The sequence below is a fragment of the Leucobacter sp. 7(1) genome (genome assembly GCF_900163635.1).
GTDB lineage: Bacteria > Actinomycetota > Actinomycetes > Actinomycetales > Microbacteriaceae > Leucobacter.
Genome location: NZ_FUID01000033.1, coordinates 55,822 through 113,492 on the forward strand (window position 1 = coordinate 55,822; position 57,671 = coordinate 113,492).

Here is a 57,671-nt window from a genome sequence, read left to right on the forward strand (position 1 = left end):
ATTCGCCTGGTAAACGAGCTGCTTACTCGTCAGGCGGGAAATGAATGAACACTTGGAAGGCCCCGGTTCGCCGGGGTCTTTCTTTTTGTTCAGGTCGCAGAGGGCCGAGTCAGCAGCCAGCGAAGCTCGATCTGTTCGCTTGCGTCGAGCTGAGGGAACATGTGCACGAGCTCCTTGGCGTAGTCGCCAAGCGTCCCCTCCGTCGGCTGAAAACAAGACAGCAATCGATTCAGCTCGATCTTCTGGCTTGCGTCGAGCTTCGGAAAAGCATTGGCCAGCGCCTTGAGGTAGTCGCCAAGCGACCATTCGCCCAGCAAATGCAGGTCGCACCCGAGAATCTTGTAGCCGTTGCGGACCTTTCGGCCAGGCACGCGGCCCTCACGGACGAACTGGGTGATGGTGTTCCGGTGGCCGTAGCTCATTTCGTTCAGCTCACGAAAGCTGAACTCACGCTCCAGCATCGAAAGATTAGAAGTGCCCATGACGGAGTCCTTCAGAATGCAAGGTGTCGGCTCGTCATCGCATGTTGCATGCGGCGAGCTCTATTCGGTTCCGTCCACCCGTCCCGCACTCACCGCTGTCATTGCGATGCGTGGGCCCACAGTCTCGGGGCCGTCGGTTTCGGCGTTGTCGTCCGGATCCCTCCGGGCCGCCGTGGTTCTGCATCGCCATCTTCGCGATGTATTACGTTCGATAGTACAGCAGCTGCAAGACTTGTGCAACTTGGGTAGCGATAGTCGCTGAAGTTGCCCAACTGGGCGCATGTCGCCGTTGGGTAGAGGCTTGGACCGGTGGCCATGTCGCCAGCGCAGGGGATCCGCGTCGTGTAGGTAACTGAAAAGACCTGCAAGTTCTACACTGCCATTTCCCCTTGTCGGCACGCGGGTTCACCGTTGAAGACATGCCACCAAGCGGTTGGTGTCCAGGCTGATGTCCCGACCTCTTGGGACAATGTCCCGAGCTTTTTTCGTAGCTCGGGACACCGTTTCACCATGTCAGAGCGAGAATTGAGATCGATGTCCCCGCTGTCCCCGCCTTTTCCAACCTTTACAGGGTTGCAGGGATGGCTGGAAAACCATCTCTATATAACTTTCTTAAAAAGAGAGGGACATCGGGGACATCTATAAGAATCTTCTTAAATTCGCAGGTCAGAGCCACTTTGCCGTGTCCCCGTCTTTGTCCCGACCTTTTCAGATGTCCCGAGCGCTCGGGACATTTTCACTGCATCATGCGCTCCAGCCCGTACACACTTCCTTCCACTGACGACATGGGCCACCTCGGCCACACCGCGACATGCGCCCCAGCACGACGCTGAAGCTGGGCTGCCAGCCAGCTGCAACTTCGCCCAGGGCATCGCCGATCCTCATTGCTTCACGACATGGGTCCCCAGCACTCCTGCTATCCACCCTTCGCGACACGGATCCCTTCCGTTACCCGCCTGGGGCTCCGCATAGTTGCGCGTGGCCGGTCGATGCATTTCTCCAAGTCAGCCCGTAGTCTGTAGTAAGCAACCCATCTGCTGACTTACTACACCGAGGAGCGCCTGGCGCATGACTGCTGACGACGCCGAGCTGGTTGTACCACCCGAGAGCAAGCTGCTTCGTGCTGCCTACGAGGCGTCCGGCCTCTCCGTCCCGGCCATGTCGAAGGCCACCGAGATCTCCAAGCCGTCCATCCACATCGCCATGAATGGCTTCCGCTACAAGCAGGGCCAGCCTGTGGCCGTGTCGCCGCCTGACAAGACCTTGGTGAAGCTCGCCTCCCTGCTCCGCGTCCAGCCTGCTGCGCTACGCGAGGCTGGCCGGGAACGGGCTGCCCAGCTGCTTGAAGAGATCCCTGCGGACCAACGCCCCACCCGGGTGCCTGAAGACATCAGCACCAGATCGCGGGCCGAGGGGCGGCGGGTCGTGACGCAGCAGGTACTCGGCGTCTTCTCCACTGAAGAGCTACGCGCTGAGATCCAGCGCCGCGAAGCCAAGCTGGCTGAAGACGAGCTCTACGCCGACGAGGACGAGGACAACGAGGCGTTCCACCGGGAGCTGGCTGAGGATCTGCGCACCGAGCAGTGGCCGGGCTGACCAACGCCTCCTGGCCCCGCTAGGGCGCTAATCGCCGCATCAGGGCACCAGTCGCGGAACCGGTGCTACAACTCCGACATGCGGTAGCGCATGTCGATGACCCCGGTGCCAACCTCAATTCGCTTGGTGCGGGCTGCCATTGCGGTGAGCAGTGGCATGGGCGACGCCGCCTGGCGTGCGAAGTGATGCACGCGCACGTAGGCCCCGTTCACGCCAATCTCATCGGCGCCCTCGGCAAGCTCGATTGTCTGGCGCAGCATGTCGCCCGCGGTGCGCACGCGCGATCCGGGAACCGGACCGTAGTGGCCGAATGACAGGAATCCAAAAGCTCTCATGGTGGGTATAACCGCCAACGCAAAAGTATATTCCCGCGCATGTAGATTTGGCGGCCGTAGCGGCCCTGCGGGGGTTTTCGCCTGTGCTGGATCCGGCGACCGCTCTGTGCTGGGCCCAGGGTGCCGTCCGCACATGGCACCGGGGGATGACCGCGATGGTACTCCTGGGTGATCCCTGGGAACTTCCGCGCTCGTAGCGTCGAAGCATGGACATTCAACCGAGCGACATGGGACTGGTTGCGCGCGTCGCACACCTCAGGAAGCACTACGGCAGTGGCGATCACCGTGTCACCGCCCTCAATGACGTATCCATCGGGATCCGGCGCAGCCAGTTCACCGCGATCATGGGGCCGTCCGGATCCGGCAAATCCACGCTCATGCACGTCATGGCTGGCCTCGACACCGCCACAGAGGGGCGCGTCTGGCTCGGTGACGACGAGATCACGCACCTCGGCGACACCGAACTCACGCGGCTACGCCGGCGCCGGATCGGCTTCGTGTTCCAGGCCTTCAACCTCGTTCCCACGCTCGACGTCATGGGGAACCTCCGCCTCCCATTCGAACTTGATGGGCGCGGGGTGCCGCAGGCGGACCGCGAGCGCATCGACGCCCTCGTCCACGCGCTCGGCCTCGCGGGTCGCACGAGTCACCGACCCCACGAACTCTCGGGCGGCCAGCAGCAGCGGGTCGCGATCGCGCGCGCCCTCGCGACCCAACCCGATGTGATCTTCGCTGACGAGCCCACGGGAGCCCTCGACTCCCGCACCGGACGTGAAGTGCTCGCGCTGCTGCGCGCCGCCGTTGTCGAACAGGGGCAGAGCATCGCGATGGTCACCCACGATCCCATCGCGGCCAGCCACGCTGACCGGATCCTGTTCCTCGCCGACGGCCGCATCGTTGCGGACCGGGCCGCGATGACGCCCGAGCAGATCTCTGAGGCCATGCTGAGTCTTGAAGCGGAGGCCGCGGCATGAACACCGGGGCCGGAATCCGCGAGCACGGCGCGACCGTCGTGGTCGCCGCGCTGAGCTCGCTCTTCGCCAGCACGCTGATCCTGTTTACTGGGGTGATGTCTGCGGCACTCGATCCGGATCTCTTAGAAAGCTCCGGCACGTTCCGCATGGTGCTGCTCATGGTGTCATTCGTGTTCATCGTGATCGCGCTCTACGTCGGTTCGATCGTGACCGCGAACACCTTCGCCACGATTATTGCCGGACGCACCCGCACTATCGCGCTGCTCCGGCTCGTCGGGGCCACCTCGCGCAAGGTGCGCTCTCGCGTCGCCGCGGAGGGTCTCACGATGGGGCTCCTGGGAGGGGCGATCGGGTGGGTACTTTCGGAGGCCCTGGTCTTCGCCGCGGTGACGTGGGGGCCTGGGCTGGGCTGGCTGCCCGCCGGACGCGACTACCCGCTGTTCGATCCCCTCACTCTGGGGGCCGTCGCGGTTGTCGCACTCTCAACCTGGGCGGCAGCCTGGGCCGGATCGCGCCGGGTCGGATCTGTCTCGCCCATCGCCGCGACGGGTGCCGCCGTGGAGCTCCGCCCCGAGGCCGCCCGCGGCCGCACCGCGCGCACGGTGTGGGCAATCATCCTCGTCATTGTCGGGGCGGTACTGCTCGCTCTGGGCCTCCTGCTCGGCATGCTTACGCCGCTCGCGCTCCTCGTCTCCTTCTTCGGTGGGCTGTTCTCCTTCACGGGGATCGCGCTCGGCGCGCACCTCATCATGCCGCCGATCCTGCGCATCACCGGGAAACTCCTCGGACAGGGGCCGACCGGCCGGCTCGCCGCAGCCAACGCGGTGCGGTTCCCGGAGCGCAGCTCGCGTGCCACGATCGGCCTGGTCATCGGGGTGACGCTCGTGATCATGTTCGCCGTTGCGCTCGAAACTTACGGGTCTATGACGCTGATTGCATTCGACAACGATCCGGCGCTCGCCGCCGCGCTCGCCGAGACGCTCGCGATCACCACCGCAGTGTTCACCGGGCTTGTCGGCTTCTCCGCGATCATCGCTGCAGTGGGCATGGTGAACACCCTGTCACTCAGCGTCTTGCAGCGCACCCGCGAACTCGGCCTGCTGCGCGCCCTCGGCTTCACCGGCGGGCAGGTGCGTCGCATGGTTATCGCCGAAAGCTGCCAGATGACGCTCGCTGCGCTCGGCTTCGGGCTGGTGCTCGGTGTGTTCTACGGCTGGGTCGCGGCGCAGTCGCTGCTCGGATCACAGGCGGGGATGGCCCCGCCGACAGTGCCGTGGATCGTCGTTGCCGGGGTGGTGCTGTTCGGCTTTGTACTCGCCGTGGGTGCCGCGGTTGCGCCCGCACGCCGTGCTATCCGGGTCTCCCCGGTGGCTGCCCTCGCCGTCGACTAAGCGCATGGCGGGCCCGGGGAGTGCCGGGTCTGCCGTGTGTGCCGTGTGCCGGGTGTGCCGGGTGCCGGCCCTGCCGGGAGCCGGGCTCGCCGGGTGTGCCGGGTCTGCCGGGTGCCGGGCTCGCCGGGTGCGTCAGGTGCGTCAGGTCTGCCTGCCCTGCCGCGCCCGCCCGCCAGTCGCCTTTCCACACTCGACTGTCACCGCCGCGCAGGAGATTCTTCGGTTTGAGGCATTGCTGATGCGAATCGCTCCTTCGAACTCGTGAATCTCCTACTGGTTGGTCAACCGGTCCTGGCCCGCTCCGCCTGACCCTGCCAGGCGAGCTCAGGTCCGACCGAGCAGCCCAAGTCCAACCCGGAGCTCAGTTCCAACCCGGAGCTCAGTTCCAACCCGGAGTTCAGGTCCGACCCAGCAGCCTAAGTCCGCCCCGCACCATAGGCCCTGCCCTGCCGCGCCCGCCCGCCAGTCGCCTTGCCACACTCGGCTATCACCGCCGCGCAGGAGATTCTTCGACGTGAGCTAGCTCTGATGCGAATCGCTCCTGCTGGTTCGTGAATCTCCTGCTGCTTGGTGAACGGGCCCGGGATTCCCCGGGCGGGGCCCGGCGTGCAGGGATAGGCTGGAGCAATGAGCGTTGTGATTGACCCCAGTTTCGATCCCGTCCCTTCTCTGAGCCAGGTTGTCGATGTGCGCGTCGCCGATGCGGCCGCCGTTGCCGCGGCCCCGGCGCGCGCGTGCTTCGTGCCCGCCGAGGGTGAGCTGCCGGCCTGCGACTGCCTCGCGGGTATGACCCGTGACGCGCTCGCCGCAGCGGGCTTCACGGGCGGCAAGAACCAGACCCTCGTCCTGCCCGGTGCGCAGCTGTGCGTGCTCGTCGGTACCGGTGCCGGCCTGACCTCGGGCGCCGCCCTGCGCGACGCAGTGGCCGCGTTCACCCGTGCCGCACACGAATCGCCGCGCCTCGCGGTCGACCTGAGCGACGCGATCGCCGCAGGGATCGCCGCGGACGAGGCGGCGCTCGCTGCAACGGAGGGGGCTCTGCTGGCCCGCTACCGCTTTGATGCGCTGAAGAGCGAAGCGAAAACCGTTGAGCTGACCGAGCTCGTGCTCGGCGTGCCCGAGACCGCGGCCACGGCCGCGATCGCCGGTGTGGCCCGCGGCCGCGTGCAGGCCCGCACGGCGGCACTGGCTCGCGACCTCGCGAACACGCCGCCGCGGCACCTGAGCGCCGAAAAGTTCGGCAACGTCATCGAGCGGCTCGCCCCTGACTTTGGCCTCACCGTTGAGGTGTTCGATCGTGCGCAGCTCATGGAGCTCGGCACAGGCGGCCTGCTCGGGGTCAACGCAGGCTCCATCGAGGAGCCCCGCATGATCAAGATCAGCTACCGCCCGGCGGACGCCGACGGCCACCTCGCCCTCATCGGCAAGGGCATCATGTACGACTCGGGCGGGATCAGCCTGAAGCCGTCGAACGCGATGCACGCGGCGATGAAGTTCGACATGATGGGCGCCGGATCGGTGTTCGCCTCGATGACCGCGCTGCGGGATTTGGGCGTCACCACGGCGGTGACCGGTTGGCTCATGTGCACCGACAACATGCCCTCGGGCAGCGCGACCAAGCTCGGCGACGTGCTCACCATGCGCGGCGGCAAGACAGTTGAGGTGAAGAACACCGACGCCGAGGGGCGCCTGGTGATGGCAGACGGTCTCGTGCTGGCGACCGAAGACGCGAGCGTGGCGGATCGCCGCCCCGACGCGATCGTCGACATCGCGACGCTCACCGGTGCCGTACAGATGGCGCTCGGCACCCGCACCGCGGGCATGCTCGCCAACAACGACGAGATCGCGGCGCAGCTGCAGGCCGCAGCGGACACGACGGACGAGAATATCTGGCGCTTCCCGCTGGATCGTCGCTATCGCGACCAGCTGAAGTCGAACGTGGCGGATCTGTCGAACATCGGCGGCCAGTACGGCGGCGTGATCCTCGCAGCACTGTTCCTCGACGAGTTCGTCGACGGTACCCCGTGGGGCCACCTCGACATCGCAGGAACGATGCAGGCGGAGAGCGATGATCTGTGGCGCTCGGTCGGTTCGACGGGCTTCGGCGCTCGTCTGCTGGCTCAGTTCGCTGACGACTTCGTCGCGCCCACCGCAGGGGAGTAATCGTGGCCGGTCTGCTGCGCGATCTCGACGCGTACATTCGGGAGTTCGCGGACTTCGTGTCCGCGTCCCCAACTTCGTTCCACGCCGCTCGTGAAGTTGCCGCCCGGCTTGCCGCGGCGGGCTTCACGGATCACGCGGAGGACGCGGCTTGGCCCTCGGACGCCGCGCACGGCAGCGGCTTTGTGGTGCGGGATGGTGCCGTGATCGCGTGGCGGGCCGGAACCGGTGTGAGTGCGACGAGCCCCGTGCGGGTGCTCGGCGTGCACACTGATTCGCCGGGCTTCGTGCTCAAGCCGCAGGCTGATTTCCGTGCCGACGGCTGGGCTCAGGCCGGCGTCGAGGTGTACGGCGGCCCGCTGCTGAATTCCTGGCTAGACCGGGATCTCGGGATCGCCGGCCGCGTGGTGACGCGCGACGGGGTCGAGTGCCTGGTGCAGACGGGTGCAGTGGCGCGGATCCCGCAGCTCGCGATCCACCTGGACCGCGAGGCGAACACCGGCCTGGCGCTCAACAAGCAGCGGCACACGCAGCCTGTGCTCGCGGTGGGTGCGGGGGCCGAGGGCGTCACCGTTGCCGGGCTGCTCAGCGAGGCCGCACGTGCTGCAGGGGACGCAGGCTTCGCGCCCGAGGACATTGCGGGTGCCGATGTGCGGCTCTTTGACACGCAACAACCCCAGCGGATCGGCGCGGTTGCGGAGTTCTTCGCGTCACCGCGCCTCGATAACCTGAGCTCCACCTTCGCGGGGCTTGTTGCACTGCTCGAGTCGGAGCCCGCAGAGGGGACAACCTCGGTGCTCGCCGCGTTCGATCACGAGGAGCTCGGTTCGGAGACGCGATCCGGCGCGGCCGGTCCATTCCTCGCCGACGTGCTGGAGCGGTTGCGTGCCGGTCTGGGCGCGAGCCGGGACGAGGCCGCGCAGGCGATGGCGGGCTCGTGGTGCATCTCCGCGGACGCTGGGCACTCCGTGCACCCGAATTACCCGGAAAAGCACGACCCGAACGTACGCCCCCTCGCCGGGCGGGGGCCGATGCTGAAGGTCAACGCGAACCAGCGCTACGCAAGCGATGCTCACGGGGCGGCCTTGTGGGCGCGGGCGTGCGCGGCAGCCGAGGTGCCGACCCAGGAGTTCGTGTCGAATAACACGGTGCCCTGCGGATCTACGATCGGTCCGATCACCGCCACACGGCTTGGGATTCGCACGGTGGACGTGGGGGTGCCGCTCCTGTCGATGCACTCGGCGCGCGAGCTCGCGCACGTCGCCGATCTGCACGGTCTGGCACGCGCTACGGGAGCGTTCTTCGCTGGGGCATAGCTCCAAGCGCTGAGGGGTGCGGGGCGCGGGGTGTGACACTGTCACACTTCGCGCCCTCTGCGTTCGTGGGAAATCCCCACACGGGCCTCACCGAGCTGCGCGCGAAGCTGCCGCGCACCCTGAAGAACGAGACAGGAATGTGGGGAGAGGCACACACCACAGCCGAATCTCTGCACGGTTTTCGGATTCGTTCGGTAGGATCGGGGCATGAGCGAGATGCAGCATGCGGGAACCGGCGGTGTCGCCCTCTCCAAGGACGTGCTCGCACCCAGTGTGCAGCGCATTGGACGCCGCGATATCGAGATCACTTTCCTCGGAACCAACTCGGCAGGGCAGCCGACATGGATCATGTGGAACGCAGAAGAACCGTACCTGATCGGCATGCTCTCGCAGGGCAAGATGGGCTACCGCTTCGAGCAGCGCACCAGCTCCGGAGCGATGGTCCACGAAAACATTTCGTTGAGTCGCGTGCAACGCGCGCTCGGCGGCTAACGCTTCCGCTCCCGGCATGCCATTGCGCGCCGCGACCCTTCCGGTCGTGGCGCGCTTTTGCATGCTCAAATCTGCGTATTTTTCCCGGATGTGCCCGGGCCCGCATCGCCATACCGTGAGCCACATCACGCGGTCTCGGGGGTAGGGACGCAGTCTCGCCCGTTCGCGGCCTCTGATCGAGGGTGGGACAACGGTGTGCCGCCCCCGGATAGGTCCGGAAGAAAGCGGCAGAGCAATGAAGCGCATACGTGGTCCCGAGCACCCCCAATACCCACGGTTTATTGGCCGATGGCGGATCAGGCCGGAACGCCCCGGACGGTTTCGGGAACCACACGCCGGGAGCGTGCGCGGGGCGAGCGTGCGTGGGGGCGCGATTCTTGCGGTCGCCGCAGCGCTCGTGTTTCAGCCGCTGACGGCACCGGCCTTTGCACTCGACGCCCCGGTTGACGCTGTCCCGGTGGCCGCGGCAGACGCTCCGGTGGCTCCAGGTCCGGAACCCGTTGTTGCTCCTGTTGCGGAGCCAGCGCCGGATCCCGCGCCTGTTCTGGAACCAGTTCCGGTCCCGGTTCCGGAGCCTGCCCCTGTGGTAGAACCCGAGCCTGCTCCGGTCCCCGAGCCAGTTCCGGTCCCCGAGCCGGCACCCGTGCCTGAGCCAGTGCCTGTCGAACAGACGCCCGCTGCTCCGGAGGCGACCGAGCCCCCGGCGCCTGATCCTGCGGTGGTCGCACCACCCGCGGAGCCCGCCCCCGCAGTAGAGGCGGCGGACCCGGCAGCGGATCCCACGGCTGATGCCGCGGCGGAAGCCGCGCGTCTGGCAGCCGAAGAGCTTTCTCGTGGTGGCGGCAAGAAGGAGAAAGTGACACTCTGTCATGCCACGTCCTCGGTGAAGAATCCCTGGGTCCAGGTGACCGTGGCCGCCGATGGGGCGGCGAGCGGGCACGCGGGAGCGCATCATCAGGACGGACGCGACATCATCCCGCCGTTCAGCTACACCGAGAACCGACAGGTCAAGCAGTTCCCGGGCCAGAATTGGGACGCGACCGGACAGGCAATCTTTGAACGAGGCTGCGCGAACCCGCCGGAGCCGCCGAAGGATCCGGCACCGACGGTCAGCCTAAGTGTGGGGGAGTGCGTCGAGGGCGATGCCATGCCGACAGTGACCGCGGTCTTCGGGAACCTTGTCGTGGGACAGCCGTACACCTATGAGGGCAACGGTCAGGCACCCGTGAGCTTCGTGGCCGCCGCGAGCAGTGAGACGCGGAGCCTCGGAACAGCCCAGAGTGCGTCCGTGACCGTCGATATTCGAGGCACCGGGCCACGAGCCGCGCAGGGCACAGTGACGCGCTCCGTGGAGGCAGAAAAGTGCGCTGAGCCGCCCGAGGAGGATGTGACGTTGTGTCACGCGACCTCGTCCGATTCGAATCCGTGGGTGGAGCTGTCGCTCCCGCCCGCTGGCGTGCTGAATGGGCACGTGGGTGCAAGTCATCAGGATGGTCGCGACATCATCCCGCCGTTCGAGTATGGAGACGGGGAGAGTTTCCCTGGCCAGAACTGGGACGAGGACGGTCAGGCGATCTTCGAGAACGGGTGTGAAGAACCGGAGGTGCCGGTTGATCCAGATCCGACGGTCTCGATCTCGGCCGGTGATTGTCCGGTGATGGGCGGGTTTGCTCCGCTAACGGTCACGCTGAGCGATCTGGTGGTTGGTGAGCCGTACACGGTGGAGTTTGACGGAGTTGCGACGGATGCGACCTCGCCGATGTCCTTCACCGCGGACGCTGCGACTCGGGTGATCGAGGTGCTGCCCTCTGAGGAGGGTGCGCTGCATGTGACGGTGACGGGAACTGGCGAGCACGCCGGTGAGTCGGCTGATGCGATGGTGCAGGTCACCGAATGCCCCGAACCGGAGCTTCCCGAGGTCACCCTCAGCGTGGACCAGTGCCTCGCATACGGGCAACCGCTTCCTGACGCGGTGACCGCTGAGCTCAGCGGACTCGTCGACGGGGTTACCTACTCAGTCACCATCGGGACTGCTGGCGGGGGAACCCCCTACGTCACCCGCTCCGTGGACGGCAGCGACGGGGCAACCGCGAGCCTGCAGCTCGATCTCGCGGGAACTGGCAGCTACGTCGTCACCGTCAGCGTGGGCGACGAAGAACTCACCCGAACCATTGAGGTGACACCCTGCCCGCCCGGATCCTACGATCTGTCGCTTGTGAAGACCGCGAGCGCCGGAGAAGAAGGAGTAGCCGAGGTCGGTGACACGATCCAGTACTCGATCACGGTGAGCAATGCCGGCCCGGACGCTGCACTCGATCCAGTAGTGACGGACACGCTCCCGGCTGGGCTGAGCGCCGTGGCAGGTACGGGATCCGGCCCCGCTGGGTGGACCGTGGCGGCCGAGGGCGCTAGCGTCACGGCGAGCTACGGTGGTGCATTTACTGGCGAAGCCACGATCACCTTCGACGCGGTCGTCATCGCCGCACCGCCGAGCGGCGAAATCACCAACCAGGCGTGCGTTGCCGCCTCGGGTGTGGCCGAGCCTGAGCCGCAACCTGAAAGGGCCGCACAGAGCCCCCTGGGGCTTTCTGGGCTGGTGCTGCTGGACTCTGAAGGTGAAGGAGAGGGTAGTAGTGACAGCAACCCCGGCAACGACTGCGGCTCGGTAACCACTGAGGTCCGCGGAGTGGCGATCGCAGGCAGCGCGGTGTGTGTCAACGACACACCCTGGTTCACCTACAGCGTCACCCCGAGCGGCACAGCCGACCCGAGTGAGCTGCCGATCGTCATGATCTGGTGGACCGCTGACGCCTACGCGGCACGCGACGCTTCGATCCCCGCCGGTGACACGGCGGCGATTCTGGCAGACGGTGCCTCCCAGGTTGACCCGATCGCCTACCCAGATGGATGGGTGAGTGGTCAGACACTGACCGGCCAGATGCTGTGGCCGGGGGCATCGGTTGACGCGGACGGAAACCCGACCGGCTGGCCCGGGTGGACCCTGCAGAGTGACGGCACCTGGGTGCTCGATCCCGCAGCTCCGCACTACAACCTGAGGGCGCAGGCGGTTGTGGAAATTCGGATCAACCCCACCGCATCCGAGACGACGGTGTACCCGCCGGCCACCCCGAACTGCGCGGCCCAGCCGCCGCAGCCGCCGGTGACCCCGCCAGTCACCCCGCCCGTGACTCCACCGGTGACCCCGCCGCCGGCCGCGGTCACCCCGCCCGCTCCCGCGGTGAACGTGCCCGGCACGCTCCCTCGGAACGCGGTCGCGATGCCGGCCCGCCTTGCGAACACGGGTGCCCTTGATGGGGCTACCGAGCAGCGCGGCGCGATCGGCGGCCTCGGAATCGCCGCGACACTCGCGGGCCTCGCGCTCTGGAGTATCGCGCGGAGGCGGCGGCATGAGGATGCCTAAGCCAGGCGCGAAAACTTCGCGCTGAGCTCGGAATCGCTGGATTTACGCGGGTCCCGCCCTGTTCCCACCACCCCGGTTTGGGGGACGTGGGGATGGGGCGCGGCTCTGCGACACGCCAGGGATACCGGGATTCGGGGCTCTGATTTGCCAGGCAGCCGCGATCCAGCATAGTATTTCATCTCGGTAGCAAGCATGAAAGTGCTTCGGCCCCATCGTTTAGCGGCCTAGGACACCGCCCTTTCACGGCGGCAGCACGGGTTCGAATCCCGTTGGGGTCACTGGTACCAAATATAATTGAATACAACTATGGCCCTGTAGCGCAGTTGGTTAGCGCGCCGCCCTGTCACGGCGGAGGTCGCGGGTTCAAGTCCCGTCAGGGTCGCTAGGTGAAGAGCCCTTCCTCGGAAGGGTTTCTTCGTCTCTGGTGATCGCCACATGGTGAAAACCTGGCTCTGTAGCTCAGTTGGTAGAGCGTTCGACTGAAAATCGAAAGGTCACCGGATCGATGCCGGTCGGAGCCACTGAACCCCCGTGTAGCTTCTACATCACGGGGGTTCTTTTTCATCATCCACCCGGTGCGACGCATCGTGTGGGTGGGAACACAGTAATTTCATATCTGGCCCTGTAGCGCAGTTGGTTAGCGCGCCGCCCTGTCACGGCGGAGGTCGCGGGTTCAAGTCCCGTCAGGGTCGCCATGTGAAAAGCCCCTCCTCGGAGGGGCTTTTTGTGTTTCGGATGTGCGTTCAGAGGTCCTTGTTCCGTGGCCTGGGGCACGGAGCCTCGACGGCGCGGTCCCGTGGTCTCAGACCGCTGGCTCAGCTGACCCAGCACTACGAACACGACACGCACCGTTCTCGGAACGGCCGCACTTCCAGCTGTCCGCTGGGGATGGGTCCGTGGCAGGTCAAGCAGGTGCCGTAACTTCCGTCCTCGAAGCGTTGCATCGCTGCCTCGGCCTGCAGCACGTCGGCGCGCGCGGATTCGAGCAAGCCTGTCCGCAGCGACCATTGCGCGGAGAAGGGCTCACCTTCGGGATCATGCTCGTCGTCGTCCGGTGCGCCGCTGCGCGCACGCACGAGGGCGGCGAGTTCCGCGTCGAGTCGCTCAGCCCGTGCACGCAGCCGCTCCAGTTCGGCGCTCAGCTGCGCTCGGCTCGGAGGCCCTGAGTTCATCGCCATGCGGTACCTCCCGAGGAGTGCGAAGTGTAGCCACCGACCGCAGGGGCGGCCGAACTGCTCCCGAGCCTAACCCGGGGCAACCGATTCAGCCCTGTTTTTTCGCCCAGCCCCAACACGCGCGGCAGGCTACTGCTCCCCGTACCTCACAACATCGAACGGCTCGAAGGGCGTCGTCCCCTTCACATAGAGCGGATGCCGCGGGTGTCCGGCCTTCGTCGGTGTTCCGAGCTGCACCCAGGTGCAGGCCTGAAGCTCCGGCAGCGCGGCGATGTCGCGCGCAAGGTTCCGCAGGTACGGGCGCGAATCGATCAGTGTTCCCCACGCGGCAAGAATCGTGAGAGGCCGACCGTTGACGTGGCCTGCGATCCGGCGCTCATTCTCCGCCGTGAGCGCTGGATCGGCATTCCGGTGGATTCCAGCCGGATCCGTCGATATTTGTGGGTACACGTTGAGCATGCTCCAGCTGTCGTACCCGCTGCGCTCAGCGAAGGATCGTACGCGCGTCACAGTGGGATCTAGCGTGCCCGGCACGGCCGTGCTCGGGTTGATCCCGAAGCAGACCAGCGGTGCCTTGCCCACGGTGCCGAGGACAAATCGAGATCCATCGTCAGCCGACTTTTCCCACAACCACTGTGCCCTGAGTGCCGCCTCGTTCATGCCAGCACTCTATCTCTCGGGTGTCGACACAGTCGCGTATGTTCGCACCTAGGATAAAGCTGAACCGTCCGATCGCCTGCACCCCTCCGGCCACCCGCAGCGGGACCGCCACCGCCATTTCGAGAAAGCGACAGCCATGCCCGGTATCGACTACCTCGTCCTCGATGACGCCCTCCGAGACTCGGACGCTCGTGCGCTCTTCGACCGCGCGGTCCAGGAGATCCGGGACGGCGTCGCGGTGACGCAGAAGCTCAGCAGGGGGAGCGGCTTTGCGGTGGAGGGCCAGGGCATCCTCGGGACGGCGGTGCTTGAGTATGGGATCGGGCTGATTCCAGCAGACGAGTTCACGTGTGACTCGGCCCAAGATCTGACCGAGCGGACGCGGGTATTACTCGGGTGGCATACGATTTCGTCCACCCTGCGCGAGTGGGTGGATCAGCGGCTGTGCGCCCCCTACTTCACGAATCAGGGCAGTGAGTGGGAACCTGACTGGCAGTTGCACGCTGGTGCAGAGACAGGCCATGTGCCCGAGAGCTTCCTCCGGTTCGCCTGCTACGTGGCGATCGGCGAACTGAAATTTGGGCCGAGCTATGCCTCAGTGAGCGCGCACCGGATCTTTGATTGGGTGACGAAGCTCGGGAGTGCGCTGCCGGCGCAGTTGCAGAAACACGGCACCGGCGAGCTTCCCACGGAACTTGCGGCCTATCGCGGAACCGGCGATGCAACGGGGGTCACCGCGAAAGCAAACGATGCCCTGGCGACAGTTCGAATCGCCATCAAGAATGAGACCGAGCAGAGCTACGCTGCCGTGCTTGAGTATCTTGTCAGGCTGCTCGACACCACTGACTTTCCGCGATCCTACGCTCTCGAGTTTCGGGGCCCCACCAAGCAGTATCTCCCCATCCCAGGGCTGCCCAAGAAGGGTGTGCACCAGCTGTTCGCCTGCGCGGCAAGCTACCCCGCGCTGTGGCCACAGATTGCCCGATACGCCAGCGCGGCAATGGGTGAGTACGACTGGTACACGAATCTCGATGGCGAGCACTGCGCGATGCCCGGTACGTTCGCGGTATTCGCACTCGGGATCACCGCGGAGGCCGCGGCGCATCCGGAGGTTGTGCGGTTGGTGCAGTCGTATCTGGACGAGGTTGACGGTGAGCACCAGTCCGTGCAGGGCCGCTTCGTTGAGGCCTATATCGACACCCACGGCTTCGATGCAACCAGCCTGGGCTACCTGCTGAGCTGCGCGGGAAACATCCAGCAGCTCCGGCACCGGAAGGGGTATGCGGCGCAGATCGCCAACGCGGAGAGCCTCGGTGCGCTCATGTCATTGCGGGAATCAGCTGGAAATCGTGAAGCGTCAGGGGTCGCGGCGCTCAGCGCAAACCTGCAGGGTGAATCAGTCAGCGACTACGCCTGGCGTCACGCCCTGTATGCGATCTGGGGCGAAGCCGCCGAGCAACGGGACACGGATGGTCAGCTCGGCAGCACGATCATTGCGCGTGCTCCTGAAGAGCTTCGGCCACTACTGGCCGCCGTGTTCGCGTAATTCCGGTCGGCCTGTCAAGGCCGAGCCCGCAGCGCACCCAGTGCGACTGCCTGGCTGGCGGCAAAGAGCGCAATATCGATGGCAATTGCGATGATGGCGAGCACCACAAGGAACGTCGCTGCCGTGACCGAAATGGCCGCAACGACAGCTGCGGCGGCGATGTTTGCGACCATCACGAACCGGAGGGCTCGGCGCAGTGGCACACGCTGCGCCATCCAGAGCACGGCCCCCGCCCATACGGCCACCGCGATACCCACTCCGGCAATGACGAGTTCGGGGAGCCGCACACCCTCCGCGATGGGCCCTGCCCAGAGGGCCACGGCGATGCCCAGTACCGCACAGTAGGCCGCGTCAAGGCGTAGGCTCCAGCGGCCGATCGTCGTTCCGTTCACGCGCGTCATGTCGTCTCCCGTCGTTCCCTACGTAACGGTACTTGCGGGTCCGTTGCACCCGCAAGACTGCTCGAATCCACAGCGCGCAAATCCCGTTGTCAGGCTCTCTTGGGGGAGACGTGCAAGGATTTCACTCCAGCATGGGATCGAGACGATAATGACGCTGAGTCCATTCGGACTGGGGGCGCATGGGTAATCGCAAGGAATGGCAGGATTTGAGGTCTACTGAATCACGGTTGCACAGTTCTGCTGACGATTCGCTCCCGGATACGTTGGCCGCGGAACTCGCGGGTGTTGGCGACGTGGCGCTGTGCGCTGTAGTGCGATCCGACGCCGATTCGGTGCGGGGCCGCGCGGCCTTCGCCGAGCTCTACGGGCGTCACCGCGAGGCCGTCACCGCGCAGGCGTACACGATGACCCGCGACTGGGGGCGCGCAGAAGACCTGACCGCGGAGACCTTTGCGCGTGTGCTCCGCGCACTTGCGGGAGGAAACGGGCCGCAGGAATCGGTGCTCGGCTACATCCTGGTGGCACTGCGCGGAGAGGCGAGCCGTGCTGCCGAACTCGCGGCGGAGTCCGTGCCAGTCGCTCCGGAGACAATCGCGGATTTCCTGGACGTTGCCCCTGACTTCGTGGCGGAGCTCTCTGAACGAGACCAGATCGTGCGGGCGTTTGTGGCCCTCCCCGCTGAGACCCGCCAGATTTTGTGGGCGGTGGATGTCGAGGGCCTCACCTCATCAGACGCGGCCGAACACTTGGGGACAACAACCGGTGCCCTTCGGGTCTCCGTGCACCGTGCCCGAAAACGGCTCGCGACGTCCTATCTCCAGCAGTACGTGGAAGTCAGCGACCCGACGTGTCTCCCATTTGCGCGGCGGCTTGCGAGTCTCGCCCGGCACAGTCTTGGGACGCGCGAGTCCACCGAAGTCTCGGCGCATCTCGCGGGCTGCGCAGCCTGCACCGCGCAACTTGCACGATTGCGTTCCCTCGCCCAGCAGCTGCGTGTCTGGGTGGGACCGTTGCTCATCGGCGGATCTATCGGCGGGATCGCGACTGCTGCAGGATCGGGGAGCGCCCCCGCCGCGACGGCCGCCAGCGGCGAGGCAGTGCGGCACCCCGCTCCCGCAGCGGGCGGGGACCCTGCCTCAGCTGCACCGGCCCAGACCGCACAGCGGTTTGTGGTGTGGGCGAGCCTCGCGGCCGGAGTGGGCCTGGTCATCTGGGGGATGTTCCTCATGATCCCGCAGGCGCCCGAAGCCTTCCCTGAGGACCCTGGGGTCCAAGAACCGGCCGCACATGAGCCGGCCGCACGAGAGCGGCCTAGCGCGCCGGCACCGTCAGCTGCGCCGGACGGGGATGGTGCTGGCACCACCGATCGGACAGACCCGGCGCCGACGGGATCGCCGCGGACCGGGGGCGCGGTGGTCGAAGGCGACGACGATACTCCGAACTGGTTCTTGCAGGAGTAGCGCCTCACCACCAAGGATTGCCGGCTTCACGACGAGCTCGACGGGGTGCGGCGACAAGGGATCCGACGAGAATTCTGATCCGGTGTAACGATCTGCCCGACTGGCGGTCTTTATTTGTCATGCGAGTCCGGTGGCGTGAGACCTCCGGGATCGGTCTCGCACGAGCCGCGGATACGCGTGCGGCTGCCACAGTCTGACCAAGGGGAAGTGCACAGAGCAATCATGGGTACACAACGAACACGGAGCTCGAGGGCTTGGCGCGGGATCGCTGCTGCGCTCGTCGGTCTCCTCACACTGGGGAGCGCTACCGCAGCCGTGGCGGCCCCGCCGTACGAGACCGAAGCGACCCTCACGGCGGTCGAGTTCACGAATGAAACCGTCACGAGCGGGTGGGATGCGGAGTTGACGGGAAGCTGGTCGCTTCCGGACAACCCCACTTCCCCGGCCGGGTTTGTCGTTGACCTTCCGGCCGATCTGCGGGGCCTGAGCGACGCGTTCCCCCTGCTGGATCCGAGCGGGGTTGCGATGGGACAGTGTGAGGTGACGGCGACCCAGATCGTGTGTGACTTCGATGCGGCGTACCTCGAAGCGCACCCCTATAACCTGTCGGGCGACTTCAACTTCTGGGCCCAGGTGCGGACCACGGTGACGGAGGGGACCGAGACTACCTACGTCATTGACGGCAAGGAAGTCACGGTGATCGTGACACCTCCCCCCGGGCCGTGCACGGAGAATTGCACCTTCGAGGGACGCGAGAGTAGCAAGTGGGGCAACTACGACCGTGCGACCGACACAATCATGTGGACCGTCTCGATCGGCAGCGGCGTGAACGGTGCTGCGGGCGGTGAATCGATGCGGGTCGTCGACACCCCAGGCCCGAACCAGGAGATGCTCACCGAGTTCCAGGGGAACACCTACCCCGTGCTGCAACACACCAACGAGCTCATCGTCTCGGGATCCGGCGTCCAACAGCCGGGCAACTGGCAGTCAGTCCCGCTGGATGAATACACCGTGGACGGGACCACTGTTGAGTGGACCGCGGAAGCCGGGTACTACTACAGCATTCGCTACGTGGCACAGGTCACTGACGGAGGCGCGACCGGGACGTACACAAACTCGGCAACGGTCACCATCGGTGGAGAGGACCGTGTCGTCGGCAGCGAGGTCGTGCGTCAGGGCGGCGGCGGAACCGGCACCGGAGATCAGAAGGGCCGATTCTCCATCACCAAGGCCGTGAACTGGGAAGGCCCGGCGATTGATGGCATTGATTTTGGTGGCACCTTTACGGTAACTACGCCCGCCGGGACGGAGAACACCGGAGAGTTCACCGTCGCCGAAGGGAACACCTGGACGAGTCCGTCGTACCCGACAGGCTCAACCGTGCACATTGACGAGATTCTGCCCGCTGATCCGGCGAATCTCGATTGGGCCACTCCCGTCCTCTCGCAGAACGACTTTGTTGTTGCCGGTGCGGCAACGACCGAGGTGACGCTGACGAACACGGCGACGGTGGCGCAGGGGATGTTCTCCGCCTCGAAGATCGTTGATGGAGACGGGGCCACGGCTGTTGACCCCGACGCCGCATTCATGCTTGATTACGAGTACCCGGCCGGTCCCGGCTTCGACGCCGGTTCGGGCACGCTCAGCCTCCCCGCTTCGGGCACGGTGGTACAGTCCCCGAAACTCCCCGTGGGGGCGGTGCTGACGCTGAGCGAGCGCACCCCGGATCCCGTAAACGGTGCGACTTGGACCGGTGCGACGCTCTCCACCGACACCGTGACAATCGGGAGAGATGACGTCGTGAACGTCACGGTCACCAATACACTCAGCACAGTCTCGGGTGGGTTGATCATCAACAAGCAGCTCAGCGGTGCTGGCGCCGGTCAATTTGCTGCCGAGGACAAACTGACATTCGCGGTGGTGTGCACCGTGGATCGGGAGACTGTCTTCGAGCGGGACGTGACGCTGCAGGTGAACGGCCAGTCCGCGGTTACCTCCGAGGTCCTCACGCCGATCCCGGCTGGTGCCGAGTGCACGGTCACCGAGACTTCCGCTGGGAACTCGGATGCGGATCAGCGGCCGGCACCCGTGACCGTGACGATCCCGTGGGATCCGACGACTCAGCTCAGCGGAACCGTCACGGCTTCGCTGACGAACTTCTATAGCGCGGGATCGGTCGAGGTTACGAAGACGCTCGGCGGTGACGAGATCGCGGTCCAGGCCGCGCAAAACCGCGTCTTCGAGATCCTCGTCACCTGTCAGATCGAGGAGCGCGATAGCGCCGGATCGCCGGTGCGCGCGGATGTGTACTCCGGTACGGTGCGCATCAAGGGCGGCCAGACGAAGTTCCTGGGCGACGACGGGGAGCCGCGGCTTCTGCCGCTCGGCACCAAGTGCTTCGCGGAGGAGACGGAGACCGGGGGTGCCGCGAAGGTGACGATCGACCATGACTCCTTCGAAAACGGGGCCGAGGTTGTGCAGGGAACACCGACTGACCTGCAGCGCCTGAGCATCAGCGCGGTGAATACGTTCGAGAACGCAGCGCTCACGGTGTCCAAGAAGGTCGTGGGTACGGGCACCGGCCAGCCGTACAGCTTCGCGCTCAGCTGCACGATCCCCGACGCGGGCAGCGACGGCGTGCTGGCTGACGCGGCCTACGCGCTCCCCGCGGGCGACGCGAAGTTCACTCTCACGGATGGTGAGGCGCGCACGATCACCGTTCCGGCCGGCGTCACGTGTCAGGTCACCGAGACTGACGTACCGCGGGGCGCGACGGTTTCGATGGTGGACAGCGATGCGTCGGCAGATGGTGGATCCCAGGACGGGCTCGTATCCGCGATGACGGGCCTGGACAACACGGTCCAGGTGGTGAACACCTTCACAGATACACCGACCGGACCGAAACCCCCGCTGGCGACCACCGGTGGGCAGGGAATTGCGGGGTTCGGCGCGCTGGGCGCGGGCCTCTTGCTGATCGGTGGTGCGCTCGTGCTGCTGCGGAAGCGGAACGCCGCAGCGCGCGGTGCGATCGCGGCCAGCGAGTAATCGCGAGCTGATTCGGCGGCCCCCGGGCAGTTGTCGTCTCTTGTGAGACGGTGATTGCCTGGGGGCCGCTGTGCCCTGGGCCGGGTGTCGCACCCGCGACCTGACCCCTTCCCAACAAAACGACCCCGAAAATGCGTTCGATCGTGCATTTTCGGGGTCGTTTCGAGATCTTGGGGTCGTTTCGTGAGCGTTGAGCTCGGGCGGTCCCGATCCAGCCACGCTTGCTACACTCGTGCCCGTGAGTTACCGAGAGCTGTACTCCCAGCGTCAGGAGGTTGTTGGCGACGCACTCGCCGACGACGACTAGCTGGACGCCACTGCCGTGCCCGCGCCCTCTGCGCCCCGCACGGCGGTGTCACCGTACCCTCACTCACCTCTGCGGGAGCGCGCGCTGCGATCAGCGGTGCGCGGGCTCCCAGAAAGCGCGCTCATGCTTCCCTTGACCGATACCTTCGTCCGCTCCTCGTTTATCAATGCCTCCCGTCGGGAGGTGAAAGAAATGACGGTGCCGGATCAACTTGGCGAGTTTGGACTCGACGACTGGGACCGGCTCGACTATTTCGGCTGGCGGGATCCGAAATTTGCGCGACGCGGCTACGTGCTGCTGCCGCGGCTCGACGGCGAGCCCGTTGGGGTGCTGCTCACCCAGGCTGAAGCGACACCGCGTGCCCGGGCACTGTGCAACTGGTGCCGCGACGTGCGGCTGCCGAACGACGTGGTGTTCTGGAGTGCGAAGCGCGTGGGCGATGCCGGGCGGCGTGGCAACACCGTGGGAACCCTCGTCTGCCGCGCGTTCGAGTGCTCCCACAACGTGCGCAACGATCCGCCACCCGCGTACACCGGTTTCGACGTGGTGGCGGCGCGCGAACGCAGAATCGACGAGCTGCGGCTCAAGACGGCGGGATTCGCCGACATGCTGATTACCGGGCGCTAGCCGGACGGGTCCGGGGTGCAGAACACCGCCTCGGACCCGCCACTCAATACAATGAGTGGAGTGGCACACGGAGTTCGTGTCCGGCCGTCGATGCATGGTGACCCTTGTGGGGAGCGTGCGCTGCGCGAAAGCGTTCGAACCGGATGCCACCTGCACAAGGGGGATGTTCAGGCGTGCGTGGCGCAAAGCAGTGGGGGAGTCCGGTCCGGGCGCATTCGGGTCGGGTCAGCAGGGGGCACGTGCGACGCTGGATCGCCGCGGCCGCGGCAGTAGTGCCGCTCGCTGCGTCGCTCCTGGTCGCCTCCCCGACGCCCTCTCTCGCTACAGCGGAATCGACACAGCCGCCGGTGGTGGAGAGCTCCGCTGGTCTCCCCAAAGCAGAGGACGTCTCGGGGCCGGAGCAGCCCGATCGGGCGCTGCCCGATCGGGCGCTGCCCGATCGGGCGCTGCCCGATCCGGCACTGCCCGATCCGGCACTGCTCGATCTGGCACTGCCCGATCCGGCGGAAGAGGTGCCTACCCAGGTCGCGACGACTGATCCCGTGCCGGATGTCGGTGCGGCACCGGCCGCCGAGGGGCCAACGACATCAGCGGGAGCACCCGATTCCGCATCTGCCGGCACCGCGGCTTCCGGTGGCATTTCGCTCCGCACGGAATCCGCATCACGACCGGCGGACGCAGCCGCGCTGCTCCGCGCCCCCGCCGGAGAAGCACCGAGACCGAACGGGGCCGAGCCCTATGGGCTGAACCTGTACACCGCCGCAGGGCTCGATGAGCCTGTGAAGACTGTCACGGCTGAGGACCCGGAAACAGGCATTCGGGTGGTGCGGCAATGGAACAAGGTCAGCGGGCCCGCGACCGGGCCGATCCGTGCGGGTGAGGTGTTGCAGTTCCACACGGCCATCACGAACACGGGAACGAACACCTGGACGGCGGCGAATCCCCTCCGCTATGAGTCCAGCCTGGACGAGCTCACCACGGGGGCGGTCTACTCGGGCTCACGCACCGGCACCCACCCGAGCTACTGTGCGCCGATGGAATGGTCGGCGAACTGCGGTTCGGGCATCGCCCAATCCGGATCGTCGCTGTCACACAGCTTTGCCCTCGCGCCGGGGGCGACGCGCTATATCAGTGTGCGGCTGCAGGTGCGCAACAGTTTCGCCGATTCGCTCCTCCTTACGGATACGGCGCGCGTGTCCGGGGTGCTGGCTACGGAGCTGCCACAATTCGCGGTCGATGCGCGTTTGGCCGCCCCGGTCACCGCGCAACTCCCGGACCTCACTTTTGTGACCGAGCGGTGGACGAAGATAGCCGGGGCCGCGCAGGGGCCGATTCGTGCCGGTGATGTGCTGCAGTACCACGTTGCGGTCAGAAACTCCGGGACCGGTGACTGGACGGCAAAGTCGGCCTGGGCCGAGGACCGACTCGCCACGATCGCCACCGATATTTCAGGGCTGCGCGACGATGCGATCATCCTGGGTACTCGCGCGGGGGCACACGCGAGTTACTGCGCTCCAACGGAGTGGAGTCCCTACTGCGGCAGTGCACCCGCTGTGCAACCCGACGGAGTGATCTCGCAGAGCTTTGCCCTGAACGCGGGGGCCACCTACTACGTCAATGTGCGGATCCAGATTACGAACGACTTCCTCGCGGGAGACCAACGTCTGGCACACACGTTTGTTGCTTCGGGGGACCCGGGCACGGGGGTGCCAAGCGTTGAACGGACTGCTGAGTTCGACGACCGAGTGAGCGTGCAACACCCGGATCTTGCGTTCTCAGATGCACGTTGGACCAAGGTCGCGGGTAAGGCGGGCGGTCCGATTCGGGCCGGTGACGTGCTCCAGTACCACGTTGCGGTCCAGAACACGGGACCGGGGGACTGGACCGCGAAGTCCGCGTGGGCCGCCGAGCGCCTTGCCACAATCACCGCGGACGTGTCCCGGTTGCGCGACGATGCAGTGATCCTCGGATCGCGCGTGGGATCGAGCGCGTATTACTGTGGTCCCACCGAATGGTCCCCGTACTGTGGCACCGCACCCCCTGTTGCCGCTGACGGCATCATTACGGAGCGGTTCGCTCTTGCCGCCGGCGCCAAGCAATTCTTCAACGTGCGGATCCAGATCACGAACGATTTCCTCGCGGGGGATCAACGACTCGACGCCGTATTCGCGGCGTCCGGTGCCCCGGGGAACGGGCAGCCGGACATTACCCGGACGCACGAGTTCAGTGAGCACGTCACCGTGCAACACCCCAACCTTGAGTTTGCGAATGCGCGGTGGACGAAAGTCGCGGGCAAGGCCGCCGGCCCGATCCGCGCCGGCGACGTGCTGCAGTACCACGTGGCCGTGCAGAACACGGGCGCGGGGGACTGGACAGCGAAGTCTGCCTGGGCTGCAGAGCGGCTCGCGACGATCACCGCGGACGTGTCCGGGCTCCGTGATGACGCGGTGTTCTTGGGCTCAAGAGTGGGGGCGAGCGCCTACTACTGCGGGCCCACCGAGTGGTCTCCCTACTGCGGCACAGCGCCAGCCGTAACGGCCGACGGCACCGTCACGGAGACGTTTGCACTCGCCGCCGGTGCCACACAGTACTTCAACTTGCGGATCCAAATCACCAGCGACTTCCTTGCGGGAGACCAACGTTTGGAGAGTGTGTTCACCACAACCGGGGACCCGGGAAACGGTGAACCGCGGATCATGCACACGCACGAGTTCAGTGACAGTGTCGAGACGGAACACCCGGATCTGAAAATCTCGGATGCGCGGTGGACCAAGGTCGCGGGGAAGGCTGGCGGTCCGATCCGGGCCGGGGATGTGTTGCAGTATCACGTGGCCGTGCAGAACACGGGCGCGGGGGATTGGACGGCGAAGTCTGCCTGGGCTGCGGAGCGGCTCGCGACGATCACCGCGGACGTGTCGGGCCTCCGCGACGATGCGGTGATTCTGGGATCGCGCGTGGGTCCAAGCGCCTACTACTGCGGCCCCACCGAATGGTCGCCATACTGTGGCACTGCGCCCACGGTCGCCGGGGACGGCACCATCACGGAACGTTTCGCGCTCGCCGCCGGTGCCACACAGTACTTCAACGTGCGGATTCAGATCACGAACGACTTCCTTGCGGGAGATCAGCGCCTCAATGCCGTGGTTACCACGACGGGGGATCCCGGCAACGAGCAGCCGCTGATTACCCGCACGCACGAGTTCAGCGACCCCGTAGAAGTTCAACACCCGGATCTCGCATTCTCGGATGCGCGGTGGACCAAAGTCGCCGGCAAGGCAGACGGGCCGATCCGCGCCGGGGACGTGTTGCAGTATCACGTCGCCGTGCAGAACACGGGCGCGGGGGATTGGACGGCGAAGACCGCGTGGGCGGCTGATCGACTCGCGCAGATCAGCGCCGACGTGTCAGGTCTGCAAGATGACGCGGTGATCATCGGAGCCCGCGTCGGAGCGAGTGCGAGCTACTGCGCAGCCACCGAGTGGTCCCCCTACTGCGGCACCTCGCCGGCGGTCACGGCGGACGGGAAAATCTCTGAGTCCTTCCCGCTCGCCGCCGGTGCGAAGGTCTACTTCAACGTGCGCATCCAGATCACGAACGATTTCCTTGCCGGAGATCAGCGCCTCGACACCGTATTCACCACGAGCGGGGAACCGGGGAATGATCGGCCACGGATCGTAGACTCCCACGCGTTCAGCGAGCGCGTCACCGTGCAGCACCCTGATCTCAAGATCCAGCGCCAGCTCTGGACCAAGGTCGCGGGAGACCCGAAGGGGCCGGTGCGCGCCGGAGACGTGTTGCAGTACCACGTTGCCGTGAAGAACACAGGCGACGGCGACTGGGTGGGGAAGTCGAGCTGGGCGAAAGAGACACTGGCGCGGTTCTCAAGCGACCTGACCGGCGTGCTTGATGATGCCGTGTTCCTGGAATCTCGGACCGGCACCCACGCCAGCTATTGCGGGCCGACCGAGATGACCGTATCGTGCGGCAGCGCGCTGCCCTCGCCCGTCGACGGGAAGATCGTCTCGGACCTTACGCTCCCATCCGGGGCTGTGCAATACATGAACTATCGGGTGCGCGTCTCCGATGCCTACACGGGTGACCACCGACTTGTGAACCCCGTGTGCGCCACAGGTGACCCCGGAAACGGCGAAGCAGCGGTGTCAGACTGCGGAGAGACCCTTGCTGAGCTGGAACTGCAGTATCCGGACGTGGAGGTGACAGTCTCCGCAGAGAAGCGGCCCAACCCCACGTCAGCGCTCCGCGCCGGAGACACTGTCAGCTACACAGTGAGCCTCGAAAACACGGGTGACGGTGACTGGAACCAGCCATCGAATTGGGCAACGGGCAATCCACTGGCGCTGTCAATGGATCTCTCCGACGTACTCGACGACGCCGCGGTCACGCGCTCTCCCACGGGCGGTGCCGCGATTGCTCAGGCGGAGCTTCGCTGGTCTGGGGGGCTTGCCGCAGGACACACTCACCGCATCGAGTTCGACGTGCGGGTGGCGAACCAGAGCGCCGGATCGGGGAGCAACCTGATGCTCCGGGCAGAGGCCGTGGCGACGGGAGACACCCGAAACCCGGCCGCCCAGCCCTCGGTCCTGACCCGATCGGCCGAGACTGAGCTGGGGGTCGGCGAACGGTGGTCGCTCAGTAAGCGGGCGTACCGGGCGAACGGCGATGAGCTGCCTGCGCATGCGACTGTGCGGCCGGGTGACGCGATCACGTATCGCATCGAGGCGACCGCGGTGGGTGGCTGGCCCGTCCCCCGGGTCACGCTCAGCGATGACCTCAGCGATGTGCTCGACAACGCCGAGCTGGAGGGTGATGTCGAACTGCGCATCGGAGATGCTCCGGGACGCGTGCTGCCGGTGCAGGACGGCTCGGTCGACACGGGCGAATTTGTGCTGCCGGGTACCGGGAAGGCGGCGATCGTGTACACGGTCCGGGTGCCCGAGGACATGCGTGCGGGAACCCTCCGGAACTCGGCTTCGGGGGAGGCATTCGGTGCTGCCGGGAGCGCGATCGCACCCCAGGAATGCGGCACCGTTCAGAAGCCGTGTACAACCGAGCACCGGATCACGGCACCCGAACCGCTGATTGACAAGCAGATGTCACCAGACAGTGGCATCGCCCGTGGCGACACCGTGAGCTACACCGTGCGTGTCACGAACCCAGGCCCCGGGGCCTGGACAGAGGGCACCCCGCTCTCCGTGATTGACGAGCTCGAGCGAGTGCTCGATGACGCACAGCTGCTGGGAGAGGCCGGCGCCGAGGTGACGGTACTCACGAGCGACCAGTCCGCAGCGGGAAGCCTCGCCGTGCGCGACCACCGCATCGAGTGGTCAGGCTCACTCGCGGCAGGTGCCTGGATCGAGTTCCAGTATCAGGTGCGTATCGGGTCCGAACCCGGCACCGGCGACCGAGTGCTTGTCAACGAGGCGTGCACGGGTGCTCCCGGGAAGGAACGGGTGTGCGATGAAGTGCGCGCCACAATCCCCATGTCACCCACCGACGTTGACCGTCCGCAGTGGGGCGGTGGGGACGCGGACGGCTGTGCCACCCCACCCTGGATTCAGCTCCCGGTGGCACCCGGGGTGGTCTACACGATGGCGGGAACCGTTGAACCCGGAGGATCGGTGACGGTGACAGCCACGCCGCGTCCGGGCTACACGCTTGTTGTGCCGGACGGATGGATACTCGACGCGGACGGAAACACGGCGAGCTTCACGGTCGAGTTCCCCACGTGTGAAGGGAAGAACTACGTCTTCCCCGAGGCGGACATCGTCATGGGCGGATGCGCTGAAGACGGAACGATCACCCCGCCCGCAGTGAGCCTGCCCGAGACCGAGGGGATCGAGTATCGCATCGACGGTGAGGTTGTCGCTGGCGGCACTGTCGTGATCACAGCGACCGCGCAGCCCGGATTCACACTTCGGCTGCTCCCTCACTCTGCGGGGTGGAACCTCGCCGCGGACGGGCAGACCGCCACCCGCACGATCACCTTCCCCGTACCTGAGTGCGCCGGGCCGGGCGAGGGCGGATCAGCGTTGGTTCCGGACGTTCCAACCTGGACTGGCCCCAGCTGCGAGGTGCCGGATCGCGTCCCAATGCTCACACTGCCGGAAACGGTGGGGTTGGAATACTCCGTCGAGGGTGAGGTAGCGCTCGGCTCGACCGTCACGGTGACCGTGCACGCCCTGGACGGTTCTGCGCTCGGCTACCGGGAGGGCTGGACATACAGCGCGGACCGACGCAGCGCGAGTTGGCGAATCACATTCTCGCCGCCAAGCGGGTGCGACAGCGGAGGGAATACCGACGGCGGCACGACTGATCCTGGTGGAGAAGGTGGCACTGACGGCGAAACCGACGGCGGTACGGAAGGTGGTGAAGACGGCGGAACCGACGGCGGGACCGACCCGACTGAACCCGGCACTGATCCCTCGGGGGACACCGTGGTGCCGCCCATCCCAGGTCTCCCCGAGCCGGTGTGTGTCGCTGGGAAGGTAGTCATGCCGACCCTCGAAGTGATCCTGGTCCCAGGCGTCTGGTACGAGGTCGAGGGGGAGATGGCACCCGGCAACACCGTGGTGCTGACCGCACGCACGCTGCCGGGGTTCATCCTGCAGAACACCGCGGACTGGATGACCGGTCGGTGGGATGTCGCGCCGGATCGGCGCAGTGCCACACAGACGGTCCGCTTCCCCACCGTCGAGGAGCTCTGCGGCGGCGGAATTGGCCCGACTGATCCGACTGATCCTACGGATCCCACTGATCCGACTGATCCCACTGATCCGACTGATCCTACGGATCCGACTGATCCGACTGATCCGACTGATCCGACTGATCCTACGGATCCGACTGATCCGACTGATCCTACGGATCCTACGGATCCGACTGATCCGACTGATCCTACGGATCCGACGGACCCGACTGGCCCGGGTGAGCCGACCAAGCCGGCCGACCCCAGCGATCCCGGGTCGCCGACGCTTCCGGGCAGCCCCGACGACCTGGCGGGCCCCAGCGTCGCACTATCGGCAGCCGAGCACTCGCTTGCGGTGACCGGGAATGCCCGCACCTTCGGCACCATCCTTGGAGCCGCTGCGTGCCTCCTCGCCGGTGCGGCCCTGCTTGCCCGACGGCGCCGCAGCGCGGGGCGAATCGGCTAGCGCGCGCGTCGGCGAAGGAGGAGCATCGCTCCCGTGAGGAGACTGACGGCCGCGAGCGTAATGAAGGGCGCGGGGCCGGAGCTTCCCGTTCGTGCGAGCTTCGTACCGGCCCAGTCGGCACCTCCGTTCGTCGGAGGAGTCGTGGGGGTCACCGGTCCCGTGGGTTCGCTCGGGCCACCGGGCTCGGTGGGCACCGTCGGATCCGTGGGGTCGCCCGGGTCGGTTGGCTCACCCGGGTCGGTTGGCTCGCCGGGGTCGGTCGGATCAATTGGGTCGGTCGGGTCCGTGGGATCGGTAGGATCCACCTTGGAACGCGTGAACGTCCAGGGGCCGACGAACTCGAGGTCCGCCCCATCGACCACCTGCACGGATGGTTCCCAACCCGCAAACTGCCAGAACCCGTCTGGCACCGTGACCGTGCGGGCCTCAATCGGTTCGGGCGTCACTTCACTCCCCTGCACCGCACTGCCCGGCTCGGGGAGCAACGCCGTCACCGCCGCGGGGAGTGTGCCCCCCGCCGTGTCTTGGAAGGAATAGTTCACCGCGAACTCGGCGTCGGGGTCCACCGTGTACGCCCATTCACCCTGGAAGCGGAGGTTGGCGGCCTCGACGACCGCCTGTTCGGGCACCCACCCGGTAAACGACCAGCTGCCCTGTCCTTCGCGCACCGTGGTGACCGCTGGTGCGGGTGGGGTCACCACGCTGCCATCGACCTGCATCGTGGCTCGTGGGGGAAGCAGTTCGAGCACAGACTCAGGGAGCGCGCGGCCGGCGGTGCTGCTCACGAACTCGAATTCTGCATCGTACGTCTGGACCATCGTGAGATCTACCGCGTTTCCGGTGGCATCGAAGGTGAGTGGCATCATCGCGTGGAAGAACGCGTCCATCCGCATCTCGCCGCTCACCGTCGGATCGGTCATCGTGAACGTTTTTCCCGCGACGAATGCCGACTGCGGCACATAGAACGCGCGCGCCGGGGTCGTCAGGCTCAGAGACTGCGGCTGATTCGCATCGAGCTGGGCCCCGGTGACCTTGCTCCCGTCTTCGTTGACCAGCACGAACTCGGCGGCATAGCGTCCGGTCCCGGCATCGTAGGACACTGAGGTGCACCGGATGAACGAGCTGAGCTCCGTGTCGGGGTTCTGAGCTTCCACCTCGGACTGGAGCGCATCGCACTCGACGAACGCGGGATCACTCAATACGACATCACTGTCGACGGTGAAGGAGATATCCCAGTTCCCGCTGAAGGTCTTCTCTGCCCATCGGGCTGGAGTGTTCCCGGAGCCGAACCCCCAGACGGTCTTGAAGAGTCGGTAGGAACGCCACAGGCTCGTCATGTCCAGGTTGCCGCGGTAGGCAATCTGGTAGGCCGTGTCCGGAGAATTACCCTTCGCGGAGTCATACAGGAACTCGCTGTTGCTCGTGATCTGCCCGCTGTTGTCGATCGCGTAGGCATCTGCCGACACCGCGATCGTGACCGGTGTGGCTGCGTGTGCGGGCGTGGCGAGTCCGAGCAGTGCGACGCAGGCGGCAAGCGCCATGGCAGCGAGCGTGGTGGTGCGTTTCATCTGGTTTCCCCCCAGTCGGCAGACGTGCCCACACCATAACCCGGGGCATAGAAAAAAGATAGCATTCGGCAAATAGGGGGTACGGCAAGTAAGGCGAGTAGGCTCCCAAGAGTGACCCGCATCCTCCTCTTTGAACCTCGCATCGCCGGCAATACCGGCAATGTGATCCGTATGGCAGCCGGATCTGGGGCTGAACTCCACCTGGTGAATCCGCTCTTCGACTTCGAGGACGCGAAGCTGCGGCGCGCTGGTCTCGACTATCACGACCTCGCGATCGTGCAGCAGCATGATTCGTTCGATGCAGCGATGCACGTACTCCAGCCGGCCCGCGTCTTCGCGTTCACCGCCCGCACGGAGCGCTCCTACACCGACGTCTCCTATGAGCCGAACGACGTCCTGCTGTTCGGTCCGGAACCGACGGGGCTGAGCGAGGAGATCCTGATGCATGAGGCCGTCACAGACCGGCTGCGCGTCCCGATGCTGCCGGGACGTCGATCCATGAACCTCGCAAACTGCGTCGCTGTGGCCACCTACGAGGCCTGGCGGCAGCAAGGCTTCCCCGGAGCAGGAACGGAGACACACACATGAGGCTCGCGACGTTGACACTCACGCCTTGGTACCGACGGCCCCAACTCCACCGCGGCGGCGGGGCGGAGCAACCCGGATCGGTGCGGGCTACGGCGATCCTCGATCATGCGTCGCCGGGGATCAGCGCGCTCGTCGCGCAGGCTCGGGAGCGCGCCGCAAGCGAACTCGGAACCGGTCACGCCCCCTCACCGCTCGCCACGGTGCGCGCCGCGCACGGGCTGATTCGTGATGCGGTGCGACCCGTCTACGCGATGGAGGAGGCGACGCCCGCATCCCGCGTCCTGGCTCGCGGCACGGGATCATGTAGCCAGCGCCTTGCAGTACTGGAGAGCGCTGCCCGCGCAATTGGAGTGGAGACTCGAGTGAGGGCACTCTCCATTGACGGCGCGTTTTGGGAGCCTCGTTTCCCGCGCCTCACCTTTGCGCTACCGGATCGGGTCCTCCTTGCCTGGCCAGAGTTCAGGCTCGACGGCTGGCGGCCTGCCTCGGAGCTGTTCGGCCCGCTTGGCTGCCGAGCGGGCGGTGCCTTCACAAACTCTGGTTCCGAAACGCTGTTCGAAGCCGTGGGACGTTGCGCCGTCGACTGGGATGGTGAAACGAGCGGCGATCCCGCGGACCTCTCCGCGCACCTGCGTGCAGACCTCGGATACTTTACGGATCGAGACGAGCTGTTTGCGCGGCTCGGACAAACGCTGTGCACTCCCTCGCGTGCGATTGCTGACCCGGTGATGCGCCGGATCGCGGCGTGAGGGGCCGATAGGGCTACTTGAGTTCGACCTCATTGAAGTAGCCGGAATGGCTGGTTACTGGAACCGAGCAATCGACGTTCTCGAGCTTTGCCGGAACCGGGGTGAACCCTTTGAGCCCTGCAGCAGCCTGGCTGCCTTGCGCCAGGGGATACACGTTTTTGAGGATCGGGTCGTTCGATGAATGATAGTTGTACACGGCCTCGGTCACAGGCGTTGCTAGCGTCTCCCAATTGCCCTCAGCCTTGATGGCAGCACCAAGTAAGTGCACCGCCTCCACTTGGGGGCCGTCCTTCTTCGTTCCCAGTGTCTGGGCGGCAACCACCATAGCGCGAGCCCCCAGACTGTGACCCACGAGTACGTATGCGTCCGCCGTGGTTCTCCCGAGGAGGTCCGCGATAATGACCCCGGTTTTTTCTGCACGATTCTTTGCGACGTGCCATGGATTCTTCGCCAGATCCGCGGCGATGAGCGCGGGCCCAAACGGGGCGAGCTTTTGCGGCCCGACGCGCATGGCGCTGCTGGCAAGCTGGGCGAACACTCCCGCCCCTGCTCCTTTCGCGGTCATGCCACCAATGAGGAGGCCAAGTTTGCGGAGCTCCTTGGAGCCCCAGTGCACTCGGTACACGGGCGAATCTGGGTATCGGCCCGTCACCATGTCCTTCCACCCGCCCCATCCTCTGTCCTGCTCGGTGAGAAACCCATTGCAGACAACTACAGGGACGCCCGAACCGCCGCGGAGCATCTCGATGTGGAAGGATTTGTCTTCACCCAAGTACGCGTTGGTGATGGAAGCGCCGAGTGTGCCTCCGACCGCGGCACCGACGGTGGTCACCACGAGCGTCCCGCCCGCCATTCCTAGTCCACCTGCTGCAACAGAGCCGCCGCCCAGCAGCGCGAGGCCGTAGCTGGTTGCTACTGCGCCGCTGTACCCGCCGATCAGTGAACCGATGGCGCCGCCGATTGCTGGAGCAGCTGCAAGAGCGGCGGGGGTGGCGAGTGCCACGCCCGCGAGGGAGAGCCCGGCGATCTTGGTGACTCGGCTGAGATGAGGCTTGTCGTACTCCAAAAAGTTGCGATAGTCGCTGAGGTCCTCCATCCGCGCTTCCGCCTTCGCGAACCCGGGAATGTCGTGGCGATGCTCCGCGCAGTACCGGGGCGTGCTAGCGGCGCTGGGTCCACGAACTGCCATGTGCGTGCAGCTCGGTGCGGCGCAGGGAATCGTCGGTGAACCGCAGGCATCGCAGAGCCAGGCAGGAATTTGCGCCTTGGGCTGCTGCACCTTCATATGTTCGGTGCGTGCAAAGCACGCGGAGCACCACGCGTCACGGGTTGATTCCGTTCCCCGATCGACGAGCGAGGCAAGGCGAGAAGCAAGCTTCCGGTGTGCTTCGGCACGTTTCTCCGCAGCCTTCTGCTCGTCGACCGTCGAGAGAGTGAGCCGCTGGTGCGAGAGTGTCGCGTAGGCCCATGCGTTGCTGACGAGTGCCGGGTTCTTGCGCAGGGTCTCCTCCCAGTCTGCCTGAGGGTGTGCTCCGGTCGGATCGCCGGAAAGTGTCACAGTCTTCCCTGATGGGAAAGTGATCGTGCAGTGTAGTTCCTGCTCGATTACGCGAGCAAAGATCTGAGGGTTCGGCATATGTAGAATCTTGCCAGCAAACAGGCCTAGGACACTAAATGAATGGCGGATTCATTTGTGCTCCACATCCTTGCCGAAGCGCGACTGCGCGTCCACTACTGCGACGAGCCGAGCGACGTAGTCGCGAAGATATTCCACCGTCGACTCTCGCACGATGGTGTCCTCGCCGGCGAAGAGCTCGGGTGAAGTCGCGAGAGGAACACCTCGGGTTGCCCCACTCCCAGAGCGTCGTGCAAGCAATTGTGCGCCATCCGGCGATGACCCCGGAAATGCTCACGGCGCTTGGGGAAGCTGAATCGGACGAGGAACCCCTCACCACGGTACTTGCGTACCCACGGTGCCCGGAGAAGATGCTGCGATCGTGTGCGCAGGGCGCGCAGCCGATGCCAGTGAGTGCGGCTGCGCGCGTTGGAACGGTGTGGGTGGTTGCGCCGATCGTAGAGCACCCGCACGCGCCAAGTGATGTGTTGGAACAGCTTGCGTCCAAGGCTGACTCCGGGCTTTGCCGGCTGCTACTTTGCAACAGGAGCCTTCCTGAGACGGCATTTCTGGAGCTGATGAGCCGTACATCAGCCACCCGGGCCCGGTCGGAGAAGTTGCCTGATCGCGGGGCTGGCAGCGATCAATAGCGCCACCGTGGTGTTACTCGGTGAGCGCTGTGATCTGTTCGGTGAGCCAGTCGCGCGCATCGTTGACGTGCGGGAGTACCCTGGTACGCCCATCGACTTCGGTTTCCTCACGCGCATCCGCGTAGGCCAGAGCCCACCCATCTACGGAGCGGAGCGGAATCGGCGGCCAAGATTGTTGATTTCGCCAAGCAAATGTTCTCACGCAGAGCTCGCGGAGCCTACTCAGGTCCGGACCAATTGACCACAACAATTGCAGATCGACGAGGTCATGCGCTCGCACGTAGCCGGGATCGGTGACCGCATGTATCTTCTGAGCGATCTGATACTCGAGACCGACGAGTGTGACGAGCTGAACGTCACCGAATCCAAAGGAGGCCCCAAACTCGATGAGTTCCTGATCGAGTGGACGCTGGCCGGGGGAGTCGGTTTCGAGCTCTGGATCATATACCTCAACATCTAGTGCTCCCCAAGCTGTACCCAGAAAGGAGATTGACACTCGGTACGGGTGCATCACATACTCAGGGCGTGTCAGGCCAGGGTCATGGGTTTCCCCGGTGCGTATGGTGGCGGTGAAGGCGACCCGATGGGGTGCATTTGGGTCCCGCTTGAGCGCGCCCGGTGAAGGTGGAACCGTTCCCCACCCGGCCGCGAGCCGATCGGCAAACTCATGCTGGAAGGCTTTTCCCCTGGCATAGGTAGAGACATCAAGGTCGGAGGTTGCGCGCGTGCCGCGTTCCCCAAGCGTAGCTTCACCCCCATGCCTCCTTTGATCGCCACGGTGTCAGGGAGCATCTGGGAAACTATGAGAGTGCACAACATGAGACGAGCACGGGCGACTGGAACCCCGAGTCGCAACGCCACGTGAGTCAATCGCTCGTTCAACTGCGCGACGTTGCGCGGCACCGGGACGGTCATGCAGATTCCTTCACGCTCTCCATGTCGTCCGATGCAGCCAGTAGACCATTCCGACGTGCCTGCTCGACAACCCTCGACCAACGATCAGGTGGCATCCTGTGTTTCATGTCGAGAAGTGCGCGCCTGACGGTAGTGGCAGAGATGCCATCAATCGTGGTGAGGTCGTCGTCAACAGTCCCCGGTCGATACTGAAGATCCATCCACGCTGGGAGCGTTCGCCGAACCCGGCGTCGCGTGCCCACCCGAATCTTTCTCGGATTGAACTGCCCGAGATCAAGCAGGTGGAGTACTGATTCGCGCTCAAGAAACGCACCCTCACCGGCCAGCGCGACGGCAACGGCGGGCTGGGTGGATGCCTCGACGGGTACATCTCGGTGCGTGTAGACGCCATTGCCGTACGAACGCAGTGCGCCCCGCGAGGCAAGTTTCCTCAGTTCAACGGCCGGTACTCCTGCGTCCTCGGCAGAGGCCAGGGTCACCACACCGTGGTGTTGTGAGGCAACCTCCCACAGATCTCGTCGGTATCCCATCGGGTACACCTCCTTGCCAAGATCGTACCAATATCGGTACGTTTCTGACAATGCGCCGCACGCGGTGACTGCCGGATCCGATGCGGCACCGGATCCGGCAGCCAGGCCGGCAGCTCAGTCCCGGGACTGCGCGTCCATCACGGCGACGAGCCGGGTGACGTAGTCGCGGAGGTACTCCACCGTTGACTCTCGCACGATGGTCTCCCCGCCGGCGAAGAGCTCGGGGGAGGTCGAGAGGAACACTTCGGGTTGCCCCACTGTCGGCATGTCGAAGTAGGACAGTGCGAGGCGAAGGTTCTTCTGGGAAGAGTAGCCGCCCATGCGGCCCACCGAGTGGCTGATGATCCCGACAGGGAGGCCTGTCCACGACACGTCGCTATTCGGTTTTGACCCGATATCAACGGCGTTCTTCACGCATGCCGGAATCGTGCGGTTATTCTCGGGCGTCACGAAGAGCACCCCGTCGGAGGCCTTGATGGTGTCGCGGAACGCGGTGTAGCTCGCGGGGGTTGCGACCTCGGGCACGGCCGGATCGTCGTAGTCGAAGTTGTAGAGCGGGAGGTCCCGGATCTCGACGATTCGCGCCTCCACTCCGTCGGGGAACAGGGGAATGATGTTGTTCGCGATCTTGCGGGCAAAGGAGCCGCCGCGGAGGCTGCCCACAATTACGCTGACGTGCTGCGTCATGGTTGCTGCTTTCTGTCGTGGTGTCCGGTTAGAAGTCCCAGTCGGCGTCGCTCGTGTCCTCGGCTTTGCCCATCACGTATGAGGAGCCGGATCCGGAGAAGAAATCATGGTTCTCGTCGCTGCCGGGCGAGAGCGCAGCGAGGATCTCGGGATTGACCTGCGTCTCCTCCGCGCTGAACCGGGCGGGGTAGCCGAGGTTCATGAGCGCCTTGTTTGCGTTGTAGCGCACGAACACGGCGACGTCCTCCATCAGCCCGAGTGGCTCGTAGAGCGCCCCTGAGTAGGCGAGCTCCAGCTCATACAGCTCCTCGAGCAGTTCCATCGTGAAGCGGCGCATTTCCTCCTGCTCGGCGGCGCTGCGCGTTTCGAGTCCGCGCTGGTATTTGTAGCCCGAGTAGTACCCGTGTACAGCCTTGTCGCGCAGGATCAGCCGGATCATGTCTGCCGTATTTGTGAGTGTTGCGTGCACGGAGAAATGGAGCGGCAGGTAGAAGCCTGCGTAGAGCAGCAGCGAGGACAGCAGGGTGGACGATACTTTTCGCTTCAACGGATCTGGCCCGTAGTAGTGCCGCAGCACCGTCTTGCAACGTTCCTGGAGGAGGTCGTTCGCCACCGCCCACCGGTAGGCGTCGTCGATCTCCGGAGTGGAGGTGAGCGTGGAGAACACCGAGGAGTAGGAACGGGCGTGCACCGACTGCATGAACGCGATGTTTGTGTAGACGGCTTCCTCATGCTCCGTGCGGGCATCCTGGATCTGGCAGATTTCACCAACGGTGGCCTGCACAGTGTCGAGCATTGTGAGACCGGTGAAGACCCGCATGGTGAGTGTGCGTTCCTCCTGCGTCATGCGCTGCCATGCGGGGATATCGTTCGAGAGCGGCACTTTCTCGGGCAGCCAGAAGTTCGCGGTGAGCCGGTTCCAGACCTCCAGGTCTTTCTCGTCGGTGACGCGGTTCCAGTTGATGGGGCGGAGCCGTGCCGCGGGATCGTCACGGTAGCCGGGCGGGGTGACCGCGGTTTCGGTGAGCGGACGGTGTGTGCTGGGTGCGTGAGTCATTGTGAGAGATCCTTCATGAGTGTGCGGGCGTGTGTGGGTCGGGGTGTCTCGCGCGGGATCACAGCGCGCACGAGACACAGCCTTCGATCTCGGTGCCCTCGAGGGCGAGCTGGCGCAGCCGGATGTAGTAGAGCGTCTTGATGCCCGCGCGCCACGCAGTGATCTGGGCGCGGTTGATGTCGCGCGTTGTCGCAGTGTCGGGGAAGAACAGGGTCAGCGAGAGCCCCTGGTCGACGTGCTGCGTGGCCGCGGCATAGGTGGCGATGATCTTCTCGGGCCCGATCTCGTATGCGTCGGCGAAGAACTCGAGGTTGTCCTGCGTCATGTGCGGTGCGGGGAAGTAGACACGGCCTAGTTTGCCTTCTTTCCGGATTTCAACCTTCGCGGCGATCGGGTGGATCGACGCGGTGGCGTTGTTGACGTAGCTGATCGAACCCGTGGGCGGGATCGCCTGGAGATAGGCGTTGTAGATGCCGTGCTCACGGACCGAGCCGCGCAGCGCCTCCCAATCGGCGACGCTGGGGAGCGTCACGCCCGCCTCGGCGAAGAGGTCCCGGACGCGTGCGGTCGCGGGCCGCCACTCCTCCGCCGTGTATCGTGCAAGAGCGCTGCCGTCGGCGTACGCGCTGTCACCGAACCCGGCGAAGGCGGTGCTCCGTTCAATGGCGAGGCGGTTCGAAGCCCGCAGTGCGTGGAACGCGATCGTGCGGAAGTACGCATCGGTGAAGTCGATACCTTCCGCGCTGCCGTAGTGGATGCGCTGCGAAGCGAGATACCCGTGCAGATTCATCTGGCCGAGGCCGATTGCGTGCGAGGCCTCGTTTCCGGCGACGATTGAGGGCACCGCATCAATGTGTGTCTGATCCGCAACGCTTGTGAGGGCGCGCACCGCGGTCTCGACGGTTGCGCCGAGATCCGGGGAAGCCATCGCGTGGGCGATGTTCAACGACCCCAGGTTGCATGAGATATCGCGTCCCACGGTGTCGTAGCCGATGGCGGCGTCATACTCTGAGGGCGTGTTGACCTGCAGAATCTCGGAGCACAAATTCGACATGTTGATGGTCCCGGCGAGCGGGTTCGCGCGGTTCACGGTGTCCTCGAACAGCACGTAGGGGTAGCCCGACTCGAACTGCAGTTCGGCGAGGGTTTTGAAAAACTCCCGCGCATTGATTGTGGTCTTCCGGATTCGCGGATTCGCGACGAACTCCTCGTAGCGCTCGGAGACCGAGAGGTCCGAGAGCGGGGTACCCGTCTCGCGCAGCACATCGTATGGACTGAACAAGTGCATGTCCCGGTTCTCTTTCGCAAGTTCGAACGTAATGTCCGGGATCACGACTCCCAGTGACAGGGTTTTGATCCGGATCTTCTCGTCTGCGTTCTCGCGCTTCGTGTCGAGGAACCGCATAATGTCGGGGTGGTGCGCGTGCAGATAGGCTGCCCCGGCACCCTGACGCGCTCCGAGCTGGTTCGCGTAGCTGAACGAGTCCTCGAGGATCTTCATCACCGGAACCACCCCGGAGGCCTGGTTCTCGATCTGTTTGATTGGGGCACCGGCCTCACGGAGATTCGTGAGGAGTAGGGCGACCCCGCCGCCCCGCTTAGACAACTGCAGTGCCGAGTTCACACTGCGCCCGATCGATTCCAGATTGTCCTCGAGGCGCAGCAGGAAGCACGACACGAGCTCTCCGCGCTGACGTTTGCCGGCGTTGAGGAATGTGGGGGTCGCGGGTTGGAAACGGCCGGACACCATCTCGTCCACCAGCTGCAGCGCGAGTTTCTCGTCGCCCTGGCCGAGGAACAGCGCGGTCGCCGCCACGCGCTCGGGATAGCCCTCCAGATACTCCGAACCGTCGAAGGTGCGCAGGGCGTAGGAGGTGAAGAACTTGAACGCGCCCAGGAAGGTGACGAAGCTGTGACCTGCGGCGGTCGCTCGCTCGTGGAGACGCGTGACGAACTCCGGCTGATAGGCCCGCAGGAAGTCTGCTTCCAGGTACTCGTGCGCGATCAGCCAGTCGAGTCGTTCCCAGACAGAGTCAAACGTACGGGTATTCGGCGCGACGTGCTGCTCAATGTAGGCGGCGGCAGCCTCACGATCCTTCGCAAACTGGATGGTGCCGTCCGGAGCGAGCAGATTCAGTTGAGCATTGAGCGCGTGGTAGTCGAGGCGTTCTCCGATCCCGCCCCGTGGGGCGGATGGGGTGGCGAGCGGGGGTGCTGTCAGAGTCATGCGGAGGTCCTTTCGGGGTGGGTGGCAGGAGGAACGGGGTCGGTGGTGAGCTGGCGCTCCCAAAACTCTCCGAGCCCCTCACGGACGCGTGCGATGTCGCGTTCTGTGCCGAGGAGTTCGAAGCGATAGAGCTCGGGGACCTGGCACTTCGCGGAGATGACGGGTCCGGCGAGGCAGTAGTGTTCGCCGAAGTTGGTGTTGCCCGCTGTAATGACGCCGCGGAGCAGCCTCCGATTGGCGGGGTCGTTGAGAAACGTGATGACCTGTTTAGGAACGGCACCGGCGCGCTCGCCGCCGCCGTACGTGGGCAGCACCAGCACAAACGGCTGGGCGACACGGAGCTGGCCTTCAACCCGGGGTCGGAGCGGGATCCGGGCAGCAGGGCGTCCAACGCGCTCGACAAATCGGCGGGTGTTCTCTGAAACGCTTGAGAAGTAGACGAGATTGGGCGATTCCGTCTCGAAGAGAATCCGCACTGCGGGGGGACTTTCCCCTGTTCGGGCGGCGAGAGTGGGGCGTGACACGGCTCATTCCTTTCTGCCAGGCGGCGACCCTGGCACTATATGTTGTGCCAGAATCCTAATTTCCATCTATATCTAGTGTTAGCACGAGAGTGGTCAAGATTTCTACGACACGCCTAAGTTTGAAAGTTCGTGTATTCGAACATTAGGGTGATGGGTGTCATTCACGTGTGAGTGTGGGCAGGATGTTCACACGATGATCGGGCCGGATGATCCGGACGACCACAGATGAGAGGTGCTGCCCATGACCGATCCGAGTCAGCTCACGATCCCCGCCGAGATTCGCAATGCATACGTCCGAGACTTCGTTTCCGAATGGGCCGCGATCACGCAGCCCGAGCGCATCGAGCTCGTCGACGCCGCGGACGACGACCGCCTGCTCGCAGAGGCGCTCGCGGCAGGGGAGCTTTTGCCCGCGGGCGTTGGTCGCTACTACTCCCGCTCCCACACCAAGGACACTGCCCGCTCCGAGGAGCGCACAGTTGTCGCCACCGCGGATCCCGCAGACCGGGGTGTGTACAACAACTGGCAGCCCTCTCGTGAGGTGAAATCAGCTCAGGTGAAACGCATGCGCGGTGCCTCCCGGGGCAAAACGATGTACGTGATTCCCTACCTCATGGCACCGGTCGGGACACCACTCGCGGCATACGCAGTCGGGGTTGAACTCACCGACGACCGCAACGTCGTGCTCCAAATGATTCGCATGGCACGAGTGGGGCAGCACCACCTCGATACCCTCGCCGATCCGGCGTTCTTTGTGCGCGGCGTCCATGTCACCGGTGACCTGATGGCCCTCGGCCAGGGCACCGACGCCGACAAGCGACTCTTCGCGACAATCGCCGACGAGCGCACGATCCTCCACTATGGATCCGCCTACGGCGGGAACGCGCTGCTCGGCAAGATCGCCCACGCACTCCGCCTCGCCTCGTATGACGGTCGCGTCTCGGGACAGTTCCTCGCCGAGCAGTTCTTGCTTCTGGGGATCGTGGACCTCGACACTGGCGTGCGGCGGCACGTGTGCGGCGGCTTCCCCAGTGCGTCCGGGAAAACGAACCTCGCGATGACACTCCCACCGGACGCGCTCCAGGGCCGGTACCGGGTCGAACTCTACGGCGATGACATCGCGTGGATGTGGGTCGACGAAGACGGGAAGCTGCGTGCGATCAACCCAGAGAACGGGATATTCGGGGTCGCGAAAGATACGAACGAGGACACCAACCCGACGGCGATGGCGGCGATCGCCCCGGGGTCCGGCACCATCTTCACGAACGTCGCCTACAACGCGCGTACCCAGGACGTGTGGTGGGAGGGTCTCACTCCGGAACCGCCCGCCGAGCTCGATGGCTGGTTGGACTGGACCGGGCAGCCTGTAGCGGATCGCGCCCCGGGCGAGCGTGACGCTCCGTGGGCCCACCCCAACAGTCGCTTCACGGTCGCGCTCGACCGGATCCCAAACATCGCGCCCGACGTCAACGACCCGGACGGCGTGGTGATCGACGCGGTGATCTTCGGCGGTCGCACCCGGGACCGCGAACCGCTGATCCGCGCGATCGACAACCTCGCCGAGGGGGTGTATGACGGGCTGACGCTCGGTGCCGAAGCCACGTTCGCCGCGGAAGGGGTCGACGGGCAGCTGCGCTACGACCCTATGTCGATGCGGCCCTTCCTGTCCTACGGGGAGGGCGACTATGCCCAGCACTGGCTCGATGTTCTGAGCCGGGTGACCGAGCAGCCCGCCTTCGCGCACGTCAACTGGTTCCAGCGCGATCCGGAGGACGGCAGCTACCTGTGGCCCGGGTACCGGGAAAACCTGCGCGCACTGCTGTGGCTGCTGCGGCACCGGCGCGGGGAAGTCGTAGGCAATGCCACCGCCGTCGGTACGATCCCGCAGGCCTCGGAGCTTGAGCTGGAGGATCTCGACCTGGCACCGAGTGTGCTGGACCGCATCCTCACGATCAACCGCGCGCGGTGGCAGCAGGAAATGACGTTCCGAGAGGAGCACCTGCGACAGTTCGAGCGGCTCCCCGAGGAGATTTGGGACGCGCACCGCCGAGTCGTGGCGGCCCTCGACGAGTAACAATGGAAGTTCCCTCACCGAGGAACAGCCCGACGCCAGTGACGAGCGAGCTGGGCGTGAAGGCACGTCCCGTGCGGAAGTAAGGCGCGAAGCGCGTCGTGATTCCATCGCGAGACTGTCATAAGTTCTCCAGGGAATCTCCTCGTCAAGAGGCGTCCGAGCTGGGAGACTTGACGCATGGAACCCGCCGTACCTTTCGACATGGACGCGATTCGACGTGCCTGTGCACGGTATGGCGTCGAACGGTTGCGAGTATTCGGGTCGGTGCTCACGGACCGTTTTGACCAGCAGCTCAGCGACGTCGACTTCCTGGTCACCTTTCAACCTGGCCGCGCGAACCGATTTCACGACTACTTCGATTTCAAGTTTGAGCTTGAGCGGATCCTTGAGCGAGAAGTTGATCTCGTTGTGGAGAGCGCGATGAAAAATCCCTACTTCAAGGCTTCGGTCCTCGACACGGCGCAGGATCTCTATGCGGCCTGAAGCGCGTACCTATCTCTGGGAGGCCGCCGAGGCGGCGAAGCTCGCCTACGCCTTCGCCCGCGAACGGAGCTTAACGGAGTTTAGCTCCGATATTCTGGTCCGTTCGGCCGTCGAGCGGCAGCTCGGGATCCTGGGCGAGGCGTTGAATCGCCTCCGAAGAATTGATCCGGGTGTGGCCGACCGGGTTCCGAACCTGGCTCGGATCGTGGGGATGCGGAATCTCCTCGCCCATGAATACGGGGACATCGACACTGAGATTGTGTGGCGTGCTGCCACGACCGACATGACCGCACTCATCTCGGTACTCGGTGCGATGTTGGGCGAACCTTGAGGCATCCCCGTACTGAGAAAGCAGTGCGCAGTTAGCGCAGCTGAGCGGCGAGGCCCGCGGCGTCCTGCTGGATCCACTACTCCGCGATCAGGCCGTCCAGGACGCGATTCACGGCGCTGCCGACAGTCTCGATGGGTCGGCCCGTCGAAGCGTGCCCGTCGATCTCGCCCACGTAGTGCCCGCGCTGCGTCCAGCGGGCATACACCTTGTCGCCGTCGACGAGCAGCTCGTCCACGGTGAACTCGAAATTGCCGAACATCTCGCCAATCTTTTCGATGTGTTCCGTGTGGTTCGCGTGGCTCCGCTCTAGGGTCGGTGGTTGCATTGCTAGAAGATGTCAGGTGGGCGGTTTGTGCCTGCCGGGGATCCAAACCGGGGCCGTTCAAGCCAGCGAAGAAATTTCAGCCCGGAATGCAGTTCGAGTCTGACGAGCGGGTGGAGCGGGTCAGCACCGATGATGTCTTCAATTCGCTGGAGATGGTTGTACACGCTGGAACGGTGCATGTGGAGTTCGTCCGCGACGCGTTGCACAGGGCCAGGGGAGCTATAGACCTGTTCGAGGATTCGCATCCGCTCGGTGCCTCCGGGTGCGCGGCTCAAATTGAGAAGTCTCTGCGACGGATGCGTTGAAGCTGTGTGAGCAAAGAGTTGGTAGATTCCGATTTCCTCAAACAGTGCGCTGCCAATGTCCGGATCGACGGCTCTCGCCTGAAGCGCGGTTACAGCTTGCCGATACGCGGTGCGACAGCCGCGAGGCTCGTGCACAACGGCGCTCACTCCGTAGGGTACGACGGCCGCGCGCATATCGGCCGTGCGCAAGCGCAGCGCATGTGAGAGCTTTGCGATGAAGTCGTCGATTGAGACGTGCGAGCGGATCAGGAAGACCCCGTGCTGATCATCGGTGAACGACACGATCTGCGGGGCGTCTGGACCAAAGTCACCGGTGGGGAACAGTGCGCGCGAAGCGTCGTGGAGTGCCTGTCGGTATGCCAGTGAGGGAAGGGTCTGCTCCGAGCGGGAGGTAGCGCCGCCGGAGAATACGACCAAGCGGACATCGCTCGCCGCCTCAAATCGGGCGGCGAATTCGTCAGAAGCGCTTTCGCTCCGGCCGCTGACAAGATCTTGCAGATCGTTGTTGCAGACCGTGCCCTGTTCGACGTTCGCGCCCAACGCTACGAGAACTCGGCCAGCGAGGTGTTCGATCCCGCTCTGCCAGCTTTGCAAGTCCTCAAGCGTGCTGCGGAGATCATCGTCGGCGCAATTCGCCTGCACCCAGATGTATCCGACCCGCACCCCGCGCACGAGCAGCGGAATGCAAATTCTGGGCAAGAGTCCAATCTGCGGGTCACCCGGGACCGAAAAGACCCGGGTGCGTGAGTTCACTCCGTGCTGAGCTTCCCAACTGCGTGTACCGGAAGGGACCTCTTTCGCGAGTACCGCGTCGATGCGCACGCGATCGGCCGTTGGAGTGATCGTGCTGTACGCGAGTACCCGGCCTGTCACATCGTCAAGGGAAACATTTCGAATGGTGCGCGCGGACACGAGAGAGACGACCTCGTCCAACTCATGTTGATTCATCGTGGCCTTTCTCTGTCACCGTTTGCCGCGAGTCATTGGAACCTCCGGGCAGCGGGCGACGCGAAATGGAGTGGTTCGACAATTGTCGAACTTTGGGCCGGGGAACGTCAACACTTCTCTCGTGTTTCGGGTGAGGAGCTTCCGTAACCTCGGTGTGAACGGGCCGCGCATGCGACTCCATTTACGCCATTCAACGACGAAAGAGAGCAGATCTTGGTAGCACACGTGGGCTTTGTTGGCCTCGGGAACATCGGGAGCCGAGTGGCTCCCCACCTGCTCAACGCCGGCCATCGCCTTGCGGTGTCAGATCTGAACACGGCCGCGGTCGAGGCCCTTGTCGCGCAGGGAGCACGAGCCGCAGAATCCGCGGCAGACACAGCCCGTGACGCAGACATTGTGATCTTGAGTTTGCCTTCTCCCGCCATTGTTCGGACTGTTGTTGCGGGCAACGACGGCGTGCTCGCAGGGGCAAAGCCCGGCACGATCATTGTGGACCACAGCACCATTGATCCCGAAACTGCGCGTGAAGTTGCGGGACTCGCCGCGGCAGTTGGCGTGACCTACCTTGATGCGCCGGTGAGTGGAGGAGTCCAGGGAGCTGAGGCCGGGACACTTTCGATCATGGCCGGGGGTGATGCGGGCGCGTTTGAACGGGTTCGCCCAGTCCTGGAATCGTACTCGGGGAACGTGTTCCTCGTGGGCGAAACGGGAAGTGGTCAGGCAATCAAGCTGGCCAATAACATCATCACGGCAATCAACATCGCGGCGCTCGGTGAAGGCCTGAGCGCAGCGGTGGGCGCAGGGGTCGATCTTGACACCGCCGCGAAGGTGCTCTCCACGAGTTCCGCGAACAGCCATGTGCTATCGAGCTACTTCCCGCGCACACTTTTCACGGAGGACCGGCCCACGGGCTTTGCCCTCGACTTCATGCTCAAAGACATCAAGCTCTTCTTGAACTCCACCGCCCAGACGGCGCTCCCGACCCCGGTGTCCAACGTGGTGGGTGACCTATTCCGTATTGGCAACCGCGACGGCCGTGGTGCGAAGGACTTCACGAGCGTCGTCGAGTTCTACGAAGACTTCACCGGCACTCGGCTTCAGACGAAGGGAAACTGAACGCCATGATCGTCCAGACAACTCTGAGTTCGGGTGTCGCAGATGCGCCACAGGTGCCCCAGCTGATTGGGGGCAAGTGGGGTGCCTCGATGGGAGGCGAATGGACTGCGGTAGAGAACCCCGGCCGCAAGCAAACGCTCGCCTTTGTTCCCGCATCTGACGAGCGTGACGTTGACGCCGCGGTCACTGCGGCAGCGGCAGCATTCCGCACCTGGGGAAGGCTGCCCGCTCGCGATCGTGGTCGCATGTTGCTCGCGATCGGCGACAAGATCGGGGATCACCAAGAGGAGCTCGCCCTGTTGATCGCCTCTGAAACCGGAAATGCCCTCCGGACTCAAGCTCGCGGTGAGGCCGCGTCGGGTGCCGATATCTTCCGGTTCTACGGAGAGGTCGCCTCACAGCAGAAAGGCGAGACGCTGCCGTTCGGCGACGGACTCCTCTCCTACACAGTCCGAGAGCCCATCGGCGTTGTTGGCGGAATCGTTCCTTGGAATGCTCCAGTGACGCTGTCATCGTTGAAGATCGCGATGGCGCTGATGACGGGGAACACGCTCGTATTGAAGGCGGCGGACCTGGCACCACTTGCAGTGCTGAAACTTGCCGAGTGGGCCAGTGAGATCCTGCCCCCTGGCGTTCTCAACGTGCTCACCGGATCTGGATCGCGAGCGGGTGCGGCGCTTGCTCGACACCCTCGAGTTTCGAAGCTTACCTTCACCGGTTCGACGGGAGTGGGGAAGGGCATCATCGCCGCTGCAGCGGATCGTATCGCGCCGGTCACGCTTGAACTGGGCGGCAAATCACCCGTGATCGTGTTCCCGGACTCGAACGACGCTGAGACCGTCCAACATGTCATCAACGCGATGCGATTTACCCGCCAAGGACAGTCGTGCACGGCCGGATCCCGGCTGTATCTCCACGAGAGCATCTTTGATGACTTCGTGGCGAAACTGGCGAATCAGCTCCAGCAGCTGCACGTGGGCGATCCGCTTGACGAGGCGTCTGACATCGGCGCAATCGTCAACGAGCATCAGCATGCGTCCGTGCTGTCGTACATCGCGGGCGCAATCGATGCAGGGGGTGAGCTTGTCGCCGGTGGGGTATCGAATCCGACTGACCGGGACGGGTACTACATTGCTCCGACTATCATCAAGGGAGCGCGAGCTGACTGGGCCGTCACCCGTGAGGAAGTGTTTGGGCCGGTTCTTGTTGTTATTCCCTGGAGTGACGAGGATGAAGTACTCACGTGGGCAAACGATAGCGACTACGGGCTCGCAGGCTATGTCTTCACGAAAGATATCTCGACCGCGCTTCGCATGGTCAACGGCTTGGAAGCGGGCTGGCTGCAGGTGAACCGCGGCGGCGGACAGCTCCCCGGGATGTCGTACGGCGGGAACAAGCAGAGCGGACTGGGTCGGGAATACTCACTCGACGGTGCGCTCGAGAGCTTCACAAATGTAAAGAACGTCACCATCGCGATTTAGCAGGGGATTGGGTGCCGTGTGATGTGCACGCGGCACCCCAGGGTCCGGGGGAGGACAGCCCGGGCCCTGCCGAGTCGAGCGTTCGCTCACACACTGAAGACGTTACAAGGAGGAAACGTGTTCGTTCAGGTTCGGATTGAGTCTTCACAGAGGAAGGTTGAATCATGGAAATAATCGACTGGGTGATTGTCGCCTTCTACCTGGTGATCATCATCGTTATCGGCATGGCCGGGCTGAAAAAGGTGAAGACAGGCCGTGACTTCGCGGTAGCTGGATCGTCGTTGCCGGTAGGCATCGTGACGGCAACGCTCGCTGCAAGCTACATCGGTGGCTCGTTTGCCATTGGCGCGGCAGGGGCGACATTCCGAGAGGGATACACATACTTTTTCGCGTTGCTCGGCTTCCCTCTTGCCACGATCGCTGTCGGGATCTGGGTCGCACCCCGGCTGCGTCGCTATGCCGCTGAAACCGTCGGTGACGTCATGGAGCATCACTATGGGGTGGTCGCACGTGTCTTCACCGGTCTGATTTCTATGGTTGTCTGCGCAGCGATCTTGGGTGCGCAGATCCGCGCACTGGGGACGATTCTCGAAGTCTTCACCGGGGTCGACTTCACCATCGGGGCAATCGTGCTGACGGCTATCGTGATCGTCTACTCAACGGCGGGTGGTCTCTGGTCTGACGTGAGAGCGGACGTGATCCACTTCGCGGTGCTCGCAATCGCCATTCCTGTCGCGATTCTGGTGGCGATCCGAAGCGTCGGAAGTCCGGCCGATATCGCGGCCTCTCTCCCGCCAGAGTTCTTCACAATCACCGGAGATAAGTCGCTCGGCTTCTTCATTAGCCTCTTCATCGGCTTTGTCTTTGGCGAAACCCTGATTCAGCCCTACTCTCAGCGGGCCTTTGCCGGGGCAAACACGAAAACAGTGCGGAAGGCGTTCATCTACGCCGGGATCTTTGGCATCGTGTTCCTCTTCACTACATCGTCGGGCGGGCTTCTGGCCCGGGCGCTTGATCCGTCCATCCCCTCCGATGCAGCAATGCCGGAGCTGATCAATCGGGTCATTCCGGCGGGCTTCACAGGGCTGCTCGTTGCAGGCTTTATCGCGATCATCATGTCGAGTGCGTCATCGTTCCTGAACTCCACGACCGTGGTGGTGGTTCGCGACCTCTGGACGCTGGGCGGCCGCCGGAAGATTGAGGACCACACGAGGCTGCGATTCCAACGCGTGATGAATCTCGTGATTGGCGTGGTGGCACTCGCTGTGGGGCTCTCATTCCCCAACATCATCGACATATTGATGGTGTACTTCTCCACCTGGGCACCCACCGTGATCGTCCCGCTGCTTTTGGGTGTGCTCTTCGACTTCCGCCATAAGCTTGCGGGTCCAATCGCGATGGTCGCTGGCCTGCTTGCAACCTTTATTTGGAACGGGCCGTTGGGCGAGCCCTTTGGGATTCTGGGCCTCGCGGTTGGGCTTGTCACCAACCTCATCGTGTTCTTTGTTGTGGTTGCGTTGACCCCCAAGACAGGGATGGCACCGGAAGGCTTTGACATTGTCGCGCCAACAACTGCAGCTGTTGAGGCCGTCTGGGATGAGACCAGCGGAACGAGCGGCGACACCGTCGTGACGACACCGAGTGAAAGGTCATAGCAATGTATGGAGTCATTCTGTACGGAGGAGTATTCCTCGCGATCCTGACGGGACTCGCGGTCACGGCGATGGGCCTCCCGCCCACGTTGCGTGACCTCCGGGACGCATTTCGGGGCGACCCGGAGTGAAAAAACTTGCACCGGCGGGGCGCGCGCCTAGGCCCGGGCGTGCACCCCGCCGGTTGCGAGACTCGATCTTGAGTCGCCTGAGCCCCTTCGCTAACACAGACGAGAGACCGGAATGAACCCCCACGTGTTGTCCCAACCCCTTGCCCCCTGGGCAACATCGGAGGCGAAACAACGGCTTGCGGAGCTGACGGATACGCATCGGGAACTCAGTGCCGACCGGGTTGCGAGCGCGGTTGCCACTGCGACCGCCAGTCAAATGCATCGCTTCGGTGCTGACGGTCTCAGTTTGTACGCCGGCAGCAATGTTCTCTCGCCCAAGGTCATCGCCGCGCACGAAACTCGACTCGCCACACGTCCAGCCTTGGGATGGCCAGGTGAGAAGATCCAGCCCGGGCTTGAGGGTATTGAAGCGCTTGAAGTTATTGCAGCGCAGCAGTTGCGCCGCGCTTTTGGCGCAGCGTTTGCAGAGCCACGGTTTGTCACCGCAACGCTCGCAAATCTCGCAGCGTACACGGCGCTGGCGGAGCCTGGCGATACGCTCGCGGTCCTCTCGCCTGCGGCAGGGAGTCACGCGAGCCACCACAGCAGTGGCACGGCGGGGGTACGGGGCTTGCGAACCGTCCCACTGCCGTACGACGCTGTTGCTGGTGACGTCGATGTGTCTCAGCTGGATGACTTTATGGCGGCCGTGCGGCCGCGTGTGATCCTCGTGGGTGGCAGTGTGATCCAATTTCCGACGAACATTGCCCCGCTTCGCGAGGCCGCCGATCGCTGGGACGCCAAGCTTGTCTTTGACGCGTCGCACGTCGCGGGTCTGATCGCGGCCGGAGTGTTCCCCAACCCGCTCGCGGAGGGGGTCGATCTCATGACCTTTTCGACCTATAAGACACTCGCTGGCCCGGCCGGCGGAGGGGCAGTCTCAAACCACGCCGAGATCGCCGAGCGAGTCACGGATGCGCTCTACCCAGTCCTGTCCTCGAACTATGATCCGGCGCGGCTGGGCCCGCTCGCGGTCGCGACGGCAGAAGCTGTTGAGCAACAACCCGCCTGGGCACAACGTACGGTTGAGCTCGCTGTGGCCATTGCGGAACGATTCGCCGCACGCGGTCTCCGGGTACAGGGTGCCGACCGCGGGTACACAATGTCACATCAGGTTGTGGTCGACGTTTCGGAGTTTGGTGGCGGTGTGAGCGCAATGCGAGCGCTCGAAGCTGCAGGGGTATTTGTGGGGGCCTGCCGTCTGGCTGCGGATGATTCTGCAGCTCCGCCCGCAGGAATGCGTCTCGGGACCCAGGAGATCGTGCGGTTGGGGGCGAGCTACGAGCACGCCGAACCAATTGTTGAACTGATCTGTCGAATACTTCGTGGTGGCGCGGCGGCGCTCACCTCAAGTGAGGTCGAGAACTCGCACGAACGGACAGCTGAGATTCGTCGTTCCTTCGGCAGTGACCTCTGGGGGAGGCCTCCCGAATAGCGCAGAAGAACCGCTCAGCGAGCCAGAATCAAGAGGGTCCTGGCTCGCTGAAGGGTGTGTCCAGGAGGCGTTGCAGAACGCCCTGCCCTCCTACTGGGCCACGTCGGCAGCCCACTCGCTCACGGGGCGCGGCTGCAGCCCGAACAGCTGCTGTGCGCTTCTCGCCGCCGACACGACGAACCGATCCTGCGTATTGAGCGCGCGGTAGAGGCCAACGACGGGGCCCGCCCCGGGACCAAAGAGCGGGGTGATGAGTTCACCGAACTGGTCGGGTGTGATGCCCTCGAAGCGCACGTCTTGGCCCCACGCACTGCCCAGTTCGGTGGCGAGGTCGGCGCCGGTGAGGCCGGGCAAGTGCCCGACGGACACGGTCCCCGTGACTGTGGTGTCGGTGAGGAGATGTGCGGCCACCGCCGCCACGTCGGTGTGGGAACTCCAGGACACCGGGTAGTCGGCGGGAAGTGGGTAGCGCAGTACGCCCTCGCTGCGTGCCGGTCCCTGGATTACGGGGAGCAGGAGGTTTTCGAGGTACAGTCGCGGCTCGACAACGGCGGTGGAAACGCCAGAGTCGGTGACCTTGCGGATGAGTGTGGCGAGCGGGCTATCGGCGGGGGCCTGCATCGGCGAATCAGGTTCGCTCACCACTGTGCCGCTCGTGGAGATCACCACGCGCGCCGGGCGTGCGGCTGAAATTGCGGCCGCGATTGCCACAGCCTGGAGCTGTGCCTGCGCCGGATCGGTGAGGGGGAGGTGCACAAACACGCCGGCGGCACCGGTGTACAGCGTGGTGAGCGCGGCAGCGTCGGTGAGGTCAACCGAGGCACCCGTGACATCGTCGGGGAGTGCGGTGATATTACGGACGGCTGCGGTCACGTCGTGGCCCGCAGCGCGGAGGGCGGAAAGGACTGGGGAACCTTGAGCGCCGGTGGCGCCGTGAATGATGAACGTCATGCCTCTATTAGTGCATATCCTGCATCAGTTACGTCAAGTGAACTAATGGCGCGTATGATCGCTCTCATGAGTTCCACAGATCTGCCCGAGTGCGGGGTCGCGCGATTCCTCATGCTGTGCAACGGGCCCTGGGCCACACTGATCGTGCGCGAATTGCTGCACGGACCCCAGCGGTTCGGGGAGCTACGCGAGGCGCTTCCTGGGATCAGCGCGCACACGCTGACAAGCCGCCTGCGCAGCTTTGAGGAGCGCGGGATCCTCACGCGTACGGCCTACGCAGAGATACCGCCCCGTGTTGTGTACGAGCTCACGGACTTGGGGCGTGAACTTCGCCCGGTGCTTGACGCGATGAACGCATGGGGGAGCACCGCGCCAGCGTCTGCATTTACCGCCGTGTCAGTCGACGCGTAAGCGAACCCGCTCGCGGCGGGGCCGCCCGGCCGCCCCGCAGACCGCCCTGGCCGGGGCGGGAACCGGGGCTCAACGCTCCGCGATCACTGCGACGATCTGTTCAGCCACGAGGAGAAGCCCGAGTGCGATCATCGTCACTCCAGCGACCTTCGTGATGATCATCCCGGCTCGGGGGCGCGTGCCGAGCAGGCGGCGAGAGCCGTGCGCTACGGCGAAATAGATCACGATGCAGTTGGCGACATGCAGCAGCCCGAGCACAAACATCTGCGCCTCCGGACGCCAGGCAGCACCCGCGGAGGTGAACTGCGGCAGAAGGGCGAGGAGCAGCAGGAGTCCCTTGGGATTAAATCCGCTCACCCCGGCACCGCGAAGGAACTGGGTGACGAATCCGCCACTTGGTGCGGCGGTGGTGTCGGTGAAGGAATGCACAGGGCCGCGCAGTGTGGTGACTCCGAGATACGCGAGGTACGCCGCACCGAGCACGGTGAGTGCGGTGAGGAGCGGCGGGAACGTGGTGACGAGCGTTCCGGCACCGAGCGCCAGCACGCCAACCATGACCACGTAGCCGAAGGCCATCCCGAGCACTGAGGGGATGACCGATCCGGGACGCAGCCCTGTCGCGATCGCGAATGCCCAATCGGGCCCTGGAGTCAGCGCAAGCAGAATCGCGATGGCCCAGAACTGCAGCATGAGGGTGCCGTCCACCGGGTCTCCTTCTCGCCGCCCGGCGAGGATGCCGGGTTGATCAAGACAGTACGCAGGATCAGGCGAAATGTGCTTCGCTTCTCGCGAGAAAACGCCGGAAGGCGTGCAATAATTTCGACTATGGACGCAATTGACCGGGAGATTCTTTCGATTGTGCAGAGCGATGGTCGAATGACAACGACGGATCTCGCCGAGCGCGTGGGCCTGAGCCTGTCAGCGTGCCACCGGCGGCTCAAAGAATTGGAGCGATCGGGGGCCATCCAGCGGTATCGTGCGGTTGTCGCCCCGGCGGCGGTGGGGCTGACGTTCGAGGCGATTGTCTTCGTGACGATGCAGCACACCGCACTCGAGGTAATCTCCGCGTTTGAGTCCGCGGTTGCGGAGATGCCGAGCGTCGTCGAGGCGCAGCGGCTCTTTGGGCAGCCGGACTACATGCTGCGAGTGCTGGCCCGTGATCTTCCCGACTATCAGGCATTCTTCGATTCCACCCTGACCGGATTGCCGGGCGTGCAGCGGCTAACTTCGACCATGGTGATGAAGCAGATCGGTCCCGACTGGACCGTCCCGATTCCGTAGCTTCGTCGCCACCCGTTTGGTGCGACGAATGAGGGGTCGCACGCCTCGCGCGACCCCTCATGAAACCGCGGACCGCGGCGCTATCGCATCGCCGGCTCGACAGCTGCATCCGCCTGCGCCGCAACGACTGCGCGGCGGAGCGCCACGAAGAACACGATCATGCCGGCGGTGATGAGCATGTGTCCGAGCCCCGCGATGCCGGAGATCATCTTGTTCGAATCGAGCCCGAGCACGGTCAGGCTGCCGTGCCAGATCAGCATCCCTGAGGTGAGGATCACGCCGGCGTTGTAGAGCCAGAAGAACCAGGTGAAGAGCTTCCTGCTCCGTGAGATTGCGAAGACTTTCTCAAGGGCGAGCACGATCAGCAGCACGATGAAGCCGAGCGTGAGCAAATGGGTGTGCGCGAGGCCGAGCTGGGAGAACTGCCCCTCCGGGAAGTTGTTGAGCTTGGTGAACTCGCGATAGAACAGGCCGGAGGAGACGCCGACAAGCAGGTAGAGGAACGCGGCGTTGAGGAGCTGTTTCATGGGGTCCTTCTTCGATTTCAGGGTGAACGTGGTGCTGTGAATTGGGTGCAGCGAACCGCGCCGGGTGGCATGAGGCCACCGGCGGAGCAGTGAGGAGGCGCCGGAGCTAGATCAAGCCGGTCTCCTGGGCGACGTGGACGGCGCGGGATCGGCTATCGACGTCGAGCTTGGTGAAGATGTGGGCGAGGTGCGTTTTCACCGTTGCCTCGCTAACGAATAGGGTGCGTGCGATCTCCCGGTTCGTGTCACCAGTGGCGAGGAGCCGCAGCACCTCGACCTCGCGCTCGGTGAGCTTCGGGAGTCGTTGCCGCATGCCCTTGAGCACGCGGGTGGCGAGATCCGGCGCGAGAATGACGTCGCCAGATGCGGCCCGCTGGATGCCCTCGACAATGGTGTCGGGCGCAACGTCTTTCAGAAGATATCCCGCGGCTCCGGCTTCGATCGCCCCGAGGATCTCGGCATCCCGATCGAATGTGGTGAGAATGAGGACGGCGGGTGCGGGGCTGAGGGCGCGCAGCGCCGCCGTGGTCTGGATCCCGTCGATACCATCACCGAGTCGCAGGTCGCACAGGACGACATCCGGGTGCAGGGCATCTGCGAGTCGGATCGCTTCTTCCCCGGTTGCTGCCTCTCCCACCACGCACACAGTGCCACCGATATCGAGCACAGCGCGGAGCCCGCTGCGCACCACTGGGTGGTCGTCGACGAGGAGCACGGTGGTGGTCATGATGGGTCCTTCGGGTCGGTGCTGGAGGCCGGGCCGACTGGCGGCGCGGCGGGGAACTGGGAACGGTGCAGCGGCAGGTGCACAGAGAGCGCGGTGCCCTCCCCAGGCGCACTCTCCACGTCGATGCCGCCGCCGAGTTCGCGCATCCGGGCCCGCATGAAGCGGAGGCCGTAGCTCGATGAGTCCCGGTCTGCGTGCGCTTCCCAGGCGGCGACGTCGAATCCCACCCCGTCATCGATGAGGTCGAGCCTGACGGTGTCATCGGCGTCGATCAGGCTGACCACGACCCGCGTGGCGGTGGCGTGGAGTCTGACGTTCGCGAGTGCCGATTGCGCGGTGCGGAGCAACGCCACCTCGACATCTGTGGGGAGCGCGGGCAGCGTGGCGTCGACGTGCAACTCGCTGGCGATACCGGTCTGCTCGCCGAGTTCGTCGAGCATCCGCCGCAGGGCCTCCGCGAGTGCTCCGTCCTCGAGCTCGGCGGGGGCGAGCGCCGCGACGATCCGGCGCACGTCAGCGAGGCTCGCGCCCGCGAGGGTTTCGAGCTGCGCGAGAGCGCGCGCGGCCTCGGCGTCCCCGGTGCGGTTGGCCCCAGCGTGGGCGAGGAGCCGGATCGAAGAGAGGGCTTGGGCCACGGTGTCGTGGATGTCGCGGGAGATCCGGGTACGTTCCGCAATGGCACCGGAGTGGCGCTGCGCGAGTGCGAGCTCGTCCTGCAGCTCAGCCATCTCCTGCTGTGCGTCCCGGAGTGAGCGCACGAGTCGCTCCCGCTCTTCCGCGTCCCGCAGCAGTTGCAGATAGCCGCGGGAGATCCCAAAGGCAAACACCCCACCGATGAGCGGGCCGAACACGTTGGCGTAGCTTGTGGTGCCGTGGTGCAGGATCGGCGCAACGGTGGTCACCGCGAGCACCACCGCCGAGAACAGGAGCCCCCAGCGGAGGGGGAGCAGGTGTCCGGCGAGGAGCCAAAGGAGGAAGGCAAGCCACACAAATTCCGCCGACACTGCGACGGCACCGACCCAGATCACTGCGAAGCCGAGCAGCCACCACACCACCGCGCCCCGGGTCCGGGGGGCCGGAAGCAACGCCCCCACGCCGTGCCAGGCGAGGATCGTGCAGCCCGCCACGATCGCGGCGGCGGCCGGTGTCCCGTCTCCGACGGCGCGAATCACGCCGATGGCGGTGAGGAGTAGGGCGATGAGGTACTGCCCGATCTCCATCGCGCGGACCGTTGCCCCCGTGGGCGCGGTGACCGCGGCGCGGCCCGTTGGCGTGGCCGGGCCCGGCGAGGTGAGGGGCGCGTTGAGCAGGCTCATGAGTTCATTCTCGCGGTTTGTGACGAGATCCGCGTCGGCCACCAGATCCGATCGTCGAGCAAGCTGAACAGCGCGGGCACGATCATGCTGCGAACGAGCAGCGTATCGACGAGCACACCGAGCCCCACGATGAGGCCGAGCTGGCCGAGCGTCACCAGCGGCAGGACGCCGAGCGCCGCGAAGACGGCGGCGAGCACGATCCCGGCACTGGTGATGACGCTGCCTGTGTGCGTGATCGCCTCGACCATTCCGTCCCTGGTGCCGTGTGTTAGTGCCTCGCTCTTTGCGCGGTGCACCAAGAAGATCGTGTAGTCGATGCCGAGGGCGACGAGGAACAGGAATGCGAGGAGTGGCACCTGCGGGTCGAGCGCCTGCTGGTCCCACAGGACGCGGCTCAGCCAGGCCCCCGCGCCGATCGCCGCCACCGCGCTCGCGAGGTTCACGGCCAGTAGCAGGGCGGGGGCGATGAGCGAGCGCAGCAGGAACACGAGCACGAAGAAGCCGACGGCGAGCAGAAGCGGGGCGATCACGCGGAGGTCCTGCGCGTTTCCGGCGCGTGCGTCGAGCTCCGTGGCGGCGGCCCCGCCAACAAGTGCGTCGGCGCCGGGCACGGCGTGCACGGCCTCCCGCAGCTCGCTCACCTGTGCGAGGTTTGCGTCGCTGCTCGGAGCGTATTCGCTTGTCACCATGAGCTTGGTGAGGCCGGCATTGCTCGGCTCGCCGGCTGGGTGCGCGCGCACCACGCCGTCGACGTCCTGGATCGCGGACAGCACCTGGGGGACCGCATCATTCGCGGTGAGTACAAAGATCGGCTGTGCCTCCCCGGCTGGGAAGTGGGCGGAGAAGCTCTCGAGGCCCGCCGCCGATTCGGATTGCACGCGGAACTTTTCGGCCTGATCGAGCCCGACGGTGGTGCCGAACAGCCCGGTCGCCATGATCGCCAGCACCGCGAGACCCGCGAGCAGGCTCGCCACGGGGCGGCGCACCACGCGGCTCGCGAAGGCACGCCAGCCGCGGCCGGGGCGCTGCGTGGAACCCGGGCGGGGCACAAACGGCCAGAACACGCCGCGGCCGCACACGGCGAGGAATGGGGGCAGGATGAACAGCACCGCGGCGAGGGCGATGAGGAGCCCGAGCGCCGCCGGGATCCCGATGCCGCGCGTGCCGGGAATCACCGCGAGCAGCAGCGTGAGGAGGGCGAGTACCACAGTGAGGTTCGAGGCCACGATCGCGGGCAGGCTCTTGCGCCACGCGGTGCTCAATGCGGCACGGTGGTCGTCGGTGGTGAGGAGCTCTTCGCGGTAGCGGGAGATGAGGAGGAGCGCGTAGTTGGTGCCCGCGCCGAACACGAGCACGCTGATGATGCCCGCATCGAACTGCAGGTCCCACGCGGCCCCGGCCGCCGCGGTGACCCGGCCCGCGAGGCCGTCCGCGAGGGCGACAACGGTGAGCGGGATCAGCCACAGGACCGGGGAGCGGTAGGTGGCGAGCAGCAGAATCGCGACAATCAAGATCGTGACAAACAGGAGCGTGAAGTCGGCACCCTTGAAGGCACCGGCGATGTCGGCTCCGAATGCCGGGCCGCCGGTGACCTGGAGGGTGAGGCCGTCTGGAGTGTGCTGGGCCACCTCAGTGCGCAGCTCGCCGATGATCTCGGCAGTTTCAGTGTTGTCCGCCCCCACAGTCACCGGCGTGATGATCACAGCGGCCTCGCCGTCCTCGCTCACTGTGGGCTCGGCCGCGCGTTCGGGCGAGATCTCGGTGCCGAGGTCGCTCAGCGTGCTCAGATCCTCCGCGCTGAGCGCGCCGCCCCCGTCACGGGTTGCGACGATCAGCACGGACTGCTCATCGGCGTTCGGGAACTGGGCGAGCAGTTCGTTGACGCGCGTCGATTCCGCGTCCGCGGGAGCCTGCATGTTCCGGCTGGGGGCCTCCGCCCCGCCAAACAGGCCGAAGAGCCCGATGAGGATTGCGAGGGCCACGCCGAGCGCAACCCAGGCCCCGCCGCGCGAGGTGAGCCAATCGGAAAAGCGGGTGGATCCGCGGGTGTCTGCCATACCTCCACTTCACCAGCCGCGCGGATTCGGAGCATCGCGCGAGTGGGTGAATCCCGGATCATCCAAATGGGTGATGCGGGCGCGGGATTTACTGTGCCGGTGTGGGAGCGGCTGGCTTCATCCGGAACATGCGCACAAGACTCACGACGATCATGACGAAAAGCCCGGCGGTGCTTGCGAACGTGAGTGCAAGGACCGAAACCGGAAAGATGATTTCGCAGATGATCCCCGTGAACATCAGCGCGCAGCAGGCGGTCACCCAGACGATCATCTGTTCACCGAGCCGGTACATCGTCTGGGCGGAGTCGTCGGTAATTTCCACCGGGAAGTTGAAGTACCGCGGGTGGAACGAGAGCCATGTCATGCCGCCCACGAGCGCCGCCAGAATGGCAAGCAGCAGAAACATGGAGCTGG

The 57,671-nt window shown here is 65.0% G+C and carries 46 protein-coding genes, 4 tRNA genes and 1 pseudogene (1 of these 51 running past the window's edge); 29 read left to right on the forward strand and 22 right to left on the reverse strand.

Annotation, left to right across the window (positions count from 1 at the left end):
• Positions 1 to 89: 89 nt before the first annotated feature.
• Positions 90 to 482 carry a hypothetical protein gene (locus tag FM113_RS07505; protein WP_140393309.1) on the reverse strand — a complete coding sequence of 131 codons (393 nt, stop codon included), beginning with the start codon at positions 480 to 482 and terminating at the stop codon, positions 90 to 92.
• A gap of 1,068 nt (positions 483 to 1,550) precedes the next feature.
• On the opposite strand from FM113_RS07505, the gene FM113_RS07510 reads away from it, so the two are divergent.
• Positions 1,551 to 2,078 carry a hypothetical protein gene (locus FM113_RS07510; protein ID WP_087013121.1) on the forward strand — a complete coding sequence of 176 codons (528 nt, stop codon included), beginning with the start codon at positions 1,551 to 1,553 and terminating at the stop codon, positions 2,076 to 2,078.
• Positions 2,079 to 2,161: 83 nt separating this feature from the next.
• Here FM113_RS07510 and FM113_RS07515 read toward each other — a convergent pair.
• A pseudogene (locus tag FM113_RS07515) lies at positions 2,162 to 2,413 on the reverse strand (LLM class flavin-dependent oxidoreductase); the annotation flags it as partial.
• Between the two features lie 206 nt (positions 2,414 to 2,619).
• Here FM113_RS07515 and FM113_RS07520 point away from each other — a divergent pair.
• The 10 genes from FM113_RS07520 (at position 2,620) to FM113_RS07565 (ending at position 12,862) form a co-directional block, all read left to right on the forward strand.
• Positions 2,620 to 3,387: an ABC transporter ATP-binding protein gene (locus tag FM113_RS07520; protein WP_087013125.1), complete on the forward strand. Its 768-nt coding sequence runs from the start codon at positions 2,620 to 2,622 to the stop codon at positions 3,385 to 3,387.
• Entirely contained in the window at positions 3,384 to 4,778 is a 1,395-nt protein-coding gene (locus FM113_RS07525) for an ABC transporter permease (RefSeq protein WP_087013127.1), read from the forward strand. The genes FM113_RS07520 and FM113_RS07525 overlap by 4 nt, the downstream gene beginning before the upstream one ends.
• 627 nt (positions 4,779 to 5,405) lie before the next feature.
• Positions 5,406 to 6,941 carry a M17 family metallopeptidase gene (locus FM113_RS07530; RefSeq protein WP_087013129.1) on the forward strand — a complete coding sequence of 512 codons (1,536 nt, stop codon included), beginning with the start codon at positions 5,406 to 5,408 and terminating at the stop codon, positions 6,939 to 6,941.
• 2 nt (positions 6,942 to 6,943) lie between these two features.
• A complete protein-coding gene (locus FM113_RS07535) occupies positions 6,944 to 8,254 on the forward strand; it encodes a M18 family aminopeptidase (protein WP_254908917.1) in 1,311 nt (436 codons plus the stop codon).
• Between the two features lie 207 nt (positions 8,255 to 8,461).
• Complete coding sequence (locus FM113_RS07540) at positions 8,462 to 8,746, forward strand: hypothetical protein (protein WP_087013131.1); 285 nt, start codon at positions 8,462 to 8,464, stop codon at positions 8,744 to 8,746.
• 343 nt (positions 8,747 to 9,089) lie between these two features.
• Positions 9,090 to 12,167 carry a DUF11 domain-containing protein gene (locus tag FM113_RS07545; RefSeq protein ID WP_087013133.1) on the forward strand — a complete coding sequence of 1,026 codons (3,078 nt, stop codon included), beginning with the start codon at positions 9,090 to 9,092 and terminating at the stop codon, positions 12,165 to 12,167.
• A gap of 205 nt (positions 12,168 to 12,372) precedes the next feature.
• Positions 12,373 to 12,445, forward strand: a tRNA-Glu gene (locus FM113_RS07550).
• Positions 12,446 to 12,475: 30 nt separating this feature from the next.
• Positions 12,476 to 12,549 (forward strand) — tRNA-Asp (locus FM113_RS07555).
• A 66-nt stretch (positions 12,550 to 12,615) separates the two neighbouring features.
• A tRNA-Phe gene (locus FM113_RS07560) sits at positions 12,616 to 12,688 on the forward strand.
• A gap of 97 nt (positions 12,689 to 12,785) precedes the next feature.
• A tRNA-Asp gene (locus FM113_RS07565) sits at positions 12,786 to 12,862 on the forward strand.
• Between the two features lie 135 nt (positions 12,863 to 12,997).
• On the opposite strand, the gene FM113_RS07570 is transcribed toward FM113_RS07565, so the two are convergent.
• Together FM113_RS07570 and FM113_RS07575 are read right to left on the reverse strand one after the other, a co-directional pair.
• Complete coding sequence (locus tag FM113_RS07570; protein WP_254908918.1) at positions 12,998 to 13,345, reverse strand: TraR/DksA C4-type zinc finger protein; 348 nt, start codon at positions 13,343 to 13,345, stop codon at positions 12,998 to 13,000.
• Positions 13,346 to 13,471: 126 nt separating this feature from the next.
• Positions 13,472 to 14,002, reverse strand: coding sequence for a DUF1643 domain-containing protein (locus tag FM113_RS07575; protein WP_087013135.1), 531 nt, complete (start codon positions 14,000 to 14,002; stop codon positions 13,472 to 13,474).
• 136 nt (positions 14,003 to 14,138) lie between these two features.
• Here FM113_RS07575 and FM113_RS07580 point away from each other — a divergent pair, with 136 nt between their 5' ends.
• Positions 14,139 to 15,548: a DUF6138 family protein gene (locus FM113_RS07580; RefSeq protein WP_087013136.1), complete on the forward strand. Its 1,410-nt coding sequence runs from the start codon at positions 14,139 to 14,141 to the stop codon at positions 15,546 to 15,548.
• A 14-nt stretch (positions 15,549 to 15,562) separates the two neighbouring features.
• Here the strand turns inward: FM113_RS07580 and FM113_RS07585 are convergent, their stop codons facing one another.
• The gene (locus FM113_RS07585; RefSeq protein WP_087013138.1) at positions 15,563 to 15,949 is read right to left on the reverse strand and encodes a hypothetical protein; all 387 of its coding nucleotides are present in this window, start codon (positions 15,947 to 15,949) and stop codon (positions 15,563 to 15,565) included.
• Positions 15,950 to 16,176: 227 nt separating this feature from the next.
• Here FM113_RS07585 and FM113_RS07590 point away from each other — a divergent pair, with 227 nt between their 5' ends.
• The 4 genes from FM113_RS07590 to FM113_RS07605 all read left to right on the forward strand — a co-directional run bounded on the left by FM113_RS07590 (position 16,177) and on the right by FM113_RS07605 (position 28,557).
• Positions 16,177 to 17,409: an RNA polymerase sigma factor gene (locus FM113_RS07590; protein ID WP_176387114.1), complete on the forward strand. Its 1,233-nt coding sequence runs from the start codon at positions 16,177 to 16,179 to the stop codon at positions 17,407 to 17,409.
• Between the two features lie 222 nt (positions 17,410 to 17,631).
• Positions 17,632 to 20,454: a DUF5979 domain-containing protein gene (locus FM113_RS07595; protein WP_087013142.1), complete on the forward strand. Its 2,823-nt coding sequence runs from the start codon at positions 17,632 to 17,634 to the stop codon at positions 20,452 to 20,454.
• A 430-nt stretch (positions 20,455 to 20,884) separates the two neighbouring features.
• A complete protein-coding gene (locus FM113_RS07600) occupies positions 20,885 to 21,388 on the forward strand; it encodes an FBP domain-containing protein (RefSeq protein ID WP_087013259.1) in 504 nt (167 codons plus the stop codon).
• 239 nt (positions 21,389 to 21,627) lie between these two features.
• Positions 21,628 to 28,557: a hypothetical protein gene (locus FM113_RS07605; protein ID WP_176387115.1), complete on the forward strand. Its 6,930-nt coding sequence runs from the start codon at positions 21,628 to 21,630 to the stop codon at positions 28,555 to 28,557.
• On the opposite strand, the gene FM113_RS18565 is transcribed toward FM113_RS07605, so the two are convergent.
• Positions 28,554 to 30,125, reverse strand: a complete 1,572-nt coding sequence (locus FM113_RS18565; protein ID WP_140393310.1) for an SHIRT domain-containing protein — start codon at positions 30,123 to 30,125, stop codon at positions 28,554 to 28,556. The genes FM113_RS07605 and FM113_RS18565 overlap by 4 nt on opposite strands.
• A gap of 111 nt (positions 30,126 to 30,236) precedes the next feature.
• On the opposite strand from FM113_RS18565, the gene FM113_RS07615 reads away from it, so the two are divergent.
• Entirely contained in the window at positions 30,237 to 30,713 is a 477-nt protein-coding gene (locus tag FM113_RS07615) for a tRNA (cytidine(34)-2'-O)-methyltransferase (RefSeq protein ID WP_087013146.1), read from the forward strand.
• A complete protein-coding gene (locus FM113_RS07620; protein WP_217895974.1) occupies positions 30,710 to 31,462 on the forward strand; it encodes a hypothetical protein in 753 nt (250 codons plus the stop codon). The genes FM113_RS07615 and FM113_RS07620 overlap by 4 nt, the downstream gene beginning before the upstream one ends.
• Before the next feature lie 13 nt (positions 31,463 to 31,475).
• Here the strand turns inward: FM113_RS07620 and FM113_RS07625 are convergent, their stop codons facing one another.
• Positions 31,476 to 33,098, reverse strand: a complete 1,623-nt coding sequence (locus FM113_RS07625) for a DUF726 domain-containing protein (protein ID WP_087013148.1) — start codon at positions 33,096 to 33,098, stop codon at positions 31,476 to 31,478.
• Positions 33,099 to 33,140: 42 nt separating this feature from the next.
• Here FM113_RS07625 and FM113_RS18110 point away from each other — a divergent pair, with 42 nt between their 5' ends.
• The gene (locus FM113_RS18110) at positions 33,141 to 33,284 is read left to right on the forward strand and encodes a hypothetical protein (RefSeq protein ID WP_176387116.1); all 144 of its coding nucleotides are present in this window, start codon (positions 33,141 to 33,143) and stop codon (positions 33,282 to 33,284) included.
• A gap of 456 nt (positions 33,285 to 33,740) precedes the next feature.
• Here FM113_RS18110 and FM113_RS07635 read toward each other — a convergent pair whose 3' ends face one another.
• The 6 genes from FM113_RS07635 to nrdI form a co-directional block, all read right to left on the reverse strand.
• Entirely contained in the window at positions 33,741 to 34,241 is a 501-nt protein-coding gene (locus FM113_RS07635; RefSeq protein ID WP_369676690.1) for a nucleotidyl transferase AbiEii/AbiGii toxin family protein, read from the reverse strand.
• 397 nt (positions 34,242 to 34,638) lie between these two features.
• Positions 34,639 to 35,172 (reverse strand): type IV toxin-antitoxin system AbiEi family antitoxin domain-containing protein, encoded by a 534-nt coding sequence (locus FM113_RS07640; protein ID WP_087013152.1) that lies wholly within the window; start codon positions 35,170 to 35,172, stop codon positions 34,639 to 34,641.
• A 114-nt stretch (positions 35,173 to 35,286) separates the two neighbouring features.
• Complete coding sequence (locus FM113_RS07645; RefSeq protein WP_087013154.1) at positions 35,287 to 35,859, reverse strand: NADPH-dependent FMN reductase; 573 nt, start codon at positions 35,857 to 35,859, stop codon at positions 35,287 to 35,289.
• Positions 35,860 to 35,887: 28 nt separating this feature from the next.
• Entirely contained in the window at positions 35,888 to 36,916 is a 1,029-nt protein-coding gene (gene nrdF / locus FM113_RS07650; protein ID WP_087013156.1) for a class 1b ribonucleoside-diphosphate reductase subunit beta, read from the reverse strand.
• Between the two features lie 58 nt (positions 36,917 to 36,974).
• A complete protein-coding gene (nrdE, locus tag FM113_RS07655; RefSeq protein ID WP_087013157.1) occupies positions 36,975 to 39,143 on the reverse strand; it encodes a class 1b ribonucleoside-diphosphate reductase subunit alpha in 2,169 nt (722 codons plus the stop codon).
• The gene (gene nrdI, locus FM113_RS07660; protein WP_087013266.1) at positions 39,140 to 39,619 is read right to left on the reverse strand and encodes a class Ib ribonucleoside-diphosphate reductase assembly flavoprotein NrdI; all 480 of its coding nucleotides are present in this window, start codon (positions 39,617 to 39,619) and stop codon (positions 39,140 to 39,142) included. Before nrdI ends, nrdE begins: the two co-directional genes overlap by 4 nt.
• A gap of 289 nt (positions 39,620 to 39,908) precedes the next feature.
• Here nrdI and FM113_RS07665 point away from each other — a divergent pair, with 289 nt between their 5' ends.
• The 3 genes from FM113_RS07665 to FM113_RS07675 all read left to right on the forward strand — a co-directional run bounded on the left by FM113_RS07665 (position 39,909) and on the right by FM113_RS07675 (position 42,555).
• Positions 39,909 to 41,741 (forward strand): phosphoenolpyruvate carboxykinase (GTP), encoded by a 1,833-nt coding sequence (locus FM113_RS07665; RefSeq protein WP_087013159.1) that lies wholly within the window; start codon positions 39,909 to 39,911, stop codon positions 41,739 to 41,741.
• A gap of 177 nt (positions 41,742 to 41,918) precedes the next feature.
• Positions 41,919 to 42,224, forward strand: a complete 306-nt coding sequence (locus FM113_RS07670) for a nucleotidyltransferase family protein (protein WP_087013162.1) — start codon at positions 41,919 to 41,921, stop codon at positions 42,222 to 42,224.
• On the forward strand, positions 42,214 to 42,555 hold the full coding sequence (locus tag FM113_RS07675; RefSeq protein WP_087013164.1) for a DUF86 domain-containing protein: 342 nt from the start codon (positions 42,214 to 42,216) through the stop codon (positions 42,553 to 42,555). Before FM113_RS07670 ends, FM113_RS07675 begins: the two co-directional genes overlap by 11 nt.
• A 76-nt stretch (positions 42,556 to 42,631) precedes the next feature.
• Here the strand turns inward: FM113_RS07675 and FM113_RS07680 are convergent, their stop codons facing one another.
• Both FM113_RS07680 and FM113_RS07685 read right to left on the reverse strand, forming a co-directional pair.
• Positions 42,632 to 42,880: an ester cyclase gene (locus FM113_RS07680; protein WP_087013166.1), complete on the reverse strand. Its 249-nt coding sequence runs from the start codon at positions 42,878 to 42,880 to the stop codon at positions 42,632 to 42,634.
• Positions 42,881 to 42,882: 2 nt separating this feature from the next.
• On the reverse strand, positions 42,883 to 44,133 hold the full coding sequence (locus tag FM113_RS07685) for a CdaR family transcriptional regulator (RefSeq protein WP_087013168.1): 1,251 nt from the start codon (positions 44,131 to 44,133) through the stop codon (positions 42,883 to 42,885).
• A 213-nt stretch (positions 44,134 to 44,346) separates the two neighbouring features.
• Between FM113_RS07685 and FM113_RS07690 the strand changes: the two genes are divergently transcribed.
• The 5 genes from FM113_RS07690 (at position 44,347) to FM113_RS07705 (ending at position 49,987) form a co-directional block, all read left to right on the forward strand.
• A complete protein-coding gene (locus tag FM113_RS07690) occupies positions 44,347 to 45,249 on the forward strand; it encodes an NAD(P)-dependent oxidoreductase (protein WP_087013170.1) in 903 nt (300 codons plus the stop codon).
• 5 nt (positions 45,250 to 45,254) lie between these two features.
• The gene (locus FM113_RS07695) at positions 45,255 to 46,730 is read left to right on the forward strand and encodes an aldehyde dehydrogenase family protein (protein ID WP_087013172.1); all 1,476 of its coding nucleotides are present in this window, start codon (positions 45,255 to 45,257) and stop codon (positions 46,728 to 46,730) included.
• A 164-nt stretch (positions 46,731 to 46,894) separates the two neighbouring features.
• Positions 46,895 to 48,385, forward strand: coding sequence for a sodium:solute symporter (locus FM113_RS07700; RefSeq protein ID WP_087013173.1), 1,491 nt, complete (start codon positions 46,895 to 46,897; stop codon positions 48,383 to 48,385).
• Positions 48,386 to 48,387: 2 nt separating this feature from the next.
• Positions 48,388 to 48,513, forward strand: a complete 126-nt coding sequence (locus tag FM113_RS18450) for a hypothetical protein (RefSeq protein WP_254908919.1) — start codon at positions 48,388 to 48,390, stop codon at positions 48,511 to 48,513.
• 124 nt (positions 48,514 to 48,637) lie between these two features.
• Positions 48,638 to 49,987 carry a beta-eliminating lyase-related protein gene (locus FM113_RS07705; protein WP_176387117.1) on the forward strand — a complete coding sequence of 450 codons (1,350 nt, stop codon included), beginning with the start codon at positions 48,638 to 48,640 and terminating at the stop codon, positions 49,985 to 49,987.
• Between the two features lie 90 nt (positions 49,988 to 50,077).
• Here the strand turns inward: FM113_RS07705 and FM113_RS07710 are convergent, their stop codons facing one another.
• Positions 50,078 to 50,938 carry an NmrA family NAD(P)-binding protein gene (locus FM113_RS07710; RefSeq protein ID WP_087013177.1) on the reverse strand — a complete coding sequence of 287 codons (861 nt, stop codon included), beginning with the start codon at positions 50,936 to 50,938 and terminating at the stop codon, positions 50,078 to 50,080.
• A 66-nt stretch (positions 50,939 to 51,004) separates the two neighbouring features.
• Between FM113_RS07710 and FM113_RS07715 the strand changes: the two genes are divergently transcribed.
• A complete protein-coding gene (locus FM113_RS07715) occupies positions 51,005 to 51,349 on the forward strand; it encodes a helix-turn-helix domain-containing protein (protein ID WP_087013269.1) in 345 nt (114 codons plus the stop codon).
• Between the two features lie 69 nt (positions 51,350 to 51,418).
• Here FM113_RS07715 and FM113_RS07720 read toward each other — a convergent pair whose 3' ends face one another.
• Positions 51,419 to 52,054, reverse strand: a complete 636-nt coding sequence (locus FM113_RS07720; RefSeq protein WP_087013178.1) for a LysE family translocator — start codon at positions 52,052 to 52,054, stop codon at positions 51,419 to 51,421.
• A gap of 120 nt (positions 52,055 to 52,174) precedes the next feature.
• Between FM113_RS07720 and FM113_RS07725 the strand changes: the two genes are divergently transcribed.
• A complete protein-coding gene (locus FM113_RS07725) occupies positions 52,175 to 52,630 on the forward strand; it encodes an Lrp/AsnC family transcriptional regulator (RefSeq protein ID WP_087013179.1) in 456 nt (151 codons plus the stop codon).
• Between the two features lie 80 nt (positions 52,631 to 52,710).
• Here the strand turns inward: FM113_RS07725 and FM113_RS07730 are convergent, their stop codons facing one another.
• The 5 genes from FM113_RS07730 to FM113_RS07750 all read right to left on the reverse strand — a co-directional run.
• Positions 52,711 to 53,157, reverse strand: coding sequence for a DUF2871 domain-containing protein (locus tag FM113_RS07730; RefSeq protein ID WP_087013181.1), 447 nt, complete (start codon positions 53,155 to 53,157; stop codon positions 52,711 to 52,713).
• A gap of 106 nt (positions 53,158 to 53,263) precedes the next feature.
• Positions 53,264 to 53,884, reverse strand: coding sequence for a response regulator transcription factor (locus FM113_RS07735; RefSeq protein WP_087013183.1), 621 nt, complete (start codon positions 53,882 to 53,884; stop codon positions 53,264 to 53,266).
• On the reverse strand, positions 53,881 to 55,200 hold the full coding sequence (locus tag FM113_RS07740) for a sensor histidine kinase (RefSeq protein WP_087013270.1): 1,320 nt from the start codon (positions 55,198 to 55,200) through the stop codon (positions 53,881 to 53,883). Before FM113_RS07740 ends, FM113_RS07735 begins: the two co-directional genes overlap by 4 nt.
• Positions 55,197 to 57,257, reverse strand: coding sequence for an MMPL family transporter (locus FM113_RS07745; protein WP_087013184.1), 2,061 nt, complete (start codon positions 57,255 to 57,257; stop codon positions 55,197 to 55,199). The genes FM113_RS07740 and FM113_RS07745 overlap by 4 nt, the downstream gene beginning before the upstream one ends.
• An 88-nt stretch (positions 57,258 to 57,345) precedes the next feature.
• Positions 57,346 to 57,671, reverse strand: the 3' portion of a protein-coding gene (locus tag FM113_RS07750) for a DUF1648 domain-containing protein (protein WP_176387118.1). 211 nt of this gene lie beyond the right edge of the window; the window shows 326 of its 537 coding nt (coding positions 212-537); its start codon lies off the right edge, out of view; it ends in the stop codon at positions 57,346 to 57,348.

Excerpts from the sequence above, each read along its gene's own strand:
- FM113_RS07505 (WP_140393309.1), bottom strand. The coding sequence starts at position 482 with ATGGGCACTTCTAATCTTTCGATGCTGGAGCGTGAGTTCAGCTTTCGT.
- FM113_RS07510 (WP_087013121.1), top strand. The coding sequence starts at position 1,551 with ATGACTGCTGACGACGCCGAGCTGGTTGTACCACCCGAGAGCAAGCTG.
- FM113_RS07520 (WP_087013125.1), top strand. The coding sequence starts at position 2,620 with ATGGACATTCAACCGAGCGACATGGGACTGGTTGCGCGCGTCGCACAC.
- FM113_RS07525 (WP_087013127.1), top strand. The coding sequence starts at position 3,384 with ATGAACACCGGGGCCGGAATCCGCGAGCACGGCGCGACCGTCGTGGTC.
- FM113_RS07530 (WP_087013129.1), top strand. The coding sequence starts at position 5,406 with ATGAGCGTTGTGATTGACCCCAGTTTCGATCCCGTCCCTTCTCTGAGC.
- FM113_RS07540 (WP_087013131.1), top strand. The coding sequence starts at position 8,462 with ATGAGCGAGATGCAGCATGCGGGAACCGGCGGTGTCGCCCTCTCCAAG.
- FM113_RS07570 (WP_254908918.1), bottom strand. The coding sequence starts at position 13,345 with ATGGCGATGAACTCAGGGCCTCCGAGCCGAGCGCAGCTGAGCGCCGAA.
- FM113_RS07575 (WP_087013135.1), bottom strand. The coding sequence starts at position 14,002 with ATGAACGAGGCGGCACTCAGGGCACAGTGGTTGTGGGAAAAGTCGGCT.
- FM113_RS07580 (WP_087013136.1), top strand. The coding sequence starts at position 14,139 with ATGCCCGGTATCGACTACCTCGTCCTCGATGACGCCCTCCGAGACTCG.
- FM113_RS07585 (WP_087013138.1), bottom strand. The coding sequence starts at position 15,949 with ATGACGCGCGTGAACGGAACGACGATCGGCCGCTGGAGCCTACGCCTT.
- FM113_RS07595 (WP_087013142.1), top strand. The coding sequence starts at position 17,632 with ATGGGTACACAACGAACACGGAGCTCGAGGGCTTGGCGCGGGATCGCT.
- FM113_RS07600 (WP_087013259.1), top strand. The coding sequence starts at position 20,885 with ATGCTTCCCTTGACCGATACCTTCGTCCGCTCCTCGTTTATCAATGCC.
- FM113_RS18565 (WP_140393310.1), bottom strand. The coding sequence starts at position 30,125 with ATGAAACGCACCACCACGCTCGCTGCCATGGCGCTTGCCGCCTGCGTC.
- FM113_RS07620 (WP_217895974.1), top strand. The coding sequence starts at position 30,710 with ATGAGGCTCGCGACGTTGACACTCACGCCTTGGTACCGACGGCCCCAA.
- FM113_RS07625 (WP_087013148.1), bottom strand. The coding sequence starts at position 33,098 with ATGCCGAACCCTCAGATCTTTGCTCGCGTAATCGAGCAGGAACTACAC.
- FM113_RS18110 (WP_176387116.1), top strand. The coding sequence starts at position 33,141 with ATGGCGGATTCATTTGTGCTCCACATCCTTGCCGAAGCGCGACTGCGC.
- FM113_RS07640 (WP_087013152.1), bottom strand. The coding sequence starts at position 35,172 with ATGGGATACCGACGAGATCTGTGGGAGGTTGCCTCACAACACCACGGT.
- FM113_RS07645 (WP_087013154.1), bottom strand. The coding sequence starts at position 35,859 with ATGACGCAGCACGTCAGCGTAATTGTGGGCAGCCTCCGCGGCGGCTCC.
- nrdF (WP_087013156.1), bottom strand. The coding sequence starts at position 36,916 with ATGACTCACGCACCCAGCACACACCGTCCGCTCACCGAAACCGCGGTC.
- nrdE (WP_087013157.1), bottom strand. The coding sequence starts at position 39,143 with ATGACTCTGACAGCACCCCCGCTCGCCACCCCATCCGCCCCACGGGGC.
- FM113_RS07665 (WP_087013159.1), top strand. The coding sequence starts at position 39,909 with ATGACCGATCCGAGTCAGCTCACGATCCCCGCCGAGATTCGCAATGCA.
- FM113_RS07670 (WP_087013162.1), top strand. The coding sequence starts at position 41,919 with ATGGAACCCGCCGTACCTTTCGACATGGACGCGATTCGACGTGCCTGT.
- FM113_RS07675 (WP_087013164.1), top strand. The coding sequence starts at position 42,214 with ATGCGGCCTGAAGCGCGTACCTATCTCTGGGAGGCCGCCGAGGCGGCG.
- FM113_RS07680 (WP_087013166.1), bottom strand. The coding sequence starts at position 42,880 with ATGCAACCACCGACCCTAGAGCGGAGCCACGCGAACCACACGGAACAC.
- FM113_RS07685 (WP_087013168.1), bottom strand. The coding sequence starts at position 44,133 with ATGAATCAACATGAGTTGGACGAGGTCGTCTCTCTCGTGTCCGCGCGC.
- FM113_RS07695 (WP_087013172.1), top strand. The coding sequence starts at position 45,255 with ATGATCGTCCAGACAACTCTGAGTTCGGGTGTCGCAGATGCGCCACAG.
- FM113_RS07700 (WP_087013173.1), top strand. The coding sequence starts at position 46,895 with ATGGAAATAATCGACTGGGTGATTGTCGCCTTCTACCTGGTGATCATC.
- FM113_RS18450 (WP_254908919.1), top strand. The coding sequence starts at position 48,388 with ATGTATGGAGTCATTCTGTACGGAGGAGTATTCCTCGCGATCCTGACG.
- FM113_RS07710 (WP_087013177.1), bottom strand. The coding sequence starts at position 50,938 with ATGACGTTCATCATTCACGGCGCCACCGGCGCTCAAGGTTCCCCAGTC.
- FM113_RS07715 (WP_087013269.1), top strand. The coding sequence starts at position 51,005 with ATGAGTTCCACAGATCTGCCCGAGTGCGGGGTCGCGCGATTCCTCATG.
- FM113_RS07725 (WP_087013179.1), top strand. The coding sequence starts at position 52,175 with ATGGACGCAATTGACCGGGAGATTCTTTCGATTGTGCAGAGCGATGGT.
- FM113_RS07730 (WP_087013181.1), bottom strand. The coding sequence starts at position 53,157 with ATGAAACAGCTCCTCAACGCCGCGTTCCTCTACCTGCTTGTCGGCGTC.
- FM113_RS07735 (WP_087013183.1), bottom strand. The coding sequence starts at position 53,884 with ATGACCACCACCGTGCTCCTCGTCGACGACCACCCAGTGGTGCGCAGC.
- FM113_RS07740 (WP_087013270.1), bottom strand. The coding sequence starts at position 55,200 with ATGAGCCTGCTCAACGCGCCCCTCACCTCGCCGGGCCCGGCCACGCCA.
- FM113_RS07745 (WP_087013184.1), bottom strand. The coding sequence starts at position 57,257 with ATGGCAGACACCCGCGGATCCACCCGCTTTTCCGATTGGCTCACCTCG.